Genomic DNA, 57,000 nt, shown 5'->3' with positions numbered 1-57,000 from the left:
CGGTGTCCGAGGTGCCCGCGAAGACCGTGCGGCCAAGGTGGGTGGTGTTGGCCTCGCGCAGCAGGTCCGACTTCAGGCCGGAAAGTTCCGTGGCGATGGCCTTGCGGTCGGTCGGCGAAAGGGTGCCGTTGGCAGCGTTCAGCGTGAGGTCCTTGACCCGCCGCAGGATGTCAGTGGTGTTGGTCAGCGCATTGTCGGTGACGGTAAGCCAGCCCTCCGCGTCGCTCACGTTGGATGTGTACTGCACGTTGGCCCGGATTTCCGACCGAACCTTCAGTGCATTGGCGGTCCCCGTGGGGTCGTCGGACGGGCGGGCAATAGCAGTGGAGGAGGCGACCTGCTCCTGCAGCTTGGCCATCCGGGACATGCTGGCCTGCAGGTTCTGCTGGGCCGTGCGGGCCATGGTCTGGTTCGTGGTGCGGCTGATCACGGGTTACCTTCCAACAATTCCGGTGCGGTTAATGAGGGTGTCAAGCATTTCGTCAATGGCGCTCATGACGCGGGAAGCACCCTGGTAGGCGTGCTGGTACATCAGCAGGTTCACGTTTTCTTCGTCCAGGTCCACCGAGGCGTTGGAAAGCTGAAGATCCACCGCGGAGGAGGACGCCACGTCGGCCAGCGTGGCCTGCTGCAGTTCAGCGCGGCTCTGCGACGCGGTGGCCGTGACGAAGGCGCTCCAGACCTTGTCCGCGGACCCGGCCTTGGAACCCAGCTGGGCAATCTGGTCGGCAATGCCGCCGTCGAGTGTTCCCGAGCCCGGGCGGCCGGAGGCAATGCCGGAGGCATCGGTCGGCACGGTCGCCAGGGTGGTTGCAGCCGGGGTGCCCACGCTGAAGAAATCTCCGCCGGCGATGCCGGCCGTGGTTGCGCCTTGACGGTGCAGCTCGTTGACGCTGGAAGCCAGCGAGGCGGCAACCTCGTTGTAGGAAGCTGCGGCCTGCGCGAAGACGCCGCCGTTGCCGGCCGAGGCGAGGAGTGACGTGGCGCCGGCAATTTCGCCCTTGCCAATGCCTGCCGAGCCGGGCCGGTCCGTCCAGCCCACTACGGGTTCCTGCGCATCGTCCATGGTCTTTCCGCCGGTGACCTGGAGGGAACGGGCATTCGTGCCGGACACCAGTGCATTGCCGTCGATGAGGACATCCACCATGCCGTCGGAGGATTCCCGCACCGTGGCGCCGCTAAGCGCTGCGATGGTGGTGGCCAGGGCATTGCGCTGGTCAACGAGTTCATTCGCCGACGCGCCGGAGGCAAGCGTGGAGCGGATGGCCCCGTTAAGGCTGGCCAGCTGCTTTGCGCTGGAATTCAGCTCAGTGACCATGTCATTGAGCCCGCTGCGGGTGCTGTTCCACTGGTCCCGGACCGCGTTGTAGCCGTTGGCGATCTGTCCTGCGGCGGTGCTGGCCGCGCTGAGCAGTACCGCAGCGGCAGTGTTGTCCGAGGGATTGTGGGAAATGCCGTCCCAGGCGGCGGAGAAGTTCTGCAGTGCCGTGGAGAGGCCGTTCTTGCCCGGCTCGTTGAACCCGTCCTCCAGCTCGATCAGCGCGTTGGCGCGGACGGCGGAATAGCCGGCAACGGCGGCGGTGCTGCGTACCCGCGTGTCCAGCTGTTGGCTGCCCAGCCGGGCAATGGAATCCACTGATACGCCCTGGCCTACCCCGGTAGGGGCGGCGAACCTGCCGGCGGGCGCGAGGGAGGGAACCGCGGAAGTATTCAGGCGCTGCCGCGTGTAGCCGGCCACGTTGGCGTTGGCCACGTTCTGGCCGACGACGTCGAGGCCCTTGCGGGCGGCGGTGAGGCCGGTGTACGCCGTGTTCAGGCCGCTGAAGGTACTCATTCTCTAGGGGTCCTTAACGTCAAATGCTCTGGTCAACCAGCCGGGCGGCTGAGGTGGGGGCGGCCGAGGTGCCGGACGCCGTGTAGGTGTTCGCTTCCGGGCTTAGCCCCGCGAGCGTTTCCTGGGCCGAGCGTGCCGCAGTGCGCAGGAACTGTTCGTTGATATCGCGCAGTTCGCGGATCTTCACGGTCAGCTCGGTCATGGCCTGGAGGTGTGCGTTGAAGATTTCCGTCCACGGACCGGGAGGAGCTGCGGCTACCAGCTCACGCAGCGTGGCGTTTTCGGAGGTGCCCCATTCGACGGCGAGTCCGGCAACGGCAACAGCCCGGCCGAGATCGGCTCCGCGGAGGCGCTCGAGGACCTGTTCAACCTCGCGCGTGGCGTGAGTCAGCCATTTGGTTTTTCCGGAGGTGAGCAGCAGTTGTTCTTCTTCGAGCTTGAACACAAGAAGTTCCAACAACTCGCGCTCTTCCCATAGAAGGGCCGAGAGTTTCTGGGTACCCATGCTTTGCTCACCTCCTAGGTGGTGCACTGAATGTCTCTAAAGCGGAATAAGACGTCTGATTTCAGGCCCCAACCTGCGGCAAAAGTCTTTGGTTTGGCGTCCGCATTCCAATACGTCCGCCACAAATCACTATCGGCCGGTTCATCTTCAATGTTAGTGGTATGTTTCAGCTAAAGCGCTTAAGCGTGGATTCACCAGCGGTCTCAGCCACTGACCACGAAGCAGGCGTAACTGCTCGCAGTATGGGGACAGTTGGGGAACAAGGGCTTGGGGGTCCACATTGAATCGCGCCGAACGTAATGCCATGGTGGTGGAAAATCTGCCATTGGTTGGTTATCTCGTATCCGAAGTCTGCGCCAAGGCCACGCACCTCTCGCGTGACGACCTGGCCTCAGCCGGATCCATCGCCCTTATAACATCCGCAGATTCGTTCGACCCGGACCTGGGTGTTCCCTTTGGAGCCTATGCCCGCCGCCGCATCGTCGGCGCCTTTGCGGATGAAATGCGTTCCAATGACTGGGCCACGCGATCCGCCCGCCGGCGGATCAAGGAAACCCTCGCGGTGAAGGAAACCCTCACCGGCGCTCTGGGCCGCACTCCCAATGTGGACGAGATCGCCTCCGCCTTGGGCGTGGACCGCACTGTGGCAGAGGATGCACTGTCGGATGCTTCCCGCACAGTGTCCAGCCTGGACGAATCCGCAACGGATTTCCTGATCGCAGACATGCCGTCGCCCGAGGGTTCCCTCCTGGCCTCCGAGCGCTTGAAGTACCTGCAGGCCGCCGTCGCCGCCCTGCCGGAAAAGATGCGGTATGTAGTGGAGGAGATTTACTTCCACGACCGCACGGTCAAGGAAATAGCCGAAGAGCTCGGCAGCACCCACTCGGCCGTGTCCCAGCAGCGGGCCGAAGCGGTCCGCCTCCTTCGGGACGGCCTGGGCACGCATTACTCCGACGCCACTGCCGCACCGGAACTCCAGTCCCGGATCGCACCGGCACGCCGCAACGCCTATCTCACCTCAGTGGGAGAACGCACCGCCGGCGGCATCACCCGGCACCATCTGGCCCCGGCCCTTCCCGGCGCGCAGGCTTTTGTGCCCGGACTTACGGGTGTTCCGGGCCGCCCGGCAACTTTCAATCCGGCCGCTTCCTAGGCTTACCGCCGCACTTAAATCTTTTTTCGAATTCTTTTTCAGAACTGCTAACACCCGTCGGTGCTCCGCCGATAGCTATGGTTGCAGGCCCACGGAAGGGCCTGTTAGTACAGCCCACTCACGGAGGAATACATCATGGGTTTCACAATCAACACCAACGTTTCGTCGCTCAACGCCATGCGCAACCTGAACCTGAACCAGACGAACCAGGCCAAGTCGGTGGAGCGCCTCTCCAGCGGTATGCGCATCAACCGTGCGGCTGACGACGCTGCAGGCCTGGCCATCTCCGAAGGCCTGAAGAACCAGGTTTCCGGTCTGACGCAGGCCGGCCGCAACGCCCAGGACGGCATCAGCCTCATCCAGACCGCTGAAGGCGCCCTGACCGAGGTCCACAACATCCTGAACCGTATGCGTGACCTGACGGTTCAGGCTGCTAACGATACGAACAACGCTGAGTCCCGCGGTGCGATCAAGTCCGAGGTTGACGAACTGTCATCCGAACTGACCCGTATCAGCACCTCCACCAACTTCAACGGTATCCAGCTCCTGGGCCCCAGCGCGGCTACTCCGCCTGTAGCTAAGGCGGATACGCTGAAGATCCAGGTAGGTGCAGGCGCAGACGAGACCATCGAGATTACGCAGGCCGACGTCGCCGGCACGCTGACGACGCTCGCTGCGGGTCTGACCGCCCTCGACACTCAGGCGGGTGCTGCTACGGCGACTAAGGCACTGGATGTTGCCATCGCGGCCACTTCCGACCAGCGTGCAGACCTGGGTGCACAGCAGAACCGCCTGGAATCCGCATCACGCTCCATCGCGGTCTCCGTGGAGAACCTCTCCTCGGCCAACTCCCGCATCCGCGACACGGACATGGCAGCGGAAATGGGTAACTTCACCAAGTCCCAGATCCTCTCCCAGGCCGCTACCGCAATGCTGGCCCAGGCCAACCAGATGAACTCCGGCGTTATGTCGCTCCTGCAGTAGTAGCAGCGCCTGACCAGATTCATCAGCAGTAACCGCAGAACCGGCAGGTGAATGGCCGCTGGCGGCGGGGAAACATGACTTGGACCTCACGCTTCCCGCCGCCAGCCCATTCCCTGCCTTCTGTTTGTCACCGCAGGACATGTAGCCCCCAGCAGGACCCAGCAGAACCCCGCAAGACATCAGCAGGACACGGCAGGACTTCTCAAGGAGCATTTTCATGGCGCTAGGCATTGACGGGCTGATCAGCGGCATCGACACCACCGCCATGATTGCGGACCTGATGAAGATCGAAGCCCGCCCGCAAAAGCTTCTGAAGGACAAGGTCGAGTCCAACAAGCTGTTCGTCACGGCGCTGCAGAACCTCAACACCAAAATTGCTTCCCTGACCGAGGCGGCCGGGAAGATCGCCAAGGCAGGCGGCACGGACCGCTACGCCGCCGTTACCGGGTCCACCACCGTCACCGCAGCCGTCAAGGACGGGGCAGCCGCCGGATCGCTGGATATCACCGTCAATAAGCTGGCCACCGCGCAGGTTTCCCTTTCCAGTGCCATGGCGGCATGGCCTAACGGCGACGCGCTCTCCATCTCCGCCAACGGAACCATCACCGAGCTGGACACGGCAGGCAAGAGCCTGGACCAAGTCATCAGCACCGTCAACAAAGCCAACCTGGGCGTCACCGCCGTCAAGATCGCTGCCGGCAGCGTGGACGGCGTCGCCCAGTACCGGATGCAGTTCAGTGCCTCCGCCACGGGCTCGGCCGGCGCCTTTACCGTCTCGCAGAACGGCACGGACCTTGGTGCCATCCGCGCCGGTCAGGACGCCGAGGTCACCCTGTGGGCCGGGGTGGCCGGAGCCGAAACGAAGATCACCTCCGCCACCAACACCTTCGCGGACCTGATGCCCGGCGTGGACATCACCGTGTCCGCCGTGTCTGCTGATCCGGTCGCCGTAACCGTCAGCCGGGATACCAAGGCGATCTCCGACGTCGCAGCTTCTCTGGTCGCCGCTCTGACGGATGTCTTTGGCTACATGGACCGGAACTCCGCCGTCTCGATTGATACCTCCGACGGTGTCACCAAAACCACCGGCGGGGTGTTCACCGGGGATTCAGCCACCCGCTCCCTGAAGCAGTCCATCGTGGGCGCCGCAACCGGCTCGCTGGACGGACGTTCGACGTCGGACATCGGCATTACGCTCACCAAGTACGGCACCGTGGAGTTCGACGCCGACAAGTTCGCCGCTGCCCTCGCCGCGGATCCGGAAAAGACGCAGGCTTCGCTCCAGGCAATTGCCGCCCGCGTCGAGGCCGTAGGCAAGACAGCCTCCGATAAGTACGACGGCTCCATCACCAAACGGATCCAGAGCCAGGAATCCACGGTGAAGTCCCTCAACAGCCAGGTCGAGCAGTGGGACCGCCGGCTGGCTTCGCGGGAATCCACCCTGAAGCTCGTCTGGACCAACCTTGAAGTCAAACTGGGCTCCCTCAACAGCCAGATGGACTGGCTCACCGGCCAGCTCGACTCCCTCACCGCCTCCTCGAGTAAGAAGTGACCGTGAACTACTCAATGGCAGCCAAGCGGGCCGAATATGCACGCAATGCCGTGCTCTCGGCCTCGCCTGCCCGGCTCCTGACCATGCTGTACGACCGGCTGCTGCTGGACCTTGTCCGGGCCGAAACCGCGCAGCAGAATGCCGAGTGGCCGGTGGCTTCGGAGAACCTGCTCCATGCCCAGGCCATTATCACCGAGCTGCTGGGCACGCTGAAGACCGATGTGTGGGAGGGTGGGGAAAGCCTGCATGCCCTGTACACGTACTCGCTTTCCACCCTCATGAACGCGAACATCGGCCGGGACGCAAAGCTGACCCGGGAATGCATCGACCTGCTCGAACCGATCCGCCTGGCCTGGCATGAAGCGGCGGCACAGCTCCCCGCTGCCGGTGCAACACCTGCAGCCGCCGGCACACCGGGAGGGGTTCTCGGTGTCGGCTGAATCGGCAGAACCCTACCGCGGCCCGGAGGAACTGGCCAACCTCGCGCTCTGGGAATTCGTCCTCACGCAGCTCGAAGACAACCTGGAGTCCTTCCTCGAAGGACAGTCCCTCACGGAACAGGCCCGCGAGGTGGCGGCCGACTGGGAACCTCCGGCGGACCTCGGCCCGCTCCCCGAGGAGCTCGTTACCCGTGCCCGGATGCTGTCCAAGGCACAGACCCGGGCATACGCCCAGCTGCGCAGTGAGTCGCGGACCAACCGGAAACAGTCCCTGCTGATCCGCAGTGTCCCCGGCCCCGCGGCGTCGGCCGTTTATCTCGAAGTTGACGGCTAAAAGCAGCGAAATCGGAAGACTGCTTACTTTTCCTATACCGCATACTTGCAAAAATCCAAAAGAATTACTTGATTACCGCTTACCTACTCGTTAATTCGGCCGATAACCATTAACGAGCACGGATAGCTCACGAAAGAGGCCACGGATCGGCCGCACTGTCCCTTTAGCGAGAACTGGGTTTCACTGTGTTCGATTCCGTCTCCTCCATTGCGCTGCAAAGCGCCCTGGACGGTCTTGCCCTCCGTCAGCGGACCATCGCAAACAATATTGCGAATGTGAATACCCCCGGCTACCAGGCCCAGCGCGTCACTTTCGAGGACGCCCTCGCTAAATCGGTGAAAGCCGGTAATGGAGCAGTCGCCGCCACCACCTCGCGTTCCCTTGAACCCACCCGCCTGGACGGCAGCAACGTCAACCTGGACACCGAAACACTGTCCAATATCGACACCGTGCTGCGCTACCAGTTCGCCACCCAAGCCGTTGGCGGAGAAGCCAATTCCCTCCGCACGGCATTGAGGACCAACTAATGACTTTCGATGCCATCGGCATTGCCGCAACCGGACTCACCACTCACCGCAAGTGGCTGGACGCTGTTTCCGACAACCTGGCCAACGCCAACAATGTCTCCAGCACCGACGGTGCTGCTTTCCAGGCCCGCTACGTCGTAGCCCAGGAAGGCCGGGAAGGCAGCGGAGTCCACGTCACAGGCGTGGAGTACGGCGACGCCGAAGGCCGGATGGTCTACCAGCCGGACCACGCCCTCGCCGACGCCGAAGGCTACGTCCGGTACCCGGACATTGACCTGTCGGAACAAATGGGCAACCTGATCCTTGCCCAGCGCGGCTATGAAGCGAATGCCGCCGTGGTTGACCGTGCCAAGAGCACATACGAAGCAGCACTGCAGATTGGACGCTCCTAATGCCCGTTCCCGCCATCGCCGCAGTCAGCAGCACCACGCCGACGGGATACGTGGAAGCCGTAAAGCCCGCCGTCTCCACTGACGGTTCCTCCTTTGCCACGCAGCTCACCGGAGCCGTGGACAACGTCACCGAACTGCAGTCCACGTCCAAGACACTCGCCGTGCAGGCCGTGACCGGCGACCTTGATGACATCCACGCAGCTACCATCGCGTCCACCCGGGCCTCCGTCACCCTCGAACTTGTCGCCGCAGTGCGGAACAAGGGTGTTGACGCGTTCAACGAGATCATGCGGATGCAGGCCTGATGCCCGGACCCATGAGCGCGATGACCGGCCGGCTGGGCAAGACGGTAGGCCAATTCACCCTGGCGCAGAAGACCATCGCCATTATCGGTATTGCCGTGGTGGCCCTCGGCATTGCGCTGCTTGCCTCCTGGCTGACCAAACCGGCCTACACCCCGCTGTTCTCCGGCCTGGAGGCCACGGATGCCAACAGCATCGTGGAACAGCTCAAGACCGACGGCGTTCCCTACGAGGTTGCCAACGGCGGCGGCACCATCATGGTGCCGGAGGAATTCGTGTACGACCAGCGGCTCAAGGCCGCAGGTGCCGGCCTGCCGTCCGAATCCAGCGGCGGCTACTCGCTGCTGGACGAAATGGGAGTCACCTCCTCGGAATTCCAGCAGTCCGTAACCTACAAGCGGGCCCTGGAAGGCGAGATCGCCAAGACCGTAGGTGCCATCGACGGCGTGAAGAACGCCTCCGTGCAGCTGGCCATCCCCGAAGACACCGTGTTTGTGTCTGAAAAGGCCGATCCCACCGCCTCCGTATTCGTGGAAACGCAGAACGGGACCACGCTCAGCTCGGACCAGGTTTCCGCCATTGTGCACCTGACCTCAGCCTCGGTTGACGGTATGCAGTCCACCGACGTCGCCGTTATCGATGCCACCGGCACCGTGCTTTCCGCGGTCGGCACCGGCACTACCGGTTCGGCCGACAAGCAGGCCACCGATTACGAGGAGCGGGTCACCGCCTCCGTGCAGACCATGCTGGACCGCGTTGTGGGTCCCGGCAACGCCACCGTAGCCGTCGCCGCCGACATGAACTATGAGTCCGCCAACCGGGTGGAGGAATCCTTCACCGCACCCCAGGACACTCCGGCCCTGAACGAAGCCACCAGCACCGAGGAATACACCGGCGGTGCCAACGGCAGCGCCGCGGGCATCCTGGGTCCGGACAACATTGCGGTGCCCAACGGAGGAAACGACGACGGCGCCTTCCGTTCCGAAACGAGCACCAAGAACAACGCGGTGAACAAGGTGACCGAAACCCGGGACATCCCGGCCGGTTCCCTGAACCGCCAGACGATCTCCGTGGCGCTGAATACCAATGCGGCCGCCGGATTGAACGTGGCAGACCTGGAAGCCCTGGTCGCCACCGCCGCCGGCATCAACGCCGAGCGCGGTGACGAGATCACGGTCGAAATGGTCTCCTTCAACGCGGACGGCGCCACCAGCGCGCAGGACGCCCTGGCCGAGGCACAGGCAGAAGAAGAAGCCGAACGCCGCGCAGAGATGCTCCAGATGGGAATCATCGTGGCCGGCATCGTCCTGGTGGTCATCCTGGCCCTGGTCGCTTACGCCATGCGCTCCCGCCGGCAGAACCGCGAAGCCATCGACATTGGAGAACTGCCGGAGCTGGATCCGCTGGCACCGGCCGCGGGCCTCACCATGCTGAGCGAACCCGCCCCGCTGGTTTCCACGGACACGGCCTCGATGCAGATTGTCGCTGCTGCCGTGGACCAGGACCGCAAGCGGGCCGAACTCGACGCCCTGGCAGCACAGGACCCGGTCCGCACCGCTGACTACCTGCGCAACCTCATGGAGGACACCCGAGCATGACCGACGTTGCCACTGCCCCGGCCGGACTGCCCTTTGCCGTCGCCTCGAACGGGTCCTCCCTTGCCCTGCACAGCGCCGGGCCGGCTTCGGGATCGGGCGAACTGACCGGCACCCAGAAGGCTGCCATCATCTTGATGCAGCTGGAAACCTCCCGGGCCGCGGTGGTTATGCAGCAGTTCACCGAGGCCGAGGCGCAGGCCATCGCGGCGGAGATTGTCCGGCTTCGCCGGGTTGACTCTTCCGTGGCCGAGGAAGCCATCAACGAGTTCTACGAGATGACCATTGAGGGTCGCCGCCGCGCCCATGGCGGCCGCGACGTCGCCATGGGACTGCTCGAAGCGTCCTTCGGTGTTGAGCGTGCCTCCGGCGTGATGGAACGCCTGGCCTCCTCGATGGCGGGCAAGTCCTTCGAATTCCTCGAAACCGCCGAGCCCAACCAGGTGATTTCGCTGCTGGACGGTGAGCTGCCGCAGACCATTGCGCTGGTCCTGGCGCATATGCGTCCCCAGCGCGCTTCAGCCGTGCTGACCGGCCTGAGCGCGGAGCTGCGCACCGACGTCGCGCAGGCCATTGCCACCATGGCCCGCGCTACCCCGGAAGCCGTGCGCGTGGTCGCCGAAACGCTGCGGGCACGCGCCTCGGCGCTGGGTGCCGCCCGCGAGGCAACCGACGCAATCGGCGGCGTGCAGCCGCTGGTGGAAATCATCAACCGCTCCGACGCAGTCACCGAACGGGCGCTGCTCGAGGCGCTTGAGGAACGCGATCCGGAGCTGGCGGAAGAAGTCCGCTCCCGGATGCTTACCTTCGCCGACCTGGTCAAGCTCGAACGCCGGGACGTGCAGCTTGTGCTGCGCGGCATCGATGTGGGCACCCTGGCCCTGGCCATGAAGGGCGCCACCGAGGCGGTGCTGGACGCCATCCGCACCAACGTCTCCGAACGCAACCGCGAACTGCTCGACGACGAAATCAAGGTTTCCGGTCCCGCCCGCCTCTCGCAGGTGGAAGAAGCACGCGCCAACATTGTCCGGGCCATCCGCGAAATGGAAGCCCAGGGCATCATCGAGGTGCATCACGCGGACGAGGAAGAATATGTCTACTGACCAGCAGATGTTCTCCCGCCTGGTCTACACCTCCCTCGGCGCCACGGACGAAGCACAGCTCAACGCCCAGGTGGAAGCCCGCGGCCACGCCGCCGGTTACGCCGCCGGCCTGCGGGCCGCCGCAGCGGACACCGATCTGCTGCGCCGCACCCTGCGGGAGCAGTACGACGACGAAATGCGCCGCGGCCAGGAACGCATCAACCGGAGCCTTTCCGCGCTCAACTCCGCTGTCTTCAGCCTCGAAGGCCGCACCGTCGCCCTGATCACCGACGTCCAGGACGCGCTGGCCGCCGCAGCCATCGACCTGGCCGAAGCGCTGCTGGGCCGGGAACTCGCTTCCGGCGACACCTCCGCCCGCTCAGCGCTGGCCCGTGCCCTGGAAGGCGTGGACACTGACCTGGTGCAGCGCGTCCGCATGCATCCGGTGGACCTCGCGTCCCTGGATGAAGACACGCTGCGCCGCGCCCGGGTGGAGTTCGTGGGCGACGCCGGCCTACGGCGGGGCGACGCCGTCACCGAGTTCCCGGACGGCTACCTGGACGCCTCGCTGAGTTCCGCCGTCGAGCGTGCCCGCGCGGCACTGCTGGGGGAGGACTCATGACCGTCACCACGTGGCGCCCCCGCGCCGACCGTTTCACGGCAGCCCTGCGCTCCGCAGCACCGCAGCGCATTGGCCGGGTATCCTCCGTCCTGGGGCTGAGCATTGAAATTGCCGGCCTCGACTGCGGCGTAGGCGAGCTGGTGTCCATCGGGCACCCCGGGTCCGAGGTGGACGCCGAAGTGGTGGCAGCCACCCGTGACGGCATCCGCTGCATGCCCTTCGGTCGGATCACCGGCCTGACCGCCGGAACTCCGGCACGCTCGAAAGGCACACCGCTGCTGGTCCCTACCGGCACCGGGCTGTTCGGCCGGGTGCTGGACGGCCTGGGCCGCCCCATCGACGGCAAGGGTCCGCTGCAGGTCGAGGCCTTTGTGCCGCTGGACCACGAAACCCCGTCCGCCATGCTGCGCACCCGGATCAATACCCCGCTGCAGCTCGGCGTCCGGGCAATGGACACCCTCACCACCGTGGGGCGCGGCCAGCGCATGGGCCTGTTCGCCGGCTCCGGCGTCGGCAAGTCCTCCCTGCTGTCCATGATTGCCCGCGGCACGGACGCGGAAGTGTCCGTGATCGCCCTGGTAGGGGAGCGCGGCCGTGAAGTCCGCGAGTTCCTCGAAGACGACCTGGGCGCCGAGGGCCTGGCGCGGTCCATCGTGGTGGTCTCGACGTCGGACGAACCTGCGCTCATGCGCCTGCGTGCCGCGTTTGTGGCCACCCGGATTGCCGAATCCTTCCGCGACCGGGGCGCCGACGTCATGCTCATGATGGATTCCCTGACCCGCGTGGCCATGGCCCAGCGTGAAATCGGGCTATCAGTAGGCGAACCGCCGGCCACCCGCGGTTACCCGCCCTCCACCTTCTCCCTGCTCGCGCAGCTGCTCGAACGAGCCGGTACGGGCGAACGGGGTTCCGTCACCGGCATGTATACCGTGCTCGTGGACGGCGATGACCACAACGAGCCCATTGCCGACAGCGCCCGCTCTATCCTCGACGGACACGTGGTCCTGGACCGCAAGCTCGCCGTCTCCGGCCACTTCCCGTCAATTGACGCCCTGGCTTCCATTTCCCGCGTTGCCTCCCGCGTAAACCCGCGGGAACGCAGCGATGCTGCGTCAACGCTGCGCCGGGTGATGGCTGCGCGGAAGGCTGCGCAGGACCTGCTCGACGTCGGCGCCTACCAGCGCGGCTCCAATCCCTTGGTGGACGCGGCAGTGGACAACCAGGACGCCATCAACGCGTTCCTGCAGCAGCGCATGGATGAACAGACCCCGGCGGAGACCGCTTGGGCGCAGCTGCACAATCTCACCCGGATGCTGGGGGTGTCCTGATGTCCCGTGCCTTCCCCCTGGCCGGACTGCTGCGGCTGCGCCAGCTGCAGCAGGACCGCGCCGCAGGCGAACTCGCGGCGGCCAACGTCCGCATGCGGGAAATCCGCGAAGCACGTGCCGAGGCCTACAACTCCCTCGAAGCCTCCCACAGCGAGGCGGTGGATGCGGCAACCATGAACGCGATTGCGGCGGCCCGCGCCTCCTCGCGCAGCATGCTCGCGGATCTGAACGCGTTGGGCACGCGGCATGCCGCGGAAGTGGAAGCGGCACGCGCCGAATTCTCCTCCGCACGCGCCCGCTCCGTGGGCCTGGAAAAGCTTGAAGGCAAGTTCGCCGAGGCAGAAGCCGCCGAGGACCTGCGCACCGAACAAACCATCTTGGACGAACTCGCCGGCTCCGCCTGGCACCGCCGGAAGAAGGAAGCCAACTAATGAGCATGACGGACGCCTTGGGGCGGATCGACGAAATCCGAAGCACGCTGAGCCAGCTCTCCGGAACAACAGCCGCAAAGGCGGCCGCTGCCACTTCCACGGCCACAGCGGCCGGGTCCGATGCGGAGTTCGCTTCCACTCTGTCCGCGCTGACTTCCGCGGCGTCGGCGGGAACGGACACCGGCACATCCGGCGGCGCGGCAGCGGACGGCAAAGTGCTCGACGCCGTCCAGAAATACCTGGGCCTGCCCTACATCTGGGGCGGCAACGATCCAGCGCAGGGTCTGGATTGTTCTTCCTTCGTGCAGAACGTCTACAAGGATCTCGGCTTCACCCTTCCGCGCGTCACCTGGGACCAGATGAACTCGGGGACCGAGGTCGCTTCCATGGCCGACGCACAGCCCGGGGACCTGCTCTTCAGCCACGACGGCGGACACGTTGCCATCTACCTGGGCAACGGAAAGGCAGTGGACGCGCCGCAGCCGGGCCAGACCATCGCCATCCGCGATGCATGGGAAACCGACGCCAACCTGACCACTATCCGCCGCATCCTGCCGACGGAATCCGCCGGTGCCGCCGGTAGTGCCGGCGCTGCCGGTGCCGCCGGTCTCTCCGACCTGGTGGCTTCCGCCCGCGCCGCGCAGGCGGCCATGATGGGAACGGCAGCATGAGCGTCTCCGCCGGCATGCCGCGCACGGCCGCCCCCGCTGCTTCCCCCCGGACCGCTGTCCAGGGGTCCGCCTCCGCCGGCGTTGGTGCAGACCAGTTCGGGTCCACGTTTGAGGATGCCCTTGCCGCCTCGAACCGGGCCGCATCCAGCCGCGACGCTGGACGCGACGTCAGCCGCGACGCCGGGAAAGCTGCTGCCCGCGACGCCGGGAAAGCTGCTCCAATGCCGGAACAAAAGGCTGGCGGACAGGCTGCCGCGACAGCCCCTGCAGACTTTGCCGGTACGTCCACTGCAGTCGAGGGCGCCGCGGCTTCCCCGTTGCAGCCTGCGTCCGTAATGCCCGCGCCCGGATCATCGGTGCAGCCCCCGGTTCCCGCTCCGGCAACGGCTTTTGCCGGTTTTGCGGGTGCATCCCTGCCGGCAGCAGTCTCAACCGGTGCCGGGTCCAGCGATTCCGAAGTTGTTGACGGCGTTCCCGTCGGGGGAGCCGCACCGGGTGCGGCGGGCACGGCCGCCACGGCGGTCGCCTCCACCCCGGGCAGCGTCATGGCCGCGGCTACTGCGGGCGCCGCCGCCGTCGTCACCACCGGGGCGGCAGCAACAGCAGCTCCGCGGAACACGGCCGATGCCGGTACCCCGAAGCCGTCTGCCGTCACCACCTCAGGTGCGGCCAGCGCGGCCACCGGAGGAAGTCCTTTGCCGGGCACCGCAGCCACGGCAGCCACGGCAACGTCACCGGCAAACGCCGTCACCGCAGGCACCGCAGGCACCGCAGGCACCGCAGGCACCGTTCAAGCCGATGCCGCCGCCTCGGCGGCAGGACTTCCGGCAACCGGCGGCACCGCACCGGCGTCGAACGCGCCGGCCGGGGCAGCGAATCGCACAGTGGTTCCCGGCTCCGTGCCGGTCTTCGGTGCAGGCGCCGGAAACGCGGCGGCCCTGGCCTTCGCCGCCGCAATGCCCGCCGCCGGAACTGCCGATACTGCCGCTTCCGCCGCACCGGTTCCCGCGGGCGCAGCAGAATCCCCGGCTGTCGGGCCGGTTATGACACTGTCCCCGCTGCAGCCCCAGGCGGCTGTCTCCGGAGCGCCCGTCATGCCGGCGGCGTCGGCGGCCGCGCCCGTTGCAACCCCGCTGCTGCCCCAGGTGTCCCAGCCGCTGTTTTCCCTTGCAACGGCTACGCAGGGGGAGCATGTGATGACGCTGAGCATCACCCCGGACAACCTCGGACCGGTCACCGTTAGGGCCCATGTGGGTACGGAAGGCGTCCGGATCGAGCTATTCGCTCCGTCCGAGGCCGGCCGCGAAGCGCTGCGCACCCTCATGACGGACCTGCGCCGGGACCTTGCCGGCTCGGGCATGAACGCCAACCTTTCCCTCTCCGCCCAGGACGCCCCGGGCGAGGGTGCTGAACGCCGCGGGCACGGAACGGAACCGGGTTCTGCAACGCAGGACCGGGCCAACCCCGAGCAGACGCCGGCGGACCCGGCTCCACTCACTTACCGGCCGGGATTCCCCGCGTCGGCATCAACCATCGACTTCCTGGCCTAGAAGAGGAGACCACGTGCCCGTAGAAGGAGTAGCGGCCGCAGGCGGCATTACCGCCGGCGGAACCGCAGTCCGAGAGCCAAAGCAAACCATGGACAGCGAGGTCTTTATGCACCTGCTGGTCACCCAGCTGCGCAACCAGGACCCCAGTTCGCCCATGGACACCAACGAGATGATCTCCCAGACCACCCAGCTGGCGTCCATGGAACAGCTCACCGCCATGGCGAAGATGGACGAAGAGAATTTCTCCCTGCAGATGCGTATTGCCGCTGCTGCGCTCATCGGCCAGACCGTCACCTATACCAACGACGACGGTGTGTCCGTCACCGGAACCGCCAAATCGGTCTCCTACGCCGCCGGCGTCCCGACCGTCAACATCAACGGTGAGGATGTCCTGCTGGACCGAATCTCCGGCGTCGTCGACGGGGCAGCAGATCAAACCACCGACGCACCCAAAGCACCCGCAGCAACCGCATAACCCTCCCTCCCGGCACCACCAAAGCTGAAAGGCGCCACCAATGCTTCGCTCCCTTTACTCCGGTATCTCCGGACTCCGCTCGCACCAGACCATGCTTGACGTAACCGGCAACAACATCGCCAACGTCAACACCACCGGTTACAAAGCCACCGCCGTCCAGTTCCAGGACACCCTGTCCCAGCTGACGCAGGGTGCCACCGCGCCCGGCGCCAACAACGGCGGCGGCAACCCGGCGCAGGTGGGCCTCGGCGTCCTGGTCTCCGGTATCACCACCAACTTCACGCAGGGTTCGGCGCAGGCCACGGGCCGGGCCGAGGACCTGATGATCAACGGCGAGGGTTACTTCATCACCCGCCAGGGCAATACCTCCACCTATACCCGCGCGGGCGCGTTCAACCTGGACGGAGCCGGCCGCCTGGTCTCAACGGACGGCGGCATTGTCCAGGGCTGGACTGCCAACGCCGACGGCACCCTGAACACCGGCGGTGCAGTGGGCAACATTGTCCTGCCCGACGGTGCCATCGTCCCGGCCGCGGCTACCAACGAAGCCACCATGACCGGCAACCTGCCCTCGGAGACCCCGGTCGGCGGCACGGTTGTGCGCGACATGGACGTCTACGATGCCAACGGCAACCCCTCAGTGGTTCCCCTGACCTTCACGCGTACCGCGGGCGGCTGGAGTGTTAGCGCGACGGGCGCGGCACCCGTGGACCTGGAGTTTGCCGACGGCGCCCAGGCCGACGCCAATGCCGACACCATCACCGTGGGCGGCGTGGCCGTGAACCTCACCGGGCTCTCCAGCTACGCCGGTGTCAGCACGGCCTCCGTCACCAGCAACGGCCGCAGTGCGGGCACGCTGGAGTCCTTCTCCATCGGCAAGGACGGCACGGTGATCGGTTCCTTCACCAACGGTGCAAAGCAGGCCCTGGCCCGCATCGCCGTCGCCACCTTCACCAACTCGGCCGGCCTGGAGAAGACCGGCAACTCGAGCTTCACCGCTACGGTGAACTCCGGCAACCCCGTCATCGCCGGTCCCGGCGAGGCCGGTGCCGGCGGCATCGGCAGCGGCATGCTGGAAATGTCCAACGTGGACCTGTCCCAGGAATTCACCAACCTGATCGTCGCCCAGCGCGGCTTCCAGGCCAACGCCCGAATCATCACCACCTCGGATGAAGTGCTGCAGGAACTGACCAACCTGAAGCGCTAGCCTCTGCTGAACCGAACGGCCCCGTCTGCGGCAGCTGCCGGCGGGGCCGTTTTGGCGTCCTGTACCCCGCGGATGCAACGTCCGGTACCGGACCTTCCTAACGACGGGGCCGTAACGGCCGAAAGTAGGGGTGAGGGCCTATCGGAGTCCTGTGGAACCAGCCAGGACGGGGCAATGATTGTTCTTACGCGTCTCAACGATGCTCAGTTCGCGATCAACCCTGACCTGATCGAGCGGATCCACTCCAACCCGGACACCACCCTGGTGATGGTCGACGGCGCGAAGTACATCGTGACGGAGAGCCTGCAGGAAGTTATCGACCGCATTGCGGCCTACCGGGCGCAGGTGATTTCCATGGCACGCGACATCCCTCCCCGCGTTCCCGGGCGTCCCCTTGGGCTCGTGCCCGACGCTTTTCCGGCGGCCCCGGAGAAAGCTCCCCCCAGCAATGCAGTGCCCCTTCGCCCTAGGAACGACTAATGGATCCAGCAACAATTATCGGCTTAGTCCTCGCCTTCGGGTCGCTTTATGCCATGATCACCCTCGAAGGTGCCCATGTGTCCGCGCTCCTGCTGCCGGCGCCGATGATCCTCGTATTCGGCGCCACCATTGCCGTGGGCCTTGCGGGAGGAACCTTCAAGGACTTCATCCTGTCCTTCAAGTCCCTGCCCCGGGCCTTCATGGGCAAGACCCCCCGGCCGCAGGAGACCATTGACCGGGTGGTCCTGCTGGCGGAAAAGGCCCGCAGCGAAGGCCTCCTGTCCCTTGAGCAGGACGCCGCGGAGGTCGAAGATCCCTTCCTGCGCACGGCCCTGCAGAACATCGCCGACGGCACCGACGGCGAGGAGCTGCGCATGCTGCTCGAAGACGAAATCGCCACCAAGACCGCCACCGACAAGATTGCGGTGAAGTTCTTCAACAGCTTGGGCGGTTATGGTCCCACCATCGGCATCATCGGCACCGTTGTTTCGCTGACCCACGTCCTGGAGAACCTCTCCACCCCGGACCACCTGGGGCCCATGATCGCCACTGCCTTTGTGGCCACCCTGTGGGGGCTGCTTTCGGCCAACTTCATCTGGCTGCCCATCAGCACCCGGCTCAAGCGGCTGGCGGAGCTCGAAGCGGATGAAATGAACCTCCTGATGGAAGGTGTCCTGGCCCTGCAGGCCGGCAGCCAGCCGCGCCTGCTCGGGGAACGGCTGCGCGCGATGGTCCCGGCCCACACATTGGGCGGCAAGGCGGACAAGGCAGATAAGGCCGACAAGGCCGATGCTGCAGACAAGGTCCAGGACGCAGCGTGAGCGCCAAGGGCCGGCGTCCAAAACAGCACGAGGAGGACGATCACCCGGACGAACGCTGGATGGCCTCCTACATGGACATGGTCACCGTGCTGATGTGTATGTTCATTGTCCTGTTCGCCATGTCCACTGTGGACGCGAAGAAGTTCGAGCAGCTCAAGGAATCCCTGGCCACCGGTTTCGGTGCCGAGGAGAGCAACACAGTGGACACCGCCGTCGGCATCATCGTGCCGCCGGACAAGGTGGACAGCGAAGAGACCGTTGAGCCCGACGCCGCGCTGGCCGCCAAGGAAGTGGACGATCTCACGGCGCTCCAGGACGCCATTTACGCGGGCCTGCAGGAAAAGGGCCTGGAAGACGCCGTGCGCTTCGAAATGGATGAGCGCGGCCTGACCATCCGGCTGGTCAGCTCGGAAATGTTCTTCGCCCCGGACCTGGCCGACCTCACCGACGAGGCCGTCCAGGTGCTGGACACCGTAGGTCCCGCACTCGCTCCGACCACCTACCAGGTTTCGGTGGAAGGCCATACCGCCCAGGTCCGCCAGTACGCCGACGACGCGTTGGACTGGGAACTGTCCTCGTCCCGTTCGGTGAACGTGCTGCGTTACCTCGTCTCCGGCGGGGGAGTGAAGCAGGACCACATGAAGGCAGTGGGTTACGGCGAATCCCGCCCGCTGACCCCCGGCAGGGACGCCGCCGAACTCGCCCAGAACCGGCGGGTGGACATAGTGGTCCTGTCCGGACAAAGCGAAGACGTCCGCTCGCTCATCCCCCAAATCGTGGCCGAGCGTGAAACCGCGGCAGGCACCTAACGGCTTTTCTTACGCAGCCGTTCCGAGTGCCGATAGTGCGGGGTGTGATGGTCCAAGATTCACCTTCCTTAAGCATGCCCGCGAAAGCAAAGCCCGTAGAGGTCTATGACTTCAGCAGGCCCACTACGCTGGCCCGTGAGCATGCGCGTGTCCTGGAAATGGCCTTCGACACCTTCGCCCGCCAGTGGGGCACGCAGCTGACCGCCAAGGTGCGGGTGCTTTCGCAGGTCACCTCGGAAGACGTGCAGGTGCTGAGCTACGACGAGTACGCCGCCGCGCTGCCGGACAACACCGGCATGGTGCTTTTCAACATCTCCACCACCTCCGCGAAGGCCGTCATCCAGTTCCCCATGGCCGCAGCACTGTCCTGGGTGGGACACATGCTCGGCGGCACCGGCTTCCAGACCGCGCCGGAGCGCAAATTCACGCATATCGAGCAGGCACTGCTGGGCAAGATCATGGACGACGCCGTGGAGGACCTGCACTACTCCCTCGGCCACCTGCTCTCGGCCCCGCTGACGCTGTCCTCGGTCCAGTACAACTCGCAGTTCGCCCAGGCGGCGGCCTCCGGGGACCCGATGATCGTGGCCACTTTCGAGATGGTGGTCGGTGAAACCACCGCTCCCGCCACCGTGGCCATCCCGGCCGCCGCCCTGCTGCCGCAGCTGGACCCGCTGGGCGCCCAGTCCAGCAACGCCGCTCCGGCCGAACTTGTCCAGCTGCAGCTTGCACACGTGCCCGTGAAGGTGTGCCTGCAGCTGGAACCCATCACGGTGAAGCCCGCCATGGTCTTGAACCTTGCCGTAGGGGACGTCCTGAATCTGGGCCACCCCCGCCACCGCCCGCTGAACGTCACCGTTGACGGACAGACGCTGGCCCAGGCAGCAGTAGGAGCCAGCGGGTCACGCCTTGCCGGCAGCATCGTCAGTATCGAGGAGAAGTAACCTATGTCCAGCCCCCACAGCCTGCACGCCGACGCCGTTTCCGCCCTGGTGCGCGGCCTGCCCACCCCCCTTGTCCTGGAACCGATCCCGCATAACGGGGCAGGCGTACCGGCGTCGCACACTGCGACGGCGGTCACCGCGTCCTTCGTGGGCACCGAATCGGCGGACCTCGCCCTGGTCCTGGACAGTTCCTCGCCGCTGGCCGACGTCGCAGGCACCGACTCCGCGCTCGTTTCGGCCGCGGACGTACTGCGTCCCTCGCTCGAAGCGGCGAGTGCCACCCTGGGCGTCGGCGTGCTCGGCGAAGCCCGCACCGAGGACGCTTCCGCCCTCTTCGCCGATCCGGACAGCGTCGTCTTCGAACTGCGCTCCCCGGAGGGCACCGCCGGGTGGTTCGCCATCCGCCTGCGGGACACCCCCGGCACTTCCGGCGGCACCACCGACCCCTCGATCGTCGGCAAGATGGGCCGCATCAACAACATCGAGATGGCGCTGACCGTGGAAATCGGACACACCCGCATGTCCGTCCGCGACGTGCTGAACCTCGAACCCGGCCGGGTGGTGGAGCTGGACCGCTCCGCCGGTGCCCCCGCGGACATCCTGCTGAACGGCCGGCTCATTGCCAACGGCGAAGTCGTGGTCATTGACCAGGATTACGCCGTGCGGATCACCAAAATCCTGGACGTGGTCGAGGGGCTCAATTAGTGGAAACCCTGTTTCTGGGACTCCGTGTCCTGGTTTCACTGGGCGCCGTGCTCGGACTCCTGTGGTTCCTGCAGCGCCGCTTTAGCCGCACCCTCGGTTCCGCCGGCGCGAACCAGCCCGCCGTGCGCGTGGTCAGCCGCCAGCCGCTGGGCCCCAAGGCCTCCCTGGTAGTGGTGGAAACCGACGGACAGCGCCTCCTGCTCGGGGTGGCCGAAGGTTCGGTAAACCTGCTGCACACCACAGAGGTTCCCCCGGAATCCGAACCGGTGCCCGCAACCGGGTTTGCCGCCTCGCTGGAAGCCGCCCAGCAGTCCTCCGCGTCCTATCCGGAGGACGGCCATGCCGCCGACCCCTACTCCGCCCTGCCCCCGCGCCGCGCCGGACGAGGGGCACATGCCCTTCCCTCCACACACCCGGTGCCCGCCAAATCGGCGCTGGCCGGATCCATCCTTGCCCCCGAAACCTGGCGCCAGGCCGGCGCGGCCCTGGGCCGGGGACGCAAACGGTGAGCGCCGCCGTCGACGTGCGCAGGGCACGGCACGCGCTTACCCTGGCCGCCGCCCTGTTCTTCGCAGTGGCCGCCCTGCTCCTGCTGGGAGCCGCAGCCGGGCACGCCACCACTTTCGATCCCGCCGCGCCCGTTGCGCCTACCGACCCCAGTGCTCCCACGGAGCCGGACGACGGCGGCGGGCTGAGCATCGATATCAACGGCCAGGACGGCGGGCCCTCCACTGCCGTGACCACGCTCATCGGCATCACCCTGCTTTCGGTGGCGCCGTCATTGCTGCTGATGCTCAGCTCCTTCACGAAGATCTTCGTGGTGCTGGCCATGACCCGCAACGCCCTGTCGCTGCCTTCAATCCCGCCCAACCAGGTCCTGGCCGGGCTGGCACTGTTCCTCTCGCTTTTCATCATGGCGCCCGTGATCAGCGAAATTAACACGATCGCCGTGCAGCCCTATCTCAACGGCGAGCTCAACTTCGATGCCGCCCTCGACACCGGGTCCGGGCCGCTGCAGCAGTTCATGCTCGCTCACACCCGGGAAGAGGACATCGCTCTGATGACCCGCGCGGCCGGGCAGGAGAATCCCGAAACCCCCGAGTCCGTTCCGCTGACCACCTTGATCCCGGCGTTCATGATCTCCGAGCTGCGGGCGGCGTTCATCATCGGGTTCGTGATTTTCGTGCCGTTCCTCGTCATCGACCTGGTGGTGTCCGCAGCACTGATGTCCATGGGCATGATGATGCTCCCGCCGGTGATGATTTCGCTGCCGTTCAAGATCCTGCTGTTCATCCTCGTGGACGGCTGGGGACTGATCATTACGTCCTTGGTCAACAGTTACCAGGGCGGCACCTAGTGGATACAAACGCCGTCCTGGACATCGCCATGCAGGGACTCTGGGTTGCGGCCAAGCTGTCGGCCCCGGTGCTGATCACCGCGCTCGTAGTCGGGTTTGCCATCTCGCTGCTGCAGTCCATCACCCAGATCCAGGAAGTCACGCTTTCGTTCGTGCCCAAGGCCCTTGCCGTGGCCCTCGCCCTGCTCGTGTGCGGACACTGGATGATTTCGGAAATCGTGTCCTTCACCCACGAGATGTTCCAGAGGATCCCGTCCCTGCTCGGCGGCGGCTAGATGAACATCACCCTTGACCAGGACTGGATCGAGGCGTTCCTGCTGGCCTCGGTGCGGATGGTGGCCTTCCTGGTCATCGCGCCCCCGTTCTCCTACAACGCGTTCCCGGCGCGGATCAAAGCCATGCTCGGGCTCGGCCTGGGGCTGGCCATCGCCCCGCAGGTAAGCGAGGGGTACAACTCGCTGAGCACCGGGGCGTTCTTCATGGCCATTGTGATGGAGCTGCTGGTGGGTTTTGTGCTGGGGTTCCTCGTGATGGTGGTTTTCTCCGCCGTGCAGTCCGCCGGCAACCTGATCGATACCTTCGGCGGTTTCCAGCTGGCGCAGGCCTTCGATCCGCAGTCCATGGTCAACGGCGCCCAGTTCACACGCATCTTCCAGATCACCGCCCTGGCGCTGCTCTTCGCCTCGGACGGCTACCAGCTGATTATCGGCGGGCTGCTGCGCAGTTTCACCGCGCTGCCGCTGACCGGGGGACTGGACCTGTCCTCACCGGTGTCCGCCCTGACCGCCGCGGTTTCGCAGATGTTCCTGGCATCGGTGCAGATTGCCGGACCGCTGCTGGTGGTCCTGTTCCTGGCCGACGCAGGCCTGGGCCTGCTCACCCGCGTGGCCCCGGCCCTGAATGCCTTCGCCCTCGGCTTCCCCCTGAAGATCCTGCTGACGTTGTCCCTGGCCTCAGTTGTCTTCCTGGCCCTGCCCCGCATCGTCTCCGGGCTGGTCTCCACTATCGAGCGCGCGCTGACGGGGGTGGGATAGATGCCGGAACAGCCCTCAGGTGAGCGGACCGAGCAGGCCACCGACAAACGGATGAAGGAAGTCCGTTCCAAGGGCCAGCTTTCCCGGTCCGAAGACCTCACCGCCTGGGTGGGCGTAGGCACGGCCGCCCTGATGATGCCGTTGACCATCTCCCGGGGCTCCGAAGCTGCCGGTGAGATCCTGGCCGGCGTCGCCACCACCATCGCGAACCCCGATCCCGAGTTCGCCCTGATCCAGATGAACGAGGGGCTAGGCACCCTGGCCTTTATCCTTGGCCCGCTGCTGGGTGTAGTTGCCGCTGCGGTCCTGCTCACCGCCGCCGTCCAGGGCGGTATCCACGTGAAGAAGTTCAAGGGCAAGTTCGAGCAGTTCAACCTGATCGCCGGCGTCAAACGCGTCTTCGGCACGCAGGCCCTGTGGAACGGCGTGAAATCCCTGCTCAAGACCGCCGTAGTGGGACTGGTCCTGTACGCGGTGATCCAGCAACTGATGCCGGTGCTTATGTCCGCCGGCGGACTGCCGATCTCCGCCGTCCTGGAGGCTGCGGGAGGCGGTACTGCGTTACTGCTGCAGGCGGCCGTCGCTGCGGGCCTGATCCTCGCTGCGGCGGACATCTTCGTGGTCATGAAGCGCAACCGGAAACGAACCCGCATGACCAAGAAGGAAGTCAAGGACGAAAACAAGAACAGCGACGGCGATCCGTTGATCAAGTCGCAGCGCCGGTCCAGGCAGCTGGCCATGAGCCGGAACCGGATGATCGCCGCCGTGGCGGATGCCGACGTCGTCCTCGTGAATCCCACCCACGTGGCCGTCGCCCTGAAATACGAGCCGGGCAAGTCCGCGCCGCGGGTCGTGGCGAAGGGTGCGGACAACATTGCCACCCGGATCCGTGAGGAAGCCGAAAAGCAGGGCGTCCCCATGGTCTCCGACATTCCGCTGGCCCGTGCCCTGCACAGCGCCTGCGAACTGAACGCCGAAATTCCCGTGGAACTGTACAACGCCGTCGCCCGGGTCCTGGCCTTCGTTATGGCCCTGAAGCGGCGCGGCGCCGCCCGGGGCATGCACACCATGGCAGCCGCACCGCCCGAACCCGGAACCACCCCACAACACCGTAAGGCCGCGTCGTGAACCGCAACCGCAACCTCCTGAAACTCTCCGTCCCCGTCGGGGTCATCGGCATCATCCTGCTGCTGGTGGTACCCATCCCCGCCGAACTGCTGGACGTGCTGATCATCATCAACATCCTGCTGGCACTGGTGATCCTGCTGACCACCATGTTCGTGCGGAAGCCGCTGGACTTCTCCGTGTTCCCGTCCCTGCTCCTGGTCGCCACCCTGTTCCGGCTGGGCCTGAATGTGGCCTCCACCCGACTGGTGCTGGGGGAGGGGTACGCCGGGCAGGTGATCGAAGCGTTCGGGCACGTTGCCGTGGGCGGTTCGCTGATCATCGGCGCCGTGATCTTCCTGATCCTCGTAGTCATCCAGTTTGTGGTGGTCACCAAGGGTGCCGAACGCGTGGCCGAAGTGGGAGCCCGGTTCACCCTGGACGCCATGCCGGGCAAGCAGATGGCCATTGACGCAGACCTCAACGCCGGCCTGATCACCGACACCCAGGCCCGGGAACGCCGGGCGGAGGTTTCCGCGGAAGCGGACTTCTACGGTGCTATGGACGGCGCGTCGAAGTTCGTCAAGGGCGACGCCATCGCCGGGTTGATCATCATCATCATCAACCTCATCGGCGGCATCGCGATCGGCATGATCCAGCGCGGCATGTCGGCCGGCGAAGCGGTGAGCACCTACAGCCTCCTGACCATCGGCGACGGACTGGTCACCCAGATCCCGGCCCTGCTGATGGCCGTTTCCACCGGCATGATCGTCACCCGGTCCAATGCCGAGGCGGACATGGGCTCCACGGCCGGCGCGCAGCTGGGCCAGTCCCGGAACGCCCTGATGATCGCCGGCGCCGCGGCCATCGTGATGGCCCTGATTCCGGGCATGCCGAAGCTCTATTTCATCGCCATCGGTGCCCTGCTGATTTTCATTTCCTGGAAAATCAAGGGAAGGGAAACCACCGAACAGGCCGAGAAGGATTCCGCGCAGGCGGCGCTGGACGCGCCCGCCACCTCCGAGACCACGGAGGACCTGATCGAACAGATGCGCGTCCATGCGCTGGAGATCATGCTGGCACCGGATCTGGTGGACATTGTCACCGGCGGGTCCGACGATCTCCTGGCACGGGTCCGGGCGCTGCGCCGCAAGATCGCCATGGAGCTGGGCATTGTGGTGCCCCCGGTCCGCACGCGCGACAGCGTGGATCTGCCCCTGTCCACCTATGTCATCCGGATCGCCGGCGTGGAAGCCGGCCGCGGGGACGCCCCTGCGGGCAAGATCCTGGCCCTTGGGGACTATCTGGACGGTTTGCCGGGCACCGCCACCGTGGAACCAGTGTTCGGCCTGGCCGGCAAATGGGTTCCGGCGGAAATGCAGCACGCGGCCGAGATGTCCGGGGCAACCGTGATCGACCGAGTGTCGGTGCTGGTCACGCACCTCTCCGCGGTGATCACCGCCAACGCCGCCCGGCTGCTCACCCGCGAGGACGTCCGGGTGCTGACCGAGGGGGTCAAGCTGGTCAACCCGTCAGCCGTCGAGGAACTGATCCCCAATGTGCTGTCCCTTGCCGAAGTGCAGCGGGTGCTCCAGGGCCTGCTCGCCGAGCAGATCCCCATCAACGACCTGCCGAGGATCTACGAGTCCCTGCTGCTGCGGGCCAAGGTTTCCGCGGACCCGGAGGGGCTCATCGAGACGGCACGGACGGCACTGGGGCCGGCGCTGGCCGCGCAGTACATCGCCGACGGAGTCCTGCGGGTGATCATGATCGATCCGTCGCTGGAGCAGTCCATGCTCGAAGCGCTGCGTCCCTCCGAGCAGGGCAGCCAGATCCTGCTTGACCCCGCCCGGGTTGATACCGTGCTGGCGTCGCTGAAAGCTGCCGTTGCCGGCGCCGAGAACGCGGGGTTCAATGCGGTGCTGGTCTGCGCCCCGGCCCTGCGCCCGGCCATCCGGCGGCTGGTCTCGGCACAGACCGGCGGCCTGCCGGTACTGTCCTACCAGGAAGCCACAGCGGGTAATGTCGGTATCGAGACTGTAGGGGTGGTGCGGGGTAATGAGACGATTTCAGCTTGAGGGGGCGTCGCTTGACGCGCTAAAAGCCCAGGTGCTGGCCGAACACGGCCCGCGGGCCCGGATAATTGCGGCGGAAAAGGTCACCGTGGGCGGGATCGGCGGATTCCTTTCCCGCCAGCATTACGAGGTGACAGTGGAGCTGCCGCCCAGCGGCCGGCGTCGGGCACCGGTGGAACCGGACCTGCCCAGCCGAACGGACTCGGGGCGGGCAGGTATATCCGCACTGCTGGAAGAGGCAGAGCGGGCCGAATCCACCCTGCACCCGGCGGCCGCGATCATCCCGGCCGTTCCCGTGGAACCGGCCCCGCAACCCGCTCCGTCCGTCTCCACGGGGTCCCATGCGTTCGCCGAACTCATGGATACCCTCGCGGCAAGCACAGGCACCCCCGCGCAGAGCCAGGCTGCGGCCGCGTTCACTCCCGGGCTGGAAGCCATGCAGCCGCCCAACGCCGTGAACCACGTTCCGCTCAGCCAGGCAGGTTCCGGCCGGATCAACCAAGGCACGGAGCCGGTCCAGCGCAATGCCGTGCCGATGGCGCCTGCTCCGCTCGGCGGAGCCGGTGACCTGGTGATGGTGGTCGGACTGGGCGATGACGCGCTGGAGGTATGCCGTTCCATGGCCGACTTCTCCGGCGCGGGTGCCGCAGCCGTCCGCGTGGCCGGCGTGCTGGAGACCGACGGCGTCGGCCGGGCCGCGGACCGGCGTGCAGTGGCAACCGCACGTGCCGCCGGAGTTATGGCCGGACACAGCATCTTCCTGGCCTACGGGCTGGGGCGGTCCGGTACCGAAATGGCCCGGCATTCCACGTTGATCTCCGCGTTGGCCGCCGATCAGGTCTGGGTGGTGGTGGACGCCGGCCGGAAACCGGAAGACACCGCAGCCTGGGTCGGTGCCGTGCGGTCCGCAGCCGTGGTGGACGCCGCCGCCGTCGAAGGCATTGACACCACCGGCACGCCGCAGTCCGTGAACGCGCTCGGCCTGCCCATCGGGTGGCTCGACGGCGGACCCTCGCCGACACCGGTGCTCTAAGCTCCGGGCCGGGTAACCCGCCGGACTGAACCGTTCCTCAGCTTCGGCGGGAACGGCCCCGGCTTGGGGTAGAGTGGGCGGATGCTGGTGCTAACACGCAAGTCCGGGGAGCAGATCCTGATCGGGGATGACATTGTCATTACCGTTTTGGATTCACGCGGCGACGGCGTACGCATCGGCATTGATGCCCCCCGCGGGGTCAAGATCCAGCGCCACGAGGTGCTGCGCGCAGTGGAAGAGGCCAATGTGGCCGCCAGCGCCGCCGCCCTGCCGGATGCCGAAGACCGCATCAAGGCGTTGCTGGCAGGCAGAATGCTGCCCCCGGAAAGCGACAAACCCGCTTCCTAACCGGGTTGGCCTTACCCCGCCGCCTGTTGCCTGCTGAACCGGAGTGTTCCAGGCCCTCTTCTGCCGAGCATCTTTCTCCCGGTACACCGGACAACAGAAACCCCCGCCGTTTCTTGGGGAAAACGACGAGGGTTCCTGGTCTGTTGCCCGGGGACGGCCGGGCGTATCAAGGGACCGGCGGCTAGGCGCTGCGCTGTGCGCGTTTGGCACCCAGCCCCAGGAACCGGCTGCCGGCTTTGGAGCGCCGGGCAGACGTTGCGGTGTCCCGCCGCACGTTCGGGGCGGGAACGTGCTGGGAAAGCCCGAAATACTCGGGAAGGACGCGGCGTTCGTGGGTGCTGCATCGGACACCGGGGTAACGGAAGCCGTTGATGATCCACCGGCCCCTGTCCTCCACCCAGTTCGGGATCATGCGGCGGTTGCACTCGGCACAAAGCGGGGAAATGAAGTTCTCGCGCTGAACCAGCGTGTAGCGGCGGGTAGTGAGTCCCGTCAATGCTGCGTCCATGGTTATCCCCCTCGTCCCGCCGGCGTCCTGCCGGTGCGGTTGCATGTCCCGAGGATAGGGCCGCGGCCGACAGGAAACCCTAAAGTCATCCGCAAGGAAACCGGAATTTCTGCGCAGCGTTTCCGCAACTGGACCTGCCCTGCGGCTGCCGACTCAGCGGAGACCGCCGCGTCGTTGCCGGGGACGGAAAGCAGAAAGCCCCCGGCACAAGATGCCGGGGGCTTTCTGGGGGAACTGAGCCTCCTGCCAGAATCGAACTGGCGACCTTCTCATTACGAGTGAGACGCTCTACCAACTGAGCTAAGGAGGCGGGCTTCAGCTGTCCGTTGCCGGGCAGAATCCACAAGGAACTACTTTATACGTCCCGGCGGTGCGGGTCAAAATGGCCGCGGATGACCGGGCCGTTCGGCGGCCGGCGGCAAGGTCCCGCAGGGTCCGTCCCGGCCCTCGGGATCAGCAGACCACGTTGTCCTTCGGTACCGTTCCGTCTACGAAGTAGTCGTCCACCGTGTCTTCAATGCACTGGCTGCCGCGCCCGTACGCCGTATGTCCTTCGCCCTCCCACGTGACCAGTACCGCGGATTCGAGCTGTGCAGCCAGCGCCTGGGACCACTCATAGGGGGTGGCGGGATCCCCGGTTGTTCCAATCACCAGCAGGTCCGCCGCGCCGGCAGCCTTAATGGGATGCGGTTCATTCACGGGTCCGTGCGGCCAGGCCTCGCAGGTGACCCCGCCGTAGGCCAGGTACTTGCCGATGGTGGGGGACGCCGCTTCAAGTTCCAGGGCGTCGGCGGCCATCTGCGCATCATCGGCGGTCATCGGATAGTCCAGGCAGTTGACTGCGTTGAACGCCACGGTGCTGTTGGACCGGTACGTGCCGTCTTCCGCACGGTCGGCACTGATGTCGGCCAGACGGAGCATGTAGGTCGGGTCGCCCTCCATGGCAGTCTCCAGGGCCTGCGAGAGCACCGGCCAGTTGCCGTCGTCATACAGCGGGAGAATGAAGCCGCTGACAAAGGTGGAGATGGTGACAACCCGCCCGTCGGCCGCCGTCATCGGACTCGCCTCGACGGAGGCCAGCAGCTCCCGGATTGTGGCGATGCCTTCGTCGGCACTGCCTTCAAGCGGGCAGTTGCTGCCGGTCACGCAGTCCTCGACGTAGGCACGGATGGCCTTTTCGAACGCCGCGGCCTGTCCGAGGGTGATTTCCTCGTTGGAGGAGGCGGGGTCCAAGGCGCCGTCGAGCACCAGCCGGCCCGTCTTGTCGGGGAAGAGTTCGGCGTAGGTGGCGCCGAGGTAGGTCCCGTAGGAGAAGCCGAGGTAGTTCAGCTTTTCGTCCCCGGCAATGGCCCGGAGGATGTCCATGTCGCGGGCAGCGCTTGCCGTGTCGACAAACCCAAGCAGCTCGCCGGTCTCTTCTGCGCACGCATCGGCGAATTCCTTCGCGCTCAACCGCGAGGCGGTGAGGCCTTCGGGAGTGCTCGGGTCGATGTACTCGGCGCGCGCCTCATCCATTTCCTTGTCGCTCAGGCACTTCACCGGGGTAGAGCGGCCGACGCCGCGCGGGTCGAACCCGAGGATGTTGAAGTTCTCGCGCAGCCGGTCGCTGGTGATGTTCTCCATTGACTGGAGAACAACGTCGTAACCGGATCCGCCGGGACCGCCCGGGTTGATCAGGATGGTGCCCCCGGCCTCCCCATCGGCGTCGGCCAGGATGGCTGACAATTCCACTGTCCCTGCGTCCGGGTCTGCATAGTTCATGGGGACAGTCACCGTGGCGCAGCGGAAGTCTCCTTCACAGTCCGACCAGGTGACCTCCTGGCTGTAGAACTCCTGCAGGTCCTCGGGTACGTCGCCGATCACGTCTGCCGGTGCGGTGGTGGAGGAGTCCCCGCCGCCGCTGCTTTTTCCGCGCGGTTCGGAGTCCGTGGTGCAGGCGGTGGAAGCCGCCAGCAGCACCACCGAAGCAGCAGCGGCGGCCAGCCGCGGGAAACGGCGGCGGGCAGTGGCGGTGGTCATTCTTACTCCTGGAGCGGCTAGGTGCGCGGACCAGCCGGGCTGGCGGAAGGCGGTGGATAACTGGACATTACAGCAGGCTTTACAACAGGCTCAGGGCCATCGCTTCGATGGCCAGCAGCGGTGCCACATTCGTGGTCACCAGGCGGCGGCGCACGGTGTTGATCTCCTCCATGCGCATCAGCGTCTGTTCCGGGGAGCCGTACGCGGCAAACTCGTCCAGTTCCCGGCGGAGTCCCTCGTTCACGAGGGGGCCGGCGCTGCCCAGCTGGATCATCAGCACGTCGCGGTAAAAGGAGAGCAGGTCAGTCAGCGCCCGGTCGAAGTAATCGTTCTTGGACCGCTTGGCCCGGCGCACCTGGTCTTCCTCGAGCCGTTTCACCTGGCTGCGCAGCGACGGCGGCAGGGTTCCGGTGGCGGGCGCGCCCAGGGAGGCGAGCAACGCTTCCTTCTCCGCGGCGTCCCGCTGTTCAAAGGAACTGGTGGCTTCCGCTTCGGCCAGGGCCACGAGGTCCGCCGCAGCCTTCATGGCTCCGGAGACATTGCGCAGCGACAGCGGCAGCCGCACGATACTCTCGCGGCGCTGCCGTGCGCCTTCGTCGGTGGCCAGGCGCTTGGCGACGCCGATGTGGCTCTGCGCGGCCCTCGCAGCATTGAGGGCCACGTCCGGTTCGATGTTGTCCCGCCGGATCAGCAGTTCCGCTACATCCTCAACCGGCGGCAGCCGCAGCCCTACCGGGCGGCACCTGGACCGGATGGTGACGAGGACATCACCGGGGCTCGGGGCGCAGAGCAGCCAGATGGTGCGCGGCGGCGGCTCTTCAATGGCTTTGAGCAGCACGTTGGTGCTGCGCTCCTGCATCCGGTCCGCGTCCTCCACGATGATGACGCGCCAGCGGCCGGTGGACGGCTTGTCCTGGGCCTTCCGGACCAGTTCGCGGGCCTCATCGATGCTGATGGTGACCTTCTCCGTGGTGACGGAGGCGACGTCGGCGTGCGAGCCGGCCAGCACGGTCCGGCAGGCCTTGCACTCGCCGCAGCCCCGAAGCGCCGGGTCCTGTTGTTCGCAGACCAGTGCGGCGGCAAAGGCGCGGGCGGCATTGGAGCGGCCGGAACCGGGCGGGCCGGTGAACAGCCAGGCATGGTTGGGCCGGGCGTCTGCGGCACCGCGGCGCAACTGGGCCACCACAGGATCCTGCCCCTGCAGGTCATCCCACACGCTCACGGCAGCAGCTTTTCCACGCGCCGCAGGATGGTTTCGGCCAGTTCGTCCATGGGACGGCCGGCGTCGAGCACCAGGTAGCGCCCGGGGGCTGCCTGTGCGGCCTCAAGGAACGCCAGGCGGATCTGCAGGTGGAAGGCATCCGGTTCGGACTCGAGCCGGTCCTCGGCGGCATCGCCGGCGGTCCGGCGGTCCCGGCCGCGTTCGGGATCGACGTCGAGCAGGACGGTGAGGTCCGGCTCCAAGCCTCCGGTGGCCCAGTGATTCAGTGTTCGGACAGCGTCCGTGCCGAGCTGCCGGCCGGCGCCCTGGTACGCAATGGAACTGTCGACATAGCGGTCGCAGACCACCACGGTTCCGGCGGCGAGCGCCGGCTCGATGATCTGTTGGACGTGTGCGGCACGGGAGGCAGCGAAGATCAGCGCCTCGGTGCGTGCGTCGATCTCGCCGTTGCCGTGTTCAAGGACCAGCGCGCGCAGCTGCTCGCCTACGGGGGTGCCGCCTGGTTCACGGGTGCGCAGGACCGTACGGCCGGTCTCCTGCAGTGCGGCGGCCAGCCGCTGCGCCTGGGTGGATTTCCCGGCGCCGTCTCCGCCCTCCATGGCAATGAAGAGGCCGCGGGTTTCGGGGGGATTAGAATTGCTCACCCGCCTAGCCTACCTAGTCCGGCTGGGAGGCCGGTGCTGACGGCGAACGGTCACGGACACCCTTCGCCGGAAGCGGCCGGCCGGCCCGTCCGGCGGTCTAGGCTGTTCCTTATGAGCCACATCCCGCCGCATGGGCACGCCGTTTCCCCCGATACCCTCGTTGTCTCCGCGGGCCGCCCTCCCCGCGAGCACGATGCCCCGGTGAATCCGCCCATCGTGCTGTCCTCCACCTACTTCGGCTCGGGCACGCCCGTTCCGGGGGAGCGCGGCTACGGCCGGTACTCCAACCCCACCTGGGATCCCTTCGAACAGGTGCTCGCCGAGCTCGAAGGGGCTGACCTTCCCGCATTGGTCTTCGGCTCCGGGCTGGCGTCCGTAATGGCCGCCCTGTCCCTGGTTCCAGCCGGCGGTGTGGTGGTGATGCCGCGGCACAGCTACCAGGGATCATTGCTGCTGGCAGCGGAGGAGGCAGCGAACGGCCGGTTTTCCGTGCGCACCGTGGATATCGCCGAAACCCAGGACGTCATAGCGCAGCTCGACGGCGCCTCGCTGCTCTGGGTGGAGAGCCCCACCAATCCCATGCTGGAGGTTGCCGACATCGCGGCGCTGGCCGAGGCCGCGCACGCTGCCGGTGCTCTGGTGGTAGCGGACAACACGTTCTCGACGCCGCTGGTGACGCGGCCCCTGGAACTGGGAGCCGACGTCGTCGTCCACTCGGTGACGAAATACCTGGCCGGGCACTCCGACGTCGTCCTGGGAGCAGCCGTGACGTCCGACCCCGACCTGAGGGACCGCATGCTCCGGTACCGCTCGCTGCACGGAGCGGTGGCCGGGCCGTTCGAAGTGTGGCTGGCGCTGCGCGGCCTTCGCACACTGGCCCTGCGGATGGAGCGCTCGCAGGCCACCGCCATGGAACTTGCCCGCCGGCTTCAGGCACTTCCGCAGGTGGAAAACGTGCGTTATCCGGGCCTGCCCGGGGACCCGGGGCACCGCCGTGCCGCAGCGCAGATGTCGGGCTTTGGGTCCGTCCTATGCATCGAAGTTACCGGCGGAGCCGCCGCGGCGGAGAAGGTCGCAGAAACCGTGGAACTGTGGCTGCCGGCCACCTCGCTCGGCGGCGTGGAGTCGCTGATCGAACGGCGGCGCCGCCAGCCCGGGGAACCGCACACCGTTCCGGAGGGGCTGCTGCGGCTTTCCGTCGGCATCGAGAATGTTGACGACCTCTGGAGGGACCTAGAGCGGGCACTTACACGGTAGGCTAGCGCTGTGGCCCTAATGATCATGATTCAGTACTACCTCTACCTGGCGCTCGGCATAGTGGCGCTGGGCATTGAGCTCTGGGCGCTGCTGGACTGTGCGCGGCGCAAGCCCGCCGATTTTGAGCGTGCCTACAAGCGGACCAAGGGATTCTGGCTGGGCCTCACGGGCGGAGCAGCCGCCGTCGGCGTGCTGTCTGCACTGGTGCCGTCACTGAGCCTGATCCTGTTCCAGCTGGCAGCCGTGATTGCTGCCTGCGTGTACCTCGCGGATGTGAAGCCTGCCATTGGCAGCTCCCGCGGCCGCGGCAACAGCAACCAGGGCCCGTACGGCCCCTGGTAGCCACCGATAAACCGCTGACTTTTAGTCCGCCCCGGACCGCCCCTTCCAGGGTTGTCCGGGGCGGACCTCGTTAACCGGCCGTTCGGCTCAGCCGTTCCGGTGGCGAGGTGACGGTTACGCGGTTGCGGTTACGAGGGCCGGACGGCGTCCCAGGCTACGGTAATTTCGCCCAGCCGCCACCGGGACGGCCCGGTCAGCAGCGGTACCCCGCCTGCCTTCAGCGCGCTGCACATTGCCAGCCAACGATGCCGGTTGCCGTAGGAGGCCATCGGTGCGGCTTCCTCCCACGCCCGGTCCATGGCCTGGAGGAAAGCATGCACCCGCTCTCCGGGAACGTTGCGGTGGATCAGCGCTTTGGGCAGCCGTTCGGCAACATCGGACGGGCGCTCGAACGCGCCGAACCGCAGCGAAATGCTCAGCGAAACCGGGCCGGAGGCGTCCAGTTCCACCCACGTGGCACGCCGGCCGATTTCGTCGCAGGTGCCGTCCACGAAAATCCCTCCCGGTGCCAGCCGCGAGCAGACCATGTCCCAGTGCTGCGCATAGTCCTCCTCCGCGTACTGGCGCAGGACGTTGAAGGCACGGACCATCACCGGGCGGCGTCCGTCAACAGGCAGTTCGAAGCCGCCCTGCCGGAAGCTCAGCCCCTTTCGTTCCAGCGGTTTGGCTGCGAGGACGCGGGCCGGGTCGATTTCAATTCCCATGACTTCCACATCCGCCCGCACCCGCCCGAGGCGGCCATGGAGTTCGACGGCGGTGGTAGGCGCTGCGCCGTAGCCCAGGTCCACGATCAAGGGATCGGCGGCCTGCCGCAGACGCCACCGTGCCGGTCCCGCCAGCCAGCGGTCCACCCGTCGGAGCCGGTTGGGATTTGTAGTGCCCCTGGTCACAGTTCCTACGGGTTTTAGCGGTTTTTGCACCACACAATGCTAGCGGGCGCAAGGGGATGCCCCTGACCGCGGGAAGCCCGGAACCAGCGGGCGCCTGTTCACCGCTGGGGCGGGGGCCGGGAGCGGGGTGCGGTTCCGGGAGCGGGGTTGAGGCCGGGCTGAGTGGCGGCTTGCGGACAGAGGATCCCACCCTATGGTGCGGCTGTGGCCAAAGGGGTCCCAATAGAAACACCAGCACCACCCGGTGGGATCCTGCGGGCCGCCCGGAAGATTCACCGGGCGGGATTGATCTACTGTGAGCAGGTAACGGGCTTATGGACGCCTGATGACCCCGTTATCTGCTCAGTAGATTCCGGGCCCCGCCCATCTGCCCGGCCAAACCGCCGTCGCCCTCCCTGCGCGGTACGCACTCCGATACCATGCTTATATGACCTACAAACTGATCCTTCTGCGCCACGGGCAGAGTGAATGGAATGAAAAGAACCTCTTCACGGGCTGGGTGGACGTGGATCTGACCGACCTCGGACGTGAGGAAGCCCTCCGCGGCGGGCAGCTGCTGGTTGAGAACAACATTCTCCCGGACATCCTCTACACCTCCCGGCTCCAGCGGGCCATCAACACGGCGAACCTGGCCCTGGGTGCGGCCGACCGCATCTGGATCGACGTCAAGCGCAGCTGGCGCCTGAACGAGCGGCACTACGGCGCACTGCAGGGCAAGGACAAGGCCCAGACCCTGGCCGAGTACGGCGAGGAACAGTTCATGCTCTGGCGCCGTTCCTACGACACCCCGCCGCCGCCCCTGCCGGACGACAGCGACTTCTCCCAGGCCCACGATCCCCGTTACGCGGATCTGGCCGCCGACGAACTGCCGCGCACCGAGTGCCTCAAGGACGTCCTGGAACGGTTCCTGCCGTACTGGGAGTCGGATATCTCCAAGGACATCCGTACCGGCAAGACGGTGATGATTGCCGCGCACGGCAACTCCCTGCGTGCGCTGGTCAAGCATCTGGACGGGATCAGCGACGCCGATATCGCCGCCGTCAACATCCCCACCGGTATCCCGCTGGTGTACGAACTCGACGAGGACCTGAAGCCGGTCAAGGCCGGCGGCACCTACCTCGATCCCGAGGCCGCCGCCGCTTCCATCAAGGCCGTGGCGAACCAGGGTAAGAAGAAGTAGCACCTGCGGCCGGTGGCATTGGTCCCGGTCGTAAGAAAGGGCGGTCCCCATGTGGGGACCGCCCTTTTATGTTTCAAGCCGGTGGTGAGTCCCGGACGCTACACGCCTGACTCTGACAGGGGATGCCATTCACCGGTGACGAGGTAGTTGACCTTGCGGGTGACGGAAACCCCGTGGTCCGCAAAGCGCTCGAAGTAGCGGCTGGCGAGGGTCAGGTCCACCGTGCTGACAGCGGGAACGTTCCAGTCCGGGGAGGCAATGGACTTGAAAACCCCGGCATGCAGTTCGTTGATCCGGCTGTTGGCCTCGTAAATGTCCTTGCTCATCTCCAGGTTGCGCGTCTCCAGCAGTTCGGTCAGCTGTTCGGAAATGCGGATGTCCAGCTGCGCCATCTCGCGGAAGGTCTGCACCATGTTGTCCGGCACCACGTTGGCCGGGTACCGCAGGCGCGCGAGCTGCGCTATGTGCCGGGCCAGGTCCCCCATGCGTTCCAGCGACGCGCTCATGCGCAGAGATCCGACGATCATGCGCAGGTCACTGGCCACCGGGCCCTGCAGGGCGAGAACGTCGATGGCACGCTCATCCAGGTCATTCTGCAGGAAGTCGATCCGCGCGTCTGCAGCGATGACATCCTGCGCGAGTTCGATATCGGCGCCTTCAAAGGCGAGCGTGGCTTTGCGCATCGCCTCCGTTACCAGCTGGGATATCTGGGTCAGTTCTTCACCGATTTGATGAAGCTCGGCCTGGAAAACCTTGCGCACTGAAGGGTCCTCTCAAAAGCGGGTGGATCGTATGGGATCTGCGGAACGGGTGCGGCCCGGCGCTTCCTGCGCCTACGGCTGCTCCTGCAGGATGTCAGTCGCGGGTGAACCACACTGGCCCCTTAGATGAACGTTAGTTTAACGAATGGTCCAAAGCCACCGGCTTTCCTTCCCGGCCGCGGAGACCGGCCTAAGCTAAGAGAGTGAATCCTGTACTGCTGGCCTTGCTGGCCGGCCTCCTCGGCCTGGCTGTTGGTGCTTTCGGTGTCCTCGCGTACGGGGCCAGCCAGCGCCAGCGGTGGGAGTTGGCCGAGATCTCCGAGCCGACGGTCCCCGAGGGTGCTGCCGAGGTGCTCGGCGTCATTGGGCGCGCCTACATTGTTGCCGATGCCATTGACGGCGTTGTCCGGGCCAGCCCCGGTGCCTACGCGTTCGGCCTGGTCCGCGGGCACACGATCGTCAATGACCGCTTACTGGACCTGTGCGCCAGGGTGCGCCGCGACGGCGTCATCGAGGAGGCCAGGCTGGAGCTTCCCCGGGGTCCGCTCGGTGAAGGGTCCCTCATCCTGCAGGTCCGGGTGGCGACAGTGGGGGAGGAGTATGTGCTGATCCTGGCCGACGACCGGACGGAGATCACCCGCACCGAGGAAGTCCGCCACGACTTCGTTGCGAATGTTTCCCACGAACTCAAGACGCCGGTGGGTGCCATCTCGCTGCTGTCCGAAGCGCTGGACGACGCTGCAGGCGACGAAGAAGCGGTCCGCCGGTTCGCCAAAAGGATGCACCGGGAATCCGCCCGCCTCACTGCCCTGGTTCAGGACATCATCGAACTGTCCCGGCTGCAGAGTACTGACATCGTGGACCGTGCCAAACCGGTGGACGTGAACCGTATTCTCGAGGACGCCGTCGAGGCCAACCGGCTGAACGCCGAGAGCAAGAACATCGAGGTACTCGTGGGCGGCAGGTCCGATGCTGCGGTGTACGGCGACGCCCCGATGCTGACCACCGCTTTCCGGAACCTGATCGACAATGCCATCCGCTATTCGCCCGAGGGCAGCAGAGTGGGGATCGGGCTGCAGTCCCGCAACGGCATGGCCCAGGTGGCCGTAACGGACCAGGGCCCCGGCATAGCTCCCGAAGAACAGGAACGGGTGTTTGAACGGTTCTACCGGATCGATTCCGCCCGTTCGAGGCACACCGGCGGAACCGGTCTGGGGTTGAGCATCGTCAAACACGTGGTGGCCAACCACGGTGGCGAGGTGGACCTGTGGTCCCGCCCGGGGCACGGATCCACTTTCACCGTGCGGCTGCCCGAGATGGACGCCGCAGATATCCGCGAATCGAAACAGGGAGCTACCGCTTGACCCGGATTCTGATTGTCGAAGACGAGGAGTCCTTCAGCGATCCCCTCTCCTATCTGCTGGCCAGGGAGGGATTCGACGTTGACGTCGTGGACAACGGCACCGACGCCGTCGCCGCCTTTGAACAGTCGGGCGCGGACCTGATCCTGCTGGACCTGATGCTGCCCGGGCTCTCCGGCACGGAGGTTTGCCGCCGGATCCGCCAACGTTCGGATGTCCCGGTCATCATGCTGACCGCACGGGATGCGGAAATCGACAAGGTGGTCGGCCTCGAGATCGGCGCCGATGACTACGTCACCAAGCCGTATTCCTCGCGCGAGCTGCTGGCCCGGGTGCGTGCGGTGCTCCGACGCCGGGGGGAAGGAGCGGGAGCGGACTTTGCCGGTGCTGCACTGGAGGCAGGGCCTGTGCGCATGGATGTTGACCGGCACGTGGTGCAGGTCAACGGCACCAGCGTGCCCTTCCCGCTGAAGGAGTTCGAGCTGCTGGAGCTGCTCCTGCGGAACTCCGGCCGGGTCCTGACCCGCGGACAACTGATCGAACGGGTCTGGGGCGCGGATTATGTGGGTGACACCAAGACCCTCGATGTCCACGTCAAACGGCTGCGGGCAAAGATAGAGGCGGATTCCTCCGCGCCCCGGCACCTGGTGACCGTGCGCGGGCTGGGCTATAAGTTCGAGGCCTGACCCGGGGCGGGGCACGAAAAAGGGCCGGCGCCGCAGCGCCGGCCCTTTCGGGGTTTTACGGAGATGCCCGGTCTGGCTAGTGGCCCTCGCCGGAGCTCTCGGACTCGGTGGTTTCAACCGGTCGCGGCGTGTACTCGGACCCTGTCGGCAGGTACGGACGGTAATCTTCCTGGTCGCCGTTGACCACCGGAATGTTCAGGTCCTTGGTTTCTTCGTTGAGGGTCAGCTCGGCGTCAATGCCGGTGCCGGGCTCCTGCCGAACGGAGGAGACGGTGACCTTCTCCTCCTCCTCGTCCTCGAAGACGACCTTGCCGCCGGCCGGCAGCGTCCAGGACAGGGGCGTGCCGCCAAAGTCGAGGGAGAACCGCTGGGCCTGGTCGGAGTCGTTGAGCACGGTGCCGATGAGCCGGCCGGGTTCCCCGGAGCCGTTGCTGACCACGAGGATGTTGCGCAGCTGCAGGTCGGCAACGTTCTCCGCGATGCCGTCCGAAGGCGAGTACTGAATGGTGGTTGCCTGCTCGTTCACAGCGCTGCAGCCTGCCGTTCCCAGCATGGCAAGCGCGATGACACCGGCCGCAGCGGTGCGCCGGACCCGGTTCTTGGGTGTGAATCTCACAGCACAAACTCCTGAAGTATTGCGGTCTAGCGACCTGAGGCTATCTTTGCTGCCTAGCCTATCGGCAAACCGGCGAAAAACTGGATTCTTGGGCAGGCGCGGACGGCGGTTCCTGAGCAGTGGAGATGCCCGTGAAGTACCCGTGAAAGGCGGAATACTACCTACACCGGAGCCCATGCAGTACCTGACCTGCGAAAACTCTACTCGGCGTGTCGCATCTCTGATAAACTGAGCCCCGGGAAAGGGGAAAGACCACATGGTTTTTGAGGTTGGCGAAACAGTTGTTTATCCTCACCACGGTGCCGCGAAGATCGAAGAGATCAAGATGCGAACCATCAAGGGCGAAGAGAAAATGTATCTCAAGCTTAAGGTGGCCCAGGGTGATCTGACCATAGAAGTACCGGCTGAGAACGTCGACCTCGTTGGGGTGCGCGATGTAGTGGGCAAGGAAGGCCTGGAGCACGTCTTTGACGTCCTGCGCGCCGAGCTCACTGAAGAGCCCACTAACTGGTCGCGCCGATACAAGGCAAACCTGGAAAAGCTTGCGTCAGGCGATGTCGTCAAGGTAGCGGAAGTTGTCCGCGATCTCTGGCGCCGCGACCATGACCGCGGGCTGTCCGCCGGCGAGAAGCGAATGCTCGCGAAGGCACGCCAGATCCTGATTTCGGAACTGGCACTTGCCGAAAAGACGGATGAAGACCAGGCAGCGGCCGTGCTCGACGAGGTTCTCGCGAGCTAGGCAGCCAAGCCAGTTTCATCGATTGCCGGTCCTTCGGGGCCGGCAATCAATGTTTAAGCGCCTGCCCGCTGGCATTAGGGTGGAACGGTGTCCACTACCCCTTCCCGCCCGCCGCGGATCGGCGTCGTCGTAGTAGCCGGAGGATCCGGCCAGCGGCTCGGCTACGGCATGCCCAAGGCCCAGGTTCCGCTTGCCGGGGAACCGATGCTCGTCCACGCCCTCCGTGCCGTCCAGGCCGCCGATATCGCCGCCGCCATTGCCGTTGCCGTGCCTGCCGGTGACACCGTGATGCGCAGCATCTGTGACCGGTTCCCGGCTTCTGTCCAAGCGGTCGACGGCGGAGCCACCCGGCCCGAATCGGTCCGGGCTGCGCTGAACGCGCTGCCGGCGGACCTGGACGCGGTGCTGGTCCACGATGCAGCCCGTGCGCTGACGCCGCCGGAGGTGTTCCACCGCGTGGCAGCAGCGCTGGCTGCGGGTGCCTCAGCGGTCATTCCTGCCATCCCCGTGGTGGATACTGTCAAGGACACGGCTCCCGTGCCGGCCGGCGGGTCGGCGGTCGCCGAGACCTCCTCCGTCGCCGCACGCCTCGTCACCGGGACGCCGGACCGTTCCCGGCTGCGTGCCGTACAGACCCCGCAGGGCTTCGATGCGGCCCTGCTCCGCCGGGCCCACGACGCGGCCCTCTCCTTCGACACGGACACGGCAGCGGCCGTCACCGACGACGCCATGCTCGTGGAGTCCCTGGGGACCGAGGTCTACGTGGTCGAAGGTTCACAGCTGTCCCTGAAAATCACCACCCCGCTGGACCTGGTGCTCGCGGAAGCGATCCTGGCCGGCGGGCACCACCGCCAGGAGGACTGAAATGGCCCTGCCACGCACCGGAATCGGCGTCGATGTACACGCTTTCGCGCCCGACGACGCACCGCGGCCGCTCTGGGTAGCGGGCCTTCATTGGGAAGGCGAGCGGGGTCTGGCCGGGCATTCCGACGGCGACCCGGTGGCCCATGCCGCCGCAGACGCACTGTTCTCGGCTGCCGGGCTGGGGGATCTGGGTACCCACTTCGGCACCGACCGGCCGGAATACGCCGGTGCTGCAGGGACAGTACTCCTCGGCGAGGCTGCCCGCATTGTGCGGGCGGCGGGTTTCGAGATCGGCAACATCGCCGTGCAGCTGATCGGCAACCGGCCCAAGTTCAGTCCCCGCCGGGCAGAAGCTGAAGCGGTCCTGAGTGCAGCCGCCGGCGCGCCGGTCAGCGTTTCCGCCACCACCACCGACCAGCTGGGCTTCACCGGCCGCGGCGAGGGGATCGCCGCGGTGGCCACCGCCGTCGTCGCCGCCGCTGCGACGGCCGCTGACTGAGGGCACGCGGTTTCGGCTAGCCTAGAGCAGTGAGCTTGAGATTCTATGACACCGCAACAGCGCAGGTCCGGGACTTCGTTCCCCTGGTTGAAGGCAAGGCCAGCCTCTACTACTGCGGCGCCACCGTGCAGGGACTCCCGCACGTAGGGCACATCCGCTCCGCCATCGCCTTTGACCAGCTCACCCGCTGGCTGCGTTACCGCGGACTCCAGGTCACCGTGGTCCGCAATGTGACGGATATTGACGACAAGATCCTGGCCAAGGCAGCCGACTCCGTGGGCGCCGAGCCGGCTCCCGGCGTCGTCCCGGACGAACCCTGGTGGGCGCTGGCCTACCGGTTCGAGCAGGAGTTCGCCAAGGCCTACGACACCCTCGGCGTCCAGCGTCCCACCTACGAACCGCGCGCCACGGGACACATCCCGGAGATGCATGCGCTCATTGCGGCCCTGATCGAGCGCGGACACGCCTACCCGGCCCTGGACGCTTCCGGTGACGTGTACTTCGACGTGCGCTCCTGGCAGAAGTACGGGTCGCTGACCCGCCAGAACATCGATGACATGCAGGCAGCGCCCGACGCCGGCCCGCGGGGCAAGCGTGATCCGCGGGACTTCGCGCTGTGGAAGGGGCATAAGGAGGGCGAGCCGGAGACCGCGTCCTGGGACAGCCCCTGGGGCCGCGGACGCCCGGGCTGGCACCTGGAGTGCTCGGCCATGGTCACCAAATACCTCGGCACCGAGTTCGACATCCACGGCGGCGGGCTGGACCTGCGCTTCCCGCACCACGAGAACGAGATGGCGCAGTCCCAGGCCGCAGGGCACGGCTTCGCGAACTTCTGGATGCACAACGGCATGGTCACCTTCGAGGGCGAGAAGATGTCCAAGTCCATCGGCAACACCATCAGTCCGACTCAAATGCTGGAGCAGGCCAGCCCCCGTGTGGTCCGGTATTACCTGGGCCAGGCCCACTACCGATCGGTGCTGGACTACCGGCCGACGTCCCTGCAGGAGGCGGCCGCCGCCGTCGAGCGTATCGACGGGTTCCTTGCCAAGGCTGCTGCGAAGGCCGACGCCGCGCCCGCCGCGGTTCCGGATGCCTTCGCCGCCGCCATGGACGATGACCTGAATGTTCCCCAGGCCCTGGCCGTGCTGCATGAAACCGTGCGCGCCGGTAACACGGCCCTTGCCGCCGGCGACAATGAAACCGTTCAGCGCGCACTGGGACAGGTGCGGGCCATGACCTCCGTCCTGGGCCTGGACGACGCGACGGACGCCGCAGCGCAGTCGGGTCCGGCCGACGCCGCACTGGACGCCCTGGTGCAGGACCGGCTCGCCGAACGGAACGCTGCCCGGGCCGCAAAGGACTGGTCGCGGGCCGACGCGATCCGCGATTCGCTGGCCGCCGCCGGCATCACCGTGGAGGACGGCGCCGACGGCGTGACGTGGAGCGTCGCCTGAGTCCAGCAGCGGTGTCCGCCAACCCGGCCGCGGACTGCGTAAACTGGAATGGAATGCTTTCTTCTAGTAAAGGTGTAACCGATGGCCAACAATGGACGTCCCGGCGCAATGCGCAAAGCCAAGAAGGGCCCCAGCGGCGGTACCGGCGGGCTCGGCCGCAAGGCCCTCGAGGGTAAGGGCCCCACACCCAAGGCTGAAGAGCGCCCGTACCACAAGGCGTTCAAGAGCAAGCAGCTTGCTGAGCGGTCCGCCGCCAAGCGCGGCGATGCCAAGCGCGGCGATGCCCGTGCCGGCGGCCGCAGCGGCACCAACGTCCGCGGCAAGGTGGCTGAAGAAGTTGTTACCGGCCGCAACTCCGTCGTGGAAGCGCTGCGTGCGGGCATCCCGGCAAAGGCCCTGCACGTTGCCGTCCGTATCGACATGGATGACCGGGTCCGGGAATCCTTGAAGATGGCGGCCGAACGCGGCCTGCCGGTGATGGAAACGCACAAGCCCGAGCTGGACCGCATGACCAACGAGGCCGTGCACCAGGGCCTCGTCCTGCAGATCCCGCCGTACGAGTACGCCGACCCCACCGACCTTGCCTCCGAGACCCTTGAGGCCTGGAAGAAGGGCCACATCCGCAACGCGCCGCTCTTCGTCGCCCTGGACGGCATCACCGATCCGCGCAACCTCGGCGCGATCATCCGGTCTGCCTCGGCCTTCAGCGCACACGGCGTCGTCGTTCCGGAACGCCGGGCCGTGGGCGTCACCGCCTCGGCATGGAAGACCAGTGCCGGTGCTGCCGTCCGCGTCCCCGTGGCTCGGGCCGGCAACCTGAACAACACCCTCAAGACGTTCAAGAAGATGGGTATTTTTGTTCTGGGCCTGGACGGCGACGGCGATGTATCGCTTCCCTCCATCGTGCTGGCCAAGGAACCGATCTGCATTGTGGTGGGTTCCGAGGGCAAGGGCTTGTCCCGCCTGGTCCGGGAGAACTGCGACCAGATTGTCTCCATCCCCATCGACTCCGCCATGGAGTCACTCAACGCTTCCATGGCCGTCGGCATCACCCTGTACGAAATCTCCCGGCAGCGCTCCTCCTAATCCGGGCCGGGGTCACCGGCAGTAAAGGGCGTACATGGCACACGTGATCGGCGGAACCGCCGCGGGCAGCGCCTCGAAGCGCGACTCGCGACCCTTGCCGCTGGGCGTCAGGCACACCGTTTCAGGTGTGCCTGACGTCGATGGTGCCGTCAATGTGTCCGTTTACGCCCCGGGCCTGCCCGCCGTCGATGTGTACTACGAGACGGCTCCCGGCCACTGGTCCACGGCCCCGCTGACGGACACCGTCCTCGGCATCCACCACGGCCGGGTGTACGGCCTGCGGCCCGGGAGCCGCTACGGCTTCTGGCCGCGGGACCGGTCCCTTCCGGCAGGGCCGGGCAGCTTCCAGCTGTTGCTGGACCCCTACGGGCGCGGCATCGAAGCGGAACCGGTGCAGGGGAGCCAGATCTATTACTCGGTGTACACCGCCGGGGACTTTGACTGGGGCAACGCCCGCCGTCCCCACACCCCTTGGCGGGACACCGTCATCTATGAGGCCCATGTGCGGGGCCAGACCATGCTGCATCCCGGGATCCCGGAAGAGCTCCGGGGAACCTACGCCGGCATGGGGCACCCGGTGATGGTCCAGTACCTGCAGGACCTGGGCATCACTGCGGTGGAACTGCTGCCGGTGCATTTCCATGCCGACGAGCTGCACCTGCAGGAACTGGGGCTGGCAAATTACTGGGGTTACAACACCCTCGGGTTCTTCGCCCCGCATGACGCCTACGCCACCCGGGCTGCCCGGGAAGCCGGCGCCCAGGCGGTGCAGGATGAACTCAAGGGGATGGTGAAGGCGCTTCACGAGGCCGGCATCGAAGTCCTGCTGGACGTGGTGTACAACCACACTGCTGAGGGTAAGTCCGACCAGCCCGCGCTGAGCTGGCGCGGACTGGGAGATGAAACCTATTACCGTCACGCCCCGGACGGTGCGTACGTTGACACCACGGGCTGCGGGAACACCCTGGACTTCAGTGAACCCCGGATTATCCAGCTGGCACTGGACTCCCTGCGCTACTGGGTGCAGGAGTACCACGTGGACGGTTTCCGCTTCGATCTGGCCCCCTCGCTCTGCCGCGGCGCAGACGGCCGGTTTGATCCGAGGCACCCTTTTCTCGTAGCAGCGGCAGCCGACTCCGTGCTGCAGGACGTAAAACTGATCTCGGAGCCGTGGGACGTGGGGCCGGACGGTTGGCAGACCGGCCGGTTCCCGCAGGGGTGGGCCGACTGGAATGACCACTTCCGCGACATAGTCCGGGACTTTTGGCTTCGCGGCCAAGCGGACGTTGCCGCGGGGCGGGAAGGAGGTTCCCTGGCGCGTCTGGCGGGTGCATTGGCCGGTTCAGCCGAACTCTTCGCCGACTCCGGCCGGACACCGCTGGCCTCGATTAACTTCGTCACGGCCCACGACGGGTTCACCCTCTCCGACCTGACCATGTTCGAGCGTAAGCACAACGAAGCCAACGGTGAAGAAAACCGGGACGGCACGGGAGAAAACCGCAGCTACAACCACGGCATCGAGGGGCCCTCGGACGATGAGCGGATCAATGCTGCCCGGAGCCTGACTGCCCGGAACCTGATGGCTACGCTCACCATGTCCCTGGGTGTGCCCATGATCACGGCAGGGGATGAAATCGGCCGGAGCCAGCGCGGCAACAACAATGCGTACTGCCAGGACAACGAGCTCTCCTGGCTGAACTGGAACCTCGACGACGCCGCGCACCGCATGCTCTCGACCACCCGTGAGCTGCTGCGCCTGCGCCGCGAATATCTTGCCAGCCAGCCGTACCGCTTCCCGGCCGACCGCCGGCAGTCCTTCCTGCTCTGGTTCGATCAGGAGGGCAAGCCCATGACGCCGGAACAGTGGAGCGATCCCGCCACCCGGGTGGTGCAGGTCCTGATCGGCTCGGGAGACGGTTCGCTGAACGGGTTGATGGTCCTGAACGGCACGCTGTCCGACGTCGACGTCCGCCTTCCGGACGCACCGACGGTCCGCAGCGCGGCCTCCGAAGCGGGCAACGGTTTCGAGGACATTTCTGCCCCTGGTGAATCCTCCGGATACGAACTCGTCTTCTCCACTGCTTCGGATTTGGGAGAACGCCGGGGCCAGGTCCGTCCGTCGGGCAACACCGATCTAGTTCCTGCGAACTCAATCAGCCTCTACCGCGCCTAGGGAACCGTTCAGGGTTAGGCGATAACGGCACCCGAGCCTGCGACCCGGATGTTCTGCGTGAGGTGACAACGGCACCAACGCTCCGGACGTTCCGGGTTAGGCGGCTTTAATAATCCCCGCGAGCTCTGCGAGCGGGGATTTTCGTTGCCGCCGTTCCGGAACGCCCGGCGCGGAGACCGGCGCGGCCCCGGCGCGGACACCGAGACGCCCGGAACGGACACCAAGGCAGGCTACGCGTTAACGACCAACCCCAACTCAGCCTTCGACGCCAGCCCGGAATGCCTCGGCAGCACCCGGACGGTGTAGCCGAACGGTCCGGCCTGCTCGATGCGGATGGTGCCCGTGAACAGGTGGCGGCCCGACCCCAGGTCTTCTGTCGGCGCGAGCTCTTGGATGCGGTGCTCGCTGATCCGGTCATTCTCGGTCACCATGCCGTAGGCGGCTTCCACGCTGACGTCCTCCGGCCGAAGGGAGCCGAGGGAGACGTAGGCCTGCACCGTCAGGGTGTCGCCGATCTGCGGGTTTTCGCTGACGCCTACGGAATCCACGTTCTCCACCTGCACGGTGGACCACCCGTCACGCACCCGCGTGATCCACAGGGCGAGTTCCTTCGCAGCGGTGTACCCGTCCGCTGCCATGAACCGTCCGGAAGAACTGGCGGGCCGGTACAGCCGGTTCACGTAGTCCTTGAGCATCCTCGAGGCGGAAACATTCGGCCCCAGGTCCGCCAGGGTGTGCTTGACCATTTCCAGCCACTCGTGCGGCAGCGAATCAGTAGGCGGATCCGAGGGGCCGGCCGCGCCGGCCGCGGCCGGCGGCTCCGTTCCGTAGAACATAGGTCCAACTGAGTTCTCGAGCAGGTCATAAAGCGCGGCTGCCTCAATGTCGTCCCGCTGGTCCGCGGTGTAGACCTCCCGGGTCCGCGTTCCCTTGCTGGGATTGGCGGAGGGGATGGCCCACCCGTTGTTGCCGTCGAACATCTCGTCCCACCATCCGTCGAGGATGGAGAGGTTCAGTCCGCCGTTGATGGCCGACTTCATGCCGGAGGTGCCGGAGGCTTCCAGCGGGCGCAGCGGATTGTTCAGCCACACGTCACACCCGGGGAACAGGGTCTGCGCCATCGCGATGTCGTAGTTGGGCAGGAAAACGATCCGGTGCCGGACCTCAGGGTCGTCGGTGAAGCGCACCAGGTCCTGGATCATTTTCTTGCCCTGTTCATCGGCAGGGTGGGACTTGCCGGCCACTACTACCTGGATGGGGTGGGTGGGGTGCAGCAGCAGTGCCTTGAGGCGGTCCGGGTCCCGCAGCATCAGGGTCAGCCGCTTGTAGGTGGGCACCCGGCGGGCAAAGCCAATGGTCAGCACGTCCGGATCCAGCACGTTCTGCGTCCAGGCCAGCTCCGCGTCAGAGGCACCGCGCCGGCGCCAGGCACGCTTGACGCGGCGCCGGACGTCGTGGACCAGGTTGCTGCGCAGCTTCCGCCGCAGGTCCCACAGATCCTTGTCATCGAGCTCGTAGGCCCTGCCCCAGTCGCGGTCATGCACGGTGGCGACGCCGAACTTTTCGCTGGCGAGGGCAGTGACCTCCGGATCGATCCAGGTGGGGACGTGCACGCCGTTGGTCACGGACGTGATCGGCACTTCGGACACGTCAAAGCCCGGCCACAGGCCGGAGAACATTTCCCGGGAGACTTCACCGTGCAGTTTGGCCACGCCGTTGGCCCGCTGGGCCAGCCGCAGGCCCATGACTGCCATGTTGAATTTGGCCGGATCTCCACCCTCGTAGTTCTCCGCGCCCAGAGCCAGGATCTTGTCGGTGGGGACGGACTGCGCCAGTCCCGCGGTGAAGAAGTGGCGGATCTGTGTTTGCTCGAACCGGTCGATGCCCGCCGGGACCGGGGTGTGCGTGGTGAATACCGTCGACGCGCGGGAGACGGTCAGCGCTTCCTCCCAGGTCATGCCCTGGTCCATCAGTTCGCGGATGCGCTCTACGCCCAGGAAGCCGGCATGGCCTTCGTTGCTGTGGAAGACCTCGGCGGGCGGGGCCCCGGTAAGCCGCTGGTGTACGCGCAGGGCCTTGACACCGCCCATGCCCAGCAGCAGTTCCTGCTGCAGCCGGTGGTCTCCGCCTCCTCCGTACAGGCGGTCCGTGATGCCGCGGGCGGCGTCGTCGTTCCCGATGACGTCCGAGTCCAGCAACAGGAGGGGTACGCGCCCGACGTCGGCGCGCCAGATGTGTGCCGAAAGCTGGCGGTTGTCCGGGAGCGGCAGGGTGATTTTCGCCGGGGTGCCGTCTTCCTCGCGCAGCAGGGTCAACGGCAGGGCATTGGGGTCCAGTACGGGATAGGTTTCCAGCTGCCAGCCGTCGCGGGAGAGTGCCTGCTTGAAATACCCGGCCTTGTAGAGCAGCCCCACCGCAACCAGCGGCACTCCAAGATCGGAGGCGGCCTTCAGATGGTCGCCGGCCAGGATCCCCAGGCCGCCGGAGTACTGGGGGAGTACGGCGCTGATGCCGTATTCGGGGGAGAAGTACGCAATGGATGCCGGGGCGTCCTCACCCAGGCCCTGGTACCAGCGGGGTTCGTTGAGGTATCTGTCCAGGTCGGCGCCTAGATCGGCGATTACGGAGACCAGGTGCTCATCCTGCGCGATGCTCTCGAGCTTGTCCCGGCTCACGGTGCCGAGCAGCTTCACGGGGTCCCCGCCGCTGGATTTCCAGGCAGCAGGGTCGATGCTCTCAAACAACCTGAGCGTCGGCTGGTGCCAGGACCACCGCAGGTTCGAGGCCAGCTTCCCCAAAGGGGCGATGCTGGACGGCAGGACGGTTCGGACGGTAAATCTGCGTATAGCCTTCACCCCGGTCACGCTAGCGCACTAACGCATCGGATAAACCAAAATGACGGACAAATAATCAGGTAAATACCAGGCGGCTTGAAAACGCCGCCTAACCATGGCCGACCTGCGGCGATTCCATAAAAGTACGTTGCCTTAGCATTCTGCCCGAATTCTCGATAACGTCTAGTCTGTGAGCACATCCAGCGCGTTGACACCAGAAGACCTGCCCTCGAAGGATCTCCGGTTTGGCCGGATTCCGATCACCAATGTGGCGCCCGTAGTGGAGTACGGGAGATTCCCCGCCAAAGCAGTGCCCGGAGAGGACCTCGTTATCGGGGCCACCGTGTTCCGCGAGGGACATGACCTGGTAGGGGCCAGTGCCGTCCTCTACGACCCCGAAGGCATCGTCGTAGCCCGCAGCCGGATGCACCCGGTGGGCCTGGGGCTTGACCGCTGGGAGGGCATGCTGCGCCCGGCCGGCACGGGCCATTGGAGCTTTGCCGTGGAGGGGTGGGCGGACGTCTACGCTACCTGGCACCACAACGCCGAGGTGAAGATCGCCGCCGGAGTCGACGTTGAGCTGATGCTCACCGAAGGCCACCAACTGTTCATCGCTGCTGCCGCCGAGCGCAGCGGCGCCGACGCCGAGGTCTTCCGTGCCGCTGCGGCAGCGCTCGCAGACACCGGGCTGCCGGTCGAGGAACGCCTTGCAGCAGCCGGAACGGAAGCTGTCACCGCTATCCTCGACCGCGATCCGATCCGCGACCTGGTCACCAGCTCGGACCGCTTCCCCCTCTTGGTGGAGCGGGAGCTTGCCGGCCGCGGCGCCTGGTACGAATTCTTCCCCCGATCCGAAGGCGCGCGGTGGGATCCGGCCACCCGCGAGTGGACGTCGGGGACGTTCCGCACTGCTGCGCGCAGCCTGCAGCGCGTTGCGGACATGCAGTTCGACGTCATTTACCTGCCTCCCATCCATCCGATCGGCACCACGCACCGCAAGGGGCCGAACAACACCCTGGTTGCCGGCCCGCAGGATCCCGGCTCGCCCTGGGCCATCGGCGCACCCGAGGGCGGCCATGATGCCATCCACCCCGATCTGGGAACTTTCGAGGACTTCGACGCCTTCGTGGACAGCGCCCGGGAACTGGGTCTGGAAGTAGCCATTGACCTCGCACTGCAGGCCTCCCCGGACCACCCCTGGGTGACCAGCCATCCGGAATGGTTCACGACCCGCGTGGACGGTTCGATTGCCTACGCCGAGAACCCCCCGAAGAAGTACCAGGACATCTATCCCCTGAACTTCGACAATGACTACGAGGGCCTCTCGCAGGAGATTCTGCGCATCGTGCGGCTGTGGATCAGCCACGGGGTGCAGATCTTCCGGGTGGACAACCCCCACACCAAGCCGCTGCGGTTCTGGGAATGGCTGATCGGCACGGTGAACGCAGAGTACCCGGGCGTGGTCTTCCTGGCCGAAGCATTCACCCGCCCGCCCATGATGCATGCACTGGCCAAGGCCGGGTTCCAGCAGTCCTACAGCTACTTCACCTGGCGGAACACCCGCGAGGAGATCGAGGAGTACTTCACCGAGGTGTCCCGGGAGTCTTCGGCCTTCTTCCGGCCCAACTTCTTCGTGAACACTCCGGACATCCTCACCGAATTCCTGCAGTTCGGCGGCCCCGGAGCCTTCAAGATCCGCGCCGTCCTGGCTGCCACCGGCAGCCCGCTGTGGGGCGTCTACGCCGGCTACGAGCTGTTTGAGCACGTCGCCCGGCCCGGTGCCGAGGAATACATCGACAACGAAAAGTTCGAGTACAAGCAGCGGGACTTCGCCGCAGCGGAAGCTGAAGGCCGCAGCCTCGCCCCGTACATCACCCGGCTGAACGAAATCCGCCGCACCCATCCAGCTTTGGGGGACCTCGAGAACCTCACGGTGCACTCCAGCACCGACGACTGCACCGTGGTCTACTCCAAATACAAAGAGACCCGTCCCGGCGATCCGTCCAGCCGGGACACACTCATTATTGTGGTTAACGTGGACCCCCACAGCGCCCGCGAATCCACTGTCACGCTCGACCTCGATGCGCTTCACCTCGCCCCGCAGGATTTGAACGAAGACGGCACCTTCTGGGTGGATGACCTGATCAGCGGCCAGAGCTGGCGCTGGGGAGCCCACAATTACGTCCGCCTGGACGCCCACTTTGAACCCGCGCACATCCTGTCAGTTCGGAGGAACTCCTAGTGCCCAACCCGTTTCAACTGCACGCACCCGGCTTGACCAATGATCCTCATTGGTACCGCAAGGCCGTTTTCTATGAGGTACTCGTCCGCGGCTTCGCGGACGCCAACGGGGACGGATCAGGTGACTTCAGCGGCCTGATCGAAAAGCTGGACTACCTGCAGTGGCTGGGCATCGATTGCCTGTGGCTGCCGCCGTTCTTCAAGTCGCCGCTGCGCGACGGCGGCTATGACATCTCCGACTATTACGATGTCCTCGACGAATTCGGCACCATCAGCGACTTCAAGCGCCTGGTTGCAGAAGCACACGCCCGCGGCCTGCGCGTCATCATCGACCTGCCGCTGAACCACACCTCGGACAAGCACCCGTGGTTCGAGGAGTCCCGCAGCGACCCGGACGGCCCTTACGGGGACTTCTACGTCTGGTCCGACACGGACCAGAAGTACGAAGACGCCCGCATCATCTTCGTGGACACCGAGGAATCGAACTGGTCCTTCGACCCGGTCCGCCGGCAGTTCTTCTGGCACCGGTTCTTCAGCCACCAGCCGGACCTGAACTTCGAGAACCCCAAGGTGGTCGAGGCGATCTTCGACGTCGTCCGCTTCTGGCTGGACCAGGGCATCGACGGATTCCGGGCCGACGCGATCCCGTACCTCTTTGAAGAGGACGGCACGAACTGTGAAAACCTCCCGGCCACGCACCGGTTCCTCAAGGACCTGCGCACCATGGTCGACGAGAACTACCCGGGCCGCGTCATCATCGCCGAGGCTAACCAGATGCCGCACGAAGTGGTGGAGTACTTCGGTGACGAAACCGGCGACGAGTGCCACATGTGCTTCCACTTCCCGATCATGCCGCGCCTGTTCTATGCGCTGCGGGACCAGAAGGCCGCTCCGATCATCCAGACAATGGAAGAGACCCCGGAGATTCCGGCCGGCGCACAGTGGGGAACCTTCCTGCGCAACCATGACGAGCTGACGCTGGAAATGGTCACCAATGAAGAGCGCCAGGCGATGCTCGGCTGGTACGCCCCGGATTCCCGCATGCGGGCCAACATCGGCATCCGACGCCGGCTGGCTCCGCTGCTGGACAATTCGCGGTCGGAAATCGAGTTGATCCACGCGATGCTGCTGGCCCTGCCGGGCAGCCCGTTCCTGTACTACGGCGATGAGCTGGGCATGGGGGACAACATCTGGCTGGAAGACCGCGATTCCTCCCGCACACCCATGCAGTGGAACCCGGACCGCAATGCCGGATTCTCCACCGCCGATCCCGGCAAGCTGTACCTGCCGGTGGTGCAGTCGCTGGTTTACCACTACAACCACGTCAATGTGGAAGCGCAGCTGGCCAGTTCGAGTTCGCTGCTGCACTGGATCCGGCAGATGATCATGGTCCGCCGCGCCCACCCGGCCTTCGGCCTGGGTTCCTACCGCAACGTGCCGACCGATGCCGAAGCAGCCCTGGCCTTTGTGCGCGAACTGCCGGACAACAACCCGGAGGGCGAGGTGGGCGAGACAGTGCTGTGTATCTTCAACCTTTCCCAGCACCCCATCTCCGCGTCCATGAAGCTGCCGGAGTTCGCCAACCGCGGACTGCGGGATGCTTTCGGCGGCACGCTCTTCCCCACCATCGGAGAAGACGGTGCCCTGACGCTGACCCTGGGCAGCCACGACTTCTACTGGCTGCGCCTGCGGTCGGTGAAGTCGGACACGTCGTCGCCCCAGACCGAAGCCATTCCCATGATTCCGATCTCGGAGGCGGCACGGAGATGAGCCCGTTGACGCCGTCCCTGCCCGAAATGCTGACGTCCTGGCTCCCCGGGCAACGCTGGTTCCCTGCAAAGGGCCGCGAAGTCCTGCTGGAAAGGGTCGGCGGGATCCGGCTCGAGGATCCAGCCGGCGAGGTCGGACTTGAAGTCCACCTCATCGCCGTCGTCTCCGGGGACCGCCGGGACGTCATCAGCGTGCCGGTAAGCTACCGGACGGCGCCGGCCCCCGAGCTGGAAGCCGCACTGCTGGGCCGGGCGCACCAGGAAGACCTGGGGGAGCGGTGGCTGTACGACGCGACGGCCGACCCGGTCTTCGTCACCGCCTGGCTGGAACTGATGCGTTCCCAGGCTTCGTCCCTGGACGGGCACACGCACGGCTTTGCCCTGGACGGCTTCGCCGACTGGGAGCCGTTCCGGGCGCCGCTGCCCACCAAGGTCCTGACGGGTGAACAGTCCAACACCTCCGTGATTGTGCAGGCCCCTGAAGCACCGTTGATCGTGAAGTTCTACCGCGTGGTGGCCGCCGGCGAGAGTCCGGACGTCGAAGTCAGTGCACGGCTGACCGAAGTCGGCTCGGTGGACGTTCCGGCGACCTACGGCTGGGTGACCGGTTCCTGGACGGACCCGGCGGACGAGTCCGGCGAGAAACTGCTGACCGGGCACCTGTCCGTGCTGCGGGAATTCTTCCCCGGCAGCGAAGACGCCTGGCGGACCGCATCCTCGGCTGCCCTTGCCGGCCGGGATTTCACCGCGGAGGCCGAGGAACTGGGCGCCGCCACCGGCCGCATCCACCAGCAGCTGGCGGCAGCATTCGGCAGCAGGCCTCCCAGCGCCATAGAACGCACAGAGTTCCTTGAGTCCCTCAGCTCGAGGATCCGTTGGGCGTGGGCGGAAGCACGGGACGTCGTCGGGCCGTTCGATGATGCCGTGGAGTACCTGCTGGAACAGGTTCGCAACCTCCGGACACTGCCCAACCTGCAGCGCATCCACGCCGACTACCACCTCGGCCAGGTCCTGCGGGTTCCGGATCGAGGCTGGATCGTCCTTGACTTCGAGGGCGAGCCGCTGCGGCCCGCTGCCGAACGCAGTGTCCCCGATGCGCCGCTGCGCGACGTCGTCGGCATGCTGCGCTCGATCGACTACGCCGCCGGCGTCGCGCTGATTGATGGTGCGGACGGCGCAGAAGAGCCTGAAGAGGCCGTCCAGCGGCGAAGCGAATCGGCCCGCCGGTGGGCAGCTGCCGCGGCCGATGCTTTCCTGCGGGGGTATGAGAAGGAAACCGGCACCACCATCAACCGCAGTGACCCGCTGTTCCTGGCCCTGTGGCTGGACAAGGCGCTGTACGAAGTTGTCTACGAGATGAGAAACCGTCCGCGCTGGATCAGCGTGCCCGCTGCCGCCGCCCGGTCCATTCTCATGAAGGCCGACGACGCAGCACGCCAAGACGGCAGCAAGGAAGAGAGCACAGTGAATAAGCCACGCAAGTCGCGGTCCACATCCGCCACCGCAGAGCCCCAGGTGCCCGACGTGCCCGTCTCCACCGATCCGATCCCCGTTGCCGAGGACGTGCTGCAGGCCGTTTCCGAAGGCCGCTACTACCAGCCGCATGCAGTCCTGGGTGCGCACCCGGACGACTCGGGAACCGTGGTCACCATTCGAACCCTGCGCCCGCTGGCGCGCGAAGTCGTGGTCGTGACCCCTGACAGCCGTGTGCCGCTGCAGCACGAGTACAACGGCATCTGGGTAGGAACCCTTCCGGCTTCGACACCGGGCACCGTTCCGGATTACCGGGTGGAGGTGACGTACGACGGCGATGAGCCCCAGCTGTTCGACGATCCGTACCGGTTCCTCCCGACCTTGGGCGACATTGACCTGCACCTGATTGGTGAAGGCCGGCACGAAAACCTGTGGACAGTCCTCGGCGCGAACCTGCACCACTACGATTCCGTGCTGGGCGACATTTCCGGCGTCAGCTTCGCAGTCTGGGCCCCCAATGCACGCTCGGTGCGGGTCAAGGGCGATTTCAACGGCTGGGACGGCACCATCAACGCGATGCGATCCCTCGGCAGCTCCGGCGTCTGGGAAATCTTCCTGCCCGGCGTCGAACCGGGTGCCCGCTACAAGTATGAAATCCTCGGCAGCGACGGCGTCTGGCGGGAAAAGGCCGATCCCATGGCCAAGGGCACCGAGGTGCCGCCGCTGACCGGGTCACGCGTCGTCGAGTCCACCTATGAGTTCGGCGATGCCGAGTGGATGGAGACCCGGGCCTCCCGGGATCCGCACAATTCGCCCATGAGCGTGTACGAGGTGCACCTGGGTTCCTGGCGCCTGGGACTGAACTACCGGGAAATGGCCGACCAGCTGGCCGAATACGTCCAGTGGCAGGGCTTCACCCATGTGGAACTGATGCCCGTAGCCGAGCACCCCTTCGGCGGCTCCTGGGGTTACCAGGTGACCTCCTACTTTGCCCCCACCGCTCGGTTCGGGCATCCGGACGAATTCCGCTACCTCGTGGACCGGCTGCACCAGGCCGGCATCGGCGTCATTCTGGACTGGGTTCCGGCCCATTTCCCCAAGGACCCCTGGGCACTGGCAAAGTTCGACGGCCAGACGCTCTACGAGCACGGCGACCCGTTCCGCGGCGAGCAGCTGGACTGGGGAACCCTTGTCTTCGACTTCGGCCGCCGGGAAGTACGCAACTTCCTTGTCGCGAATGCGATCTACTGGCTCGAAGAGTTCCACGTGGACGGACTCCGGGTGGATGCCGTGGCATCCATGCTGTACCTGGACTACTCACGGCCGGAAGGCCAGTGGACCCCCAACGTTCACGGCGGCCGGGAGAACCTGGAAGCGATCTCCTTCCTCCAGGAAGTCAACGCGACCGCCTATAAGCGGGTGCCCGGCATTGTGATGATCGCCGAAGAATCCACTGCCTTCCCCGGTGTCACCCGTCCTACCAGCACCGGCGGGCTTGGCTTCGGGCTCAAATGGAACATGGGCTGGATGCATGACACCCTCCAGTACATGTCAGAGGACCCGATCAACCGGGTCTACCACCATGCCCAGCTGACCTTCTCCTTGGTCTACGCGTACACGGAGAACTTCCTGCTGCCCATCAGCCATGACGAAGTGGTGCACGGCAAGGGCTCCCTGCTGCGCAAGATGCCCGGTGACCGGTGGCAGCAGCTGGCCAATCTGCGCGCCTACCTGGCGTTCCAGTGGGCGCACCCCGGTAAGCAGCTGATCTTCATGGGCACCGAATTCGGCCAGGAAGCGGAATGGTCGGAGCAGTACGGGTTGGATTGGTACCTGACCGACACCCCGCAGCATAAGGGTGTCCAGCTGATGGTCCGGCAGCTCAACGAGATCTACCGCAACACGCCTGCACTGTCCGCCCGGGACAACGAGCCCGCAGGCTTCCAGTGGATCAACGAGAACGACGGCGCCCGCAATGTCCTTTCGTTCATCCGCTGGGACCACCAGGGAAATCCGGTGGTCTGCGTGGCCAACTTCGCCGGCGCCCCGCACCAGGACTTCCGGCTGGGAATGCCGTGGGCCGGGGAATGGGTGGAGGCGCTGAATACCGACGCCGCTGAGTTCGGCGGTTCCGGGGTAGGAAATATGGGCGTAGTGCACGCCGTTGAAGGTGCCTGCAACGGCCAGCCGGCATCCGCCACGCTGACCGTTCCTCCGCTTGGCGTGCTGTACCTGGTTCCCAAGCCGTAAGCATCTCCCGCAGGCCCGGCCTCCTAGAAAGAGACCGGGCCTGCACGGGTGCATAGCCGCCTCAAAACCGTGCTAGAGTTAATACCCGCGCTGATCGAGGGAAACGAGATCCTGGACATTGAACCAGGAGACCGGATCCCACGGGTTTCAACCTTCAGCCGTGGGTCCGGGAACTAGCTTCCCGCCGGTTCGCCGGACGGACCAACAGCCGAATTGACACCCACCGGGCAGTGTGGCTAAGATAGAAAAGTTGCTCCGGAGCGACGCAGAGCTTAGATCCCCTTGAGGATCGCCTGCTGGTGCCGGAAGCAGTCTGTTGTTTGAGAACTCAATAGTGTGCCAAGTTTATTGATACCAATTTATTTTGATTGGTTGAACAGGCCGTTTCCGCCCACCCCGTGGGTATGGGACGGTTTTTTTAGCCGGTTTCGAATTTAG

Annotated in this window: 55 protein-coding genes and 1 tRNA gene (1 of these 56 only partly in view); 44 read left to right on the top strand and 12 right to left on the bottom strand. The window is 65.9% G+C overall.

Annotation, left to right across the window (positions count from 1 at the left end):
* The 3 genes in view from flgL to LJ760_RS14305 are tightly spaced (at most 19 nt apart) and all read right to left on the bottom strand, a layout consistent with a single transcriptional unit that may run on beyond the window.
* Nucleotides 1-430 carry the start of a flagellar hook-associated protein FlgL gene (gene flgL, locus LJ760_RS17520; RefSeq protein ID WP_227923888.1) on the bottom strand. It extends 458 nt beyond the left edge of the window, so only the first 430 of its 888 coding nucleotides appear in the window; its start codon is at nucleotides 428-430; its stop codon lies off the left edge, out of view.
* A 3-nt stretch (nucleotides 431-433) separates the two neighbouring features.
* Nucleotides 434-1,834 (bottom strand): flagellar hook-associated protein FlgK, encoded by a 1,401-nt coding sequence (flgK, locus tag LJ760_RS14310; RefSeq protein WP_227923887.1) that lies wholly within the window; start codon nucleotides 1,832-1,834, stop codon nucleotides 434-436.
* Between the two features lie 19 nt (nucleotides 1,835-1,853).
* On the bottom strand, nucleotides 1,854-2,339 hold the full coding sequence (locus LJ760_RS14305) for a flagellar protein FlgN (protein ID WP_227923886.1): 486 nt from the start codon (nucleotides 2,337-2,339) through the stop codon (nucleotides 1,854-1,856).
* A gap of 304 nt (nucleotides 2,340-2,643) precedes the next feature.
* Here LJ760_RS14305 and LJ760_RS14300 point away from each other — a divergent pair, with 304 nt between their 5' ends.
* The 30 genes from LJ760_RS14300 to csrA all read left to right on the top strand — a co-directional run bounded on the left by LJ760_RS14300 (nucleotide 2,644) and on the right by csrA (nucleotide 27,694).
* Nucleotides 2,644-3,492, top strand: coding sequence for a sigma-70 family RNA polymerase sigma factor (locus tag LJ760_RS14300; RefSeq protein ID WP_231709541.1), 849 nt, complete (start codon nucleotides 2,644-2,646; stop codon nucleotides 3,490-3,492).
* A 135-nt stretch (nucleotides 3,493-3,627) separates the two neighbouring features.
* Nucleotides 3,628-4,476, top strand: coding sequence for a flagellin N-terminal helical domain-containing protein (locus LJ760_RS14295; protein WP_227923882.1), 849 nt, complete (start codon nucleotides 3,628-3,630; stop codon nucleotides 4,474-4,476).
* 217 nt (nucleotides 4,477-4,693) lie between these two features.
* Entirely contained in the window at nucleotides 4,694-6,028 is a 1,335-nt protein-coding gene (fliD, locus tag LJ760_RS14290) for a flagellar filament capping protein FliD (RefSeq protein ID WP_227923880.1), read from the top strand.
* Between the two features lie 2 nt (nucleotides 6,029-6,030).
* Nucleotides 6,031-6,468 (top strand): flagellar export chaperone FliS, encoded by a 438-nt coding sequence (fliS, locus tag LJ760_RS14285; RefSeq protein WP_331460729.1) that lies wholly within the window; start codon nucleotides 6,031-6,033, stop codon nucleotides 6,466-6,468.
* The gene (locus LJ760_RS14280) at nucleotides 6,458-6,802 is read left to right on the top strand and encodes a hypothetical protein (RefSeq protein ID WP_227923873.1); all 345 of its coding nucleotides are present in this window, start codon (nucleotides 6,458-6,460) and stop codon (nucleotides 6,800-6,802) included. The genes fliS and LJ760_RS14280 overlap by 11 nt, the downstream gene beginning before the upstream one ends.
* Nucleotides 6,803-6,987: 185 nt before the next feature.
* Entirely contained in the window at nucleotides 6,988-7,329 is a 342-nt protein-coding gene (locus tag LJ760_RS14275; protein WP_227923871.1) for a flagellar basal body rod protein FlgB, read from the top strand.
* Nucleotides 7,329-7,721: a flagellar basal body rod protein FlgC gene (gene flgC, locus LJ760_RS14270; protein WP_227923870.1), complete on the top strand. Its 393-nt coding sequence runs from the start codon at nucleotides 7,329-7,331 to the stop codon at nucleotides 7,719-7,721. Before LJ760_RS14275 ends, flgC begins: the two co-directional genes overlap by 1 nt.
* Nucleotides 7,721-8,026, top strand: a complete 306-nt coding sequence (fliE, locus tag LJ760_RS14265; RefSeq protein ID WP_227923869.1) for a flagellar hook-basal body complex protein FliE — start codon at nucleotides 7,721-7,723, stop codon at nucleotides 8,024-8,026. The genes flgC and fliE overlap by 1 nt, the downstream gene beginning before the upstream one ends.
* Before the next feature lie 11 nt (nucleotides 8,027-8,037).
* The gene (fliF, locus tag LJ760_RS14260; RefSeq protein ID WP_308036455.1) at nucleotides 8,038-9,621 is read left to right on the top strand and encodes a flagellar basal-body MS-ring/collar protein FliF; all 1,584 of its coding nucleotides are present in this window, start codon (nucleotides 8,038-8,040) and stop codon (nucleotides 9,619-9,621) included.
* A complete protein-coding gene (fliG, locus tag LJ760_RS14255; RefSeq protein WP_227923867.1) occupies nucleotides 9,618-10,721 on the top strand; it encodes a flagellar motor switch protein FliG in 1,104 nt (367 codons plus the stop codon). The genes fliF and fliG overlap by 4 nt, the downstream gene beginning before the upstream one ends.
* The gene (locus LJ760_RS14250) at nucleotides 10,711-11,322 is read left to right on the top strand and encodes a FliH/SctL family protein (RefSeq protein ID WP_227923865.1); all 612 of its coding nucleotides are present in this window, start codon (nucleotides 10,711-10,713) and stop codon (nucleotides 11,320-11,322) included. The genes fliG and LJ760_RS14250 overlap by 11 nt, the downstream gene beginning before the upstream one ends.
* The gene (locus LJ760_RS14245; protein ID WP_227923863.1) at nucleotides 11,319-12,650 is read left to right on the top strand and encodes a FliI/YscN family ATPase; all 1,332 of its coding nucleotides are present in this window, start codon (nucleotides 11,319-11,321) and stop codon (nucleotides 12,648-12,650) included. Before LJ760_RS14250 ends, LJ760_RS14245 begins: the two co-directional genes overlap by 4 nt.
* Nucleotides 12,650-13,081, top strand: coding sequence for a flagellar FliJ family protein (locus LJ760_RS14240; RefSeq protein ID WP_227923861.1), 432 nt, complete (start codon nucleotides 12,650-12,652; stop codon nucleotides 13,079-13,081). The genes LJ760_RS14245 and LJ760_RS14240 overlap by 1 nt, the downstream gene beginning before the upstream one ends.
* A complete protein-coding gene (locus tag LJ760_RS14235; protein WP_227923858.1) occupies nucleotides 13,081-13,752 on the top strand; it encodes a C40 family peptidase in 672 nt (223 codons plus the stop codon). Before LJ760_RS14240 ends, LJ760_RS14235 begins: the two co-directional genes overlap by 1 nt.
* Nucleotides 13,749-15,302, top strand: a complete 1,554-nt coding sequence (locus tag LJ760_RS14230; RefSeq protein ID WP_227923856.1) for a flagellar hook-length control protein FliK — start codon at nucleotides 13,749-13,751, stop codon at nucleotides 15,300-15,302. The genes LJ760_RS14235 and LJ760_RS14230 overlap by 4 nt, the downstream gene beginning before the upstream one ends.
* 13 nt (nucleotides 15,303-15,315) lie before the next feature.
* The gene (locus LJ760_RS14225) at nucleotides 15,316-15,777 is read left to right on the top strand and encodes a flagellar hook assembly protein FlgD (protein ID WP_227923854.1); all 462 of its coding nucleotides are present in this window, start codon (nucleotides 15,316-15,318) and stop codon (nucleotides 15,775-15,777) included.
* Nucleotides 15,778-15,817: 40 nt separating this feature from the next.
* The gene (locus tag LJ760_RS14220; RefSeq protein WP_227923851.1) at nucleotides 15,818-16,984 is read left to right on the top strand and encodes a flagellar hook protein FlgE; all 1,167 of its coding nucleotides are present in this window, start codon (nucleotides 15,818-15,820) and stop codon (nucleotides 16,982-16,984) included.
* A 174-nt stretch (nucleotides 16,985-17,158) separates the two neighbouring features.
* Nucleotides 17,159-17,464, top strand: coding sequence for a flagellar FlbD family protein (locus LJ760_RS14215; protein ID WP_227923849.1), 306 nt, complete (start codon nucleotides 17,159-17,161; stop codon nucleotides 17,462-17,464).
* On the top strand, nucleotides 17,464-18,285 hold the full coding sequence (locus tag LJ760_RS14210; RefSeq protein ID WP_227923830.1) for a motility protein A: 822 nt from the start codon (nucleotides 17,464-17,466) through the stop codon (nucleotides 18,283-18,285). Before LJ760_RS14215 ends, LJ760_RS14210 begins: the two co-directional genes overlap by 1 nt.
* Nucleotides 18,282-19,094 (top strand): OmpA/MotB family protein, encoded by an 813-nt coding sequence (locus tag LJ760_RS14205; protein WP_227923828.1) that lies wholly within the window; start codon nucleotides 18,282-18,284, stop codon nucleotides 19,092-19,094. The genes LJ760_RS14210 and LJ760_RS14205 overlap by 4 nt, the downstream gene beginning before the upstream one ends.
* A gap of 74 nt (nucleotides 19,095-19,168) precedes the next feature.
* Nucleotides 19,169-20,038 (top strand): flagellar motor switch protein FliM, encoded by an 870-nt coding sequence (locus tag LJ760_RS14200; RefSeq protein ID WP_227923826.1) that lies wholly within the window; start codon nucleotides 19,169-19,171, stop codon nucleotides 20,036-20,038.
* Nucleotides 20,039-20,041: 3 nt separating this feature from the next.
* Complete coding sequence (gene fliN, locus LJ760_RS14195) at nucleotides 20,042-20,743, top strand: flagellar motor switch protein FliN (protein ID WP_227923823.1); 702 nt, start codon at nucleotides 20,042-20,044, stop codon at nucleotides 20,741-20,743.
* Nucleotides 20,743-21,252 (top strand): flagellar biosynthetic protein FliO, encoded by a 510-nt coding sequence (gene fliO, locus LJ760_RS14190; RefSeq protein WP_227923821.1) that lies wholly within the window; start codon nucleotides 20,743-20,745, stop codon nucleotides 21,250-21,252. Before fliN ends, fliO begins: the two co-directional genes overlap by 1 nt.
* Nucleotides 21,249-22,100, top strand: a complete 852-nt coding sequence (gene fliP / locus LJ760_RS14185; RefSeq protein WP_374200073.1) for a flagellar type III secretion system pore protein FliP — start codon at nucleotides 21,249-21,251, stop codon at nucleotides 22,098-22,100. Before fliO ends, fliP begins: the two co-directional genes overlap by 4 nt.
* Complete coding sequence (fliQ, locus tag LJ760_RS14180) at nucleotides 22,100-22,375, top strand: flagellar biosynthesis protein FliQ (protein ID WP_227923818.1); 276 nt, start codon at nucleotides 22,100-22,102, stop codon at nucleotides 22,373-22,375. Before fliP ends, fliQ begins: the two co-directional genes overlap by 1 nt.
* Nucleotides 22,376-23,134, top strand: a complete 759-nt coding sequence (locus tag LJ760_RS14175; RefSeq protein WP_227923815.1) for a flagellar biosynthetic protein FliR — start codon at nucleotides 22,376-22,378, stop codon at nucleotides 23,132-23,134.
* Entirely contained in the window at nucleotides 23,135-24,262 is a 1,128-nt protein-coding gene (locus LJ760_RS14170) for an EscU/YscU/HrcU family type III secretion system export apparatus switch protein (RefSeq protein ID WP_227923813.1), read from the top strand. It abuts the gene before it with no gap.
* Complete coding sequence (locus LJ760_RS14165) at nucleotides 24,259-26,316, top strand: flagellar biosynthesis protein FlhA (RefSeq protein ID WP_227923811.1); 2,058 nt, start codon at nucleotides 24,259-24,261, stop codon at nucleotides 26,314-26,316. The genes LJ760_RS14170 and LJ760_RS14165 overlap by 4 nt, the downstream gene beginning before the upstream one ends.
* A complete protein-coding gene (locus tag LJ760_RS14160; protein ID WP_227923808.1) occupies nucleotides 26,297-27,346 on the top strand; it encodes a hypothetical protein in 1,050 nt (349 codons plus the stop codon). Before LJ760_RS14165 ends, LJ760_RS14160 begins: the two co-directional genes overlap by 20 nt.
* Before the next feature lie 81 nt (nucleotides 27,347-27,427).
* Nucleotides 27,428-27,694, top strand: a complete 267-nt coding sequence (gene csrA, locus LJ760_RS14155; RefSeq protein WP_227923806.1) for a carbon storage regulator CsrA — start codon at nucleotides 27,428-27,430, stop codon at nucleotides 27,692-27,694.
* Between the two features lie 181 nt (nucleotides 27,695-27,875).
* Here csrA and LJ760_RS14150 read toward each other — a convergent pair whose 3' ends face one another.
* The 5 genes from LJ760_RS14150 to tmk form a co-directional block, all read right to left on the bottom strand.
* Nucleotides 27,876-28,202 (bottom strand): hypothetical protein, encoded by a 327-nt coding sequence (locus LJ760_RS14150; protein ID WP_227923803.1) that lies wholly within the window; start codon nucleotides 28,200-28,202, stop codon nucleotides 27,876-27,878.
* Nucleotides 28,203-28,439: 237 nt separating this feature from the next.
* Nucleotides 28,440-28,512, bottom strand: a tRNA-Thr gene (locus LJ760_RS14145).
* 143 nt (nucleotides 28,513-28,655) lie between these two features.
* Complete coding sequence (locus LJ760_RS14140) at nucleotides 28,656-30,221, bottom strand: alpha/beta hydrolase (protein WP_227923801.1); 1,566 nt, start codon at nucleotides 30,219-30,221, stop codon at nucleotides 28,656-28,658.
* A gap of 79 nt (nucleotides 30,222-30,300) precedes the next feature.
* Nucleotides 30,301-31,443 carry a DNA polymerase III subunit delta' gene (locus LJ760_RS14135; protein ID WP_227923799.1) on the bottom strand — a complete coding sequence of 381 codons (1,143 nt, stop codon included), beginning with the start codon at nucleotides 31,441-31,443 and terminating at the stop codon, nucleotides 30,301-30,303.
* On the bottom strand, nucleotides 31,440-32,087 hold the full coding sequence (gene tmk, locus LJ760_RS14130) for a dTMP kinase (protein ID WP_227923797.1): 648 nt from the start codon (nucleotides 32,085-32,087) through the stop codon (nucleotides 31,440-31,442). The genes LJ760_RS14135 and tmk overlap by 4 nt, the downstream gene beginning before the upstream one ends.
* 111 nt (nucleotides 32,088-32,198) lie before the next feature.
* On the opposite strand from tmk, the gene LJ760_RS14125 reads away from it, so the two are divergent.
* Nucleotides 32,199-33,344, top strand: a complete 1,146-nt coding sequence (locus tag LJ760_RS14125) for a trans-sulfuration enzyme family protein (protein ID WP_227923796.1) — start codon at nucleotides 32,199-32,201, stop codon at nucleotides 33,342-33,344.
* 18 nt (nucleotides 33,345-33,362) lie between these two features.
* Entirely contained in the window at nucleotides 33,363-33,686 is a 324-nt protein-coding gene (locus LJ760_RS14120) for a DUF2516 family protein (RefSeq protein WP_227923921.1), read from the top strand.
* Between the two features lie 128 nt (nucleotides 33,687-33,814).
* Here LJ760_RS14120 and LJ760_RS14115 read toward each other — a convergent pair whose 3' ends face one another.
* A complete protein-coding gene (locus LJ760_RS14115) occupies nucleotides 33,815-34,576 on the bottom strand; it encodes a class I SAM-dependent methyltransferase (protein ID WP_227923795.1) in 762 nt (253 codons plus the stop codon).
* Nucleotides 34,577-35,003: 427 nt separating this feature from the next.
* Between LJ760_RS14115 and LJ760_RS14110 the strand changes: the two genes are divergently transcribed.
* The gene (locus LJ760_RS14110) at nucleotides 35,004-35,756 is read left to right on the top strand and encodes a phosphoglyceromutase (protein WP_227923794.1); all 753 of its coding nucleotides are present in this window, start codon (nucleotides 35,004-35,006) and stop codon (nucleotides 35,754-35,756) included.
* 98 nt (nucleotides 35,757-35,854) lie between these two features.
* On the opposite strand, the gene phoU is transcribed toward LJ760_RS14110, so the two are convergent.
* Nucleotides 35,855-36,517: a phosphate signaling complex protein PhoU gene (gene phoU / locus LJ760_RS14105; protein ID WP_227923793.1), complete on the bottom strand. Its 663-nt coding sequence runs from the start codon at nucleotides 36,515-36,517 to the stop codon at nucleotides 35,855-35,857.
* A gap of 203 nt (nucleotides 36,518-36,720) precedes the next feature.
* Here phoU and LJ760_RS14100 point away from each other — a divergent pair, with 203 nt between their 5' ends.
* Together LJ760_RS14100 and LJ760_RS14095 are read left to right on the top strand one after the other, a co-directional pair.
* Entirely contained in the window at nucleotides 36,721-37,881 is a 1,161-nt protein-coding gene (locus LJ760_RS14100; RefSeq protein WP_227923791.1) for a sensor histidine kinase, read from the top strand.
* Nucleotides 37,878-38,564 (top strand): response regulator transcription factor, encoded by a 687-nt coding sequence (locus tag LJ760_RS14095; RefSeq protein WP_227923788.1) that lies wholly within the window; start codon nucleotides 37,878-37,880, stop codon nucleotides 38,562-38,564. The genes LJ760_RS14100 and LJ760_RS14095 overlap by 4 nt, the downstream gene beginning before the upstream one ends.
* A 76-nt stretch (nucleotides 38,565-38,640) precedes the next feature.
* Here the strand turns inward: LJ760_RS14095 and LJ760_RS14090 are convergent, their stop codons facing one another.
* The gene (locus LJ760_RS14090; RefSeq protein ID WP_227923786.1) at nucleotides 38,641-39,180 is read right to left on the bottom strand and encodes a hypothetical protein; all 540 of its coding nucleotides are present in this window, start codon (nucleotides 39,178-39,180) and stop codon (nucleotides 38,641-38,643) included.
* A gap of 256 nt (nucleotides 39,181-39,436) precedes the next feature.
* Between LJ760_RS14090 and LJ760_RS14085 the strand changes: the two genes are divergently transcribed.
* The 6 genes from LJ760_RS14085 (at nucleotide 39,437) to glgX (ending at nucleotide 45,995) form a co-directional block, all read left to right on the top strand.
* Entirely contained in the window at nucleotides 39,437-39,919 is a 483-nt protein-coding gene (locus tag LJ760_RS14085; RefSeq protein WP_066300159.1) for a CarD family transcriptional regulator, read from the top strand.
* A gap of 87 nt (nucleotides 39,920-40,006) precedes the next feature.
* A complete protein-coding gene (ispD, locus tag LJ760_RS14080) occupies nucleotides 40,007-40,783 on the top strand; it encodes a 2-C-methyl-D-erythritol 4-phosphate cytidylyltransferase (RefSeq protein ID WP_227923783.1) in 777 nt (258 codons plus the stop codon).
* Between the two features lies 1 nt (nucleotide 40,784).
* The gene (ispF, locus tag LJ760_RS14075; protein WP_227923782.1) at nucleotides 40,785-41,282 is read left to right on the top strand and encodes a 2-C-methyl-D-erythritol 2,4-cyclodiphosphate synthase; all 498 of its coding nucleotides are present in this window, start codon (nucleotides 40,785-40,787) and stop codon (nucleotides 41,280-41,282) included.
* A 29-nt stretch (nucleotides 41,283-41,311) separates the two neighbouring features.
* On the top strand, nucleotides 41,312-42,736 hold the full coding sequence (gene cysS, locus LJ760_RS14070; protein ID WP_227923780.1) for a cysteine--tRNA ligase: 1,425 nt from the start codon (nucleotides 41,312-41,314) through the stop codon (nucleotides 42,734-42,736).
* 81 nt (nucleotides 42,737-42,817) lie between these two features.
* The gene (gene rlmB / locus LJ760_RS14065; protein WP_227923777.1) at nucleotides 42,818-43,822 is read left to right on the top strand and encodes a 23S rRNA (guanosine(2251)-2'-O)-methyltransferase RlmB; all 1,005 of its coding nucleotides are present in this window, start codon (nucleotides 42,818-42,820) and stop codon (nucleotides 43,820-43,822) included.
* 34 nt (nucleotides 43,823-43,856) lie between these two features.
* A complete protein-coding gene (gene glgX, locus LJ760_RS14060; protein WP_227923775.1) occupies nucleotides 43,857-45,995 on the top strand; it encodes a glycogen debranching protein GlgX in 2,139 nt (712 codons plus the stop codon).
* A gap of 230 nt (nucleotides 45,996-46,225) precedes the next feature.
* Here the strand turns inward: glgX and glgP are convergent, their stop codons facing one another.
* Nucleotides 46,226-48,850: an alpha-glucan family phosphorylase gene (glgP, locus tag LJ760_RS14055; protein ID WP_227923774.1), complete on the bottom strand. Its 2,625-nt coding sequence runs from the start codon at nucleotides 48,848-48,850 to the stop codon at nucleotides 46,226-46,228.
* Between the two features lie 169 nt (nucleotides 48,851-49,019).
* Here glgP and LJ760_RS14050 point away from each other — a divergent pair, with 169 nt between their 5' ends.
* From LJ760_RS14050 to glgB, 3 genes are read left to right on the top strand one after another with little or no spacing between them, the layout of a single operon-like run.
* The gene (locus LJ760_RS14050) at nucleotides 49,020-51,071 is read left to right on the top strand and encodes an alpha-1,4-glucan--maltose-1-phosphate maltosyltransferase (RefSeq protein WP_227923773.1); all 2,052 of its coding nucleotides are present in this window, start codon (nucleotides 49,020-49,022) and stop codon (nucleotides 51,069-51,071) included.
* A complete protein-coding gene (gene treS / locus LJ760_RS14045) occupies nucleotides 51,071-52,840 on the top strand; it encodes a maltose alpha-D-glucosyltransferase (RefSeq protein WP_227923772.1) in 1,770 nt (589 codons plus the stop codon). Before LJ760_RS14050 ends, treS begins: the two co-directional genes overlap by 1 nt.
* Entirely contained in the window at nucleotides 52,837-56,562 is a 3,726-nt protein-coding gene (gene glgB, locus LJ760_RS14040; protein ID WP_227923770.1) for a 1,4-alpha-glucan branching protein GlgB, read from the top strand. Before treS ends, glgB begins: the two co-directional genes overlap by 4 nt.
* The last annotated feature ends 438 nt before the right edge of the window (nucleotides 56,563-57,000 follow it).

The organism is Arthrobacter sp. zg-Y895 (assembly GCF_020731025.1).
Classification (GTDB): Bacteria; Actinomycetota; Actinomycetes; order Actinomycetales; family Micrococcaceae; genus Arthrobacter_B.
This window is presented reverse-complemented; position numbering and strand designations above follow the sequence as displayed.

Excerpts from the sequence above, each read along its gene's own strand:
- flgK (WP_227923887.1), bottom strand. The coding sequence starts at position 1,834 with ATGAGTACCTTCAGCGGCCTGAACACGGCGTACACCGGCCTCACCGCC.
- LJ760_RS14305 (WP_227923886.1), bottom strand. The coding sequence starts at position 2,339 with ATGGGTACCCAGAAACTCTCGGCCCTTCTATGGGAAGAGCGCGAGTTG.
- LJ760_RS14300 (WP_231709541.1), top strand. The coding sequence starts at position 2,644 with ATGGTGGTGGAAAATCTGCCATTGGTTGGTTATCTCGTATCCGAAGTC.
- LJ760_RS14295 (WP_227923882.1), top strand. The coding sequence starts at position 3,628 with ATGGGTTTCACAATCAACACCAACGTTTCGTCGCTCAACGCCATGCGC.
- fliD (WP_227923880.1), top strand. The coding sequence starts at position 4,694 with ATGGCGCTAGGCATTGACGGGCTGATCAGCGGCATCGACACCACCGCC.
- flgC (WP_227923870.1), top strand. The coding sequence starts at position 7,329 with ATGACTTTCGATGCCATCGGCATTGCCGCAACCGGACTCACCACTCAC.
- fliE (WP_227923869.1), top strand. The coding sequence starts at position 7,721 with ATGCCCGTTCCCGCCATCGCCGCAGTCAGCAGCACCACGCCGACGGGA.
- fliF (WP_308036455.1), top strand. The coding sequence starts at position 8,038 with ATGAGCGCGATGACCGGCCGGCTGGGCAAGACGGTAGGCCAATTCACC.
- fliG (WP_227923867.1), top strand. The coding sequence starts at position 9,618 with ATGACCGACGTTGCCACTGCCCCGGCCGGACTGCCCTTTGCCGTCGCC.
- LJ760_RS14250 (WP_227923865.1), top strand. The coding sequence starts at position 10,711 with ATGTCTACTGACCAGCAGATGTTCTCCCGCCTGGTCTACACCTCCCTC.
- LJ760_RS14245 (WP_227923863.1), top strand. The coding sequence starts at position 11,319 with ATGACCGTCACCACGTGGCGCCCCCGCGCCGACCGTTTCACGGCAGCC.
- LJ760_RS14240 (WP_227923861.1), top strand. The coding sequence starts at position 12,650 with ATGTCCCGTGCCTTCCCCCTGGCCGGACTGCTGCGGCTGCGCCAGCTG.
- LJ760_RS14235 (WP_227923858.1), top strand. The coding sequence starts at position 13,081 with ATGAGCATGACGGACGCCTTGGGGCGGATCGACGAAATCCGAAGCACG.
- LJ760_RS14230 (WP_227923856.1), top strand. The coding sequence starts at position 13,749 with ATGAGCGTCTCCGCCGGCATGCCGCGCACGGCCGCCCCCGCTGCTTCC.
- LJ760_RS14220 (WP_227923851.1), top strand. The coding sequence starts at position 15,818 with ATGCTTCGCTCCCTTTACTCCGGTATCTCCGGACTCCGCTCGCACCAG.
- LJ760_RS14215 (WP_227923849.1), top strand. The coding sequence starts at position 17,159 with ATGATTGTTCTTACGCGTCTCAACGATGCTCAGTTCGCGATCAACCCT.
- LJ760_RS14210 (WP_227923830.1), top strand. The coding sequence starts at position 17,464 with ATGGATCCAGCAACAATTATCGGCTTAGTCCTCGCCTTCGGGTCGCTT.
- LJ760_RS14200 (WP_227923826.1), top strand. The coding sequence starts at position 19,169 with ATGCCCGCGAAAGCAAAGCCCGTAGAGGTCTATGACTTCAGCAGGCCC.
- fliN (WP_227923823.1), top strand. The coding sequence starts at position 20,042 with ATGTCCAGCCCCCACAGCCTGCACGCCGACGCCGTTTCCGCCCTGGTG.
- LJ760_RS14175 (WP_227923815.1), top strand. The coding sequence starts at position 22,376 with ATGAACATCACCCTTGACCAGGACTGGATCGAGGCGTTCCTGCTGGCC.
- LJ760_RS14170 (WP_227923813.1), top strand. The coding sequence starts at position 23,135 with ATGCCGGAACAGCCCTCAGGTGAGCGGACCGAGCAGGCCACCGACAAA.
- LJ760_RS14160 (WP_227923808.1), top strand. The coding sequence starts at position 26,297 with ATGAGACGATTTCAGCTTGAGGGGGCGTCGCTTGACGCGCTAAAAGCC.
- csrA (WP_227923806.1), top strand. The coding sequence starts at position 27,428 with ATGCTGGTGCTAACACGCAAGTCCGGGGAGCAGATCCTGATCGGGGAT.
- LJ760_RS14150 (WP_227923803.1), bottom strand. The coding sequence starts at position 28,202 with ATGGACGCAGCATTGACGGGACTCACTACCCGCCGCTACACGCTGGTT.
- LJ760_RS14140 (WP_227923801.1), bottom strand. The coding sequence starts at position 30,221 with ATGACCACCGCCACTGCCCGCCGCCGTTTCCCGCGGCTGGCCGCCGCT.
- LJ760_RS14125 (WP_227923796.1), top strand. The coding sequence starts at position 32,199 with ATGAGCCACATCCCGCCGCATGGGCACGCCGTTTCCCCCGATACCCTC.
- LJ760_RS14120 (WP_227923921.1), top strand. The coding sequence starts at position 33,363 with ATGATCATGATTCAGTACTACCTCTACCTGGCGCTCGGCATAGTGGCG.
- LJ760_RS14110 (WP_227923794.1), top strand. The coding sequence starts at position 35,004 with ATGACCTACAAACTGATCCTTCTGCGCCACGGGCAGAGTGAATGGAAT.
- LJ760_RS14085 (WP_066300159.1), top strand. The coding sequence starts at position 39,437 with ATGGTTTTTGAGGTTGGCGAAACAGTTGTTTATCCTCACCACGGTGCC.
- ispF (WP_227923782.1), top strand. The coding sequence starts at position 40,785 with ATGGCCCTGCCACGCACCGGAATCGGCGTCGATGTACACGCTTTCGCG.
- rlmB (WP_227923777.1), top strand. The coding sequence starts at position 42,818 with ATGGCCAACAATGGACGTCCCGGCGCAATGCGCAAAGCCAAGAAGGGC.
- glgX (WP_227923775.1), top strand. The coding sequence starts at position 43,857 with ATGGCACACGTGATCGGCGGAACCGCCGCGGGCAGCGCCTCGAAGCGC.
- glgB (WP_227923770.1), top strand. The coding sequence starts at position 52,837 with ATGAGCCCGTTGACGCCGTCCCTGCCCGAAATGCTGACGTCCTGGCTC.